Origin of the sequence: Massilia phyllosphaerae (genome assembly GCF_034659755.1) — a bacterium.
Classification (GTDB): domain Bacteria; phylum Pseudomonadota; class Gammaproteobacteria; order Burkholderiales; family Burkholderiaceae_D; genus Telluria; species Telluria phyllosphaerae.
This window is the reverse complement of the sequence record NZ_JAXSQX010000003.1, coordinates 57,672-115,342: the sequence shown is the minus strand read 5'-3', so window position 1 is coordinate 115,342 and position 57,671 is coordinate 57,672. Positions and strand designations below refer to the sequence as shown.

The window sequence follows — 57,671 nt, the reverse complement described above, 5'->3', positions numbered from 1 at the left end:
CGCCGCGCGCGTGGCGGGCCAGGCCGACGTGGCGCTGGTGTTCGCGACCCAGTGGGTCGGCGAAGCGCTGGATGCGACTTCGCTGGCGCTGCCGGACCGCCAGGATGACCTGATCGCGACCGTGGCCGGCGCCAATGCGCGCACCGTGGTCGTGCTCGAAAATGGCGGCCCGGTCACGATGCCGTGGCTGAACAAGGTGCCGGCCGTGCTGGAAACCTGGTATCCGGGCACCAGCGGCGGCGAAGCGATCGCCAACGTGCTGTTCGGCGCGGTGAATCCATCCGGCCACCTGCCGGCCACCTTCCCGGCATCCGAGCAGCAGTTGCCGCGTGCGACGGTGGACGGCGATCCGAAGCAGCCGGAGATGCAGTTCGCCGTGACTTACACGGAAGGCGCGGCGCTCGGCTACAAATGGTTCGACCTGAAGGGCCACAAGCCGCTGTTCCCGTTCGGGCACGGCCTGTCGTACACCACCTTCTCGTACTCCGGCCTGAGCAGCCAGGTAAAGAACGGTCGCCTGCACGTGCGTTTTAAAGTCACCAACACCGGCAGCGTCGCCGGCAAGGACGTGCCGCAGGTGTACGTGTCGCCAACCGCCGGCGCCAAGTGGGAGGCGCCGAAGCGCCTGGCCGGCTGGGACAAGGTGGCGCTGCAGCCGGGCGAATCGAAGGAAGTCGAAGTCGCGGTGGAGCCGCGTGTGCTCGGCACCTTCGACGAGACCTCGCGCACCTGGCGCATTGGCAAGGGCAAGTACAAGCTGATGCTGGCCCAGGACGCCGCCGGCACCGGCGCCAGCAGCGTGACCGTGGACCTGCCGGCCAGCACGCTGGACGTGCGCGGCCGCGCGCGCTGAGGGGAGCAGCATGCAAGCTCGACTCGGCAGGATCGTGTTCGCCACCCTTGCCGGGTTGGCGAGCATCGGAGGCGCCGCTGCGCAAGCGGCGCCGGGCGACGACGGCTTCGTCGCCGTCAAGGGCAGTCATTTCGTGCGCAAGGGCCAGCCCTACTACATCGCCGGCACCAACCTGTGGTACGGCGGCTACTTGGGAGCGCCCAGCGGCGTCGGCCAGCGCGCGCGCCTGGTCAAGGAACTCGACCAACTGAAAGCGCTCGGCATCAACAACGTGCGGGTGCTGGCGGTGTCCGAAAAGACGGCGATGAAGAGCGCCGTCAGCCCGGCCACCACCAATGCGCCCGGCCAGTACGATGAACAGTTGTTGCAGGGCCTGGATTTCCTGATGGCGGAACTGGGCAAGCGCGACATGACGGCGGTGCTCTACCTGAACAACTTCTGGCAGTGGTCGGGCGGCATGACCCAGTACCTGAACTGGTTCACGGGCAGCCCGGCGCACGATCCGAACGCGAGCAAGGATTACGAGCGCTTCATGGCCGAGAATGCGCGCTTCTACGGCAACGACAAGGCGCAGGCCGCATACCGGCAAGTCATCGCACGCATCGTCGGGCGCGTCAACACGGTGACCGGCAAGCCCTACCGCGACGACCCGGCCATCCTGTCGTGGCAGCTTGCCAACGAACCGCGGCCCGGCAACAGCAAGGCGACCAAATCGGAGAAAACGGTTTATATCAAATGGATCGCCGACACCGCCCGTTACATCCGTTCGCTCGATGCCAGGCACATGGTCAGTAGCGGCAGCGAAGGCCTGGCCGGCTCAAGCCAGGACGAGCAGCTCTACCTGGAGGCGCACCGCACGCCCGACATCGCCTACCTGACTTACCACCTGTGGCCGGCCAACTGGGGCTGGTTCGATCCGAAACGGGCGGACCAGACCTGGGCCGGCATGATGGACAAGAGCCTGCACTACCTGAACGTCCATATCGACGATGCGAAGCGGCTGGGCAAGCCGATCGTGCTGGAGGAGTTCGGCCTGAACCGCGATGGCGCGTCCTTCGCCATCGGGTCCGGCACCGCCGTGCGCGACCGCTTCTACGGCGAGGTGTTCGGACTGATCCAGCAACGCGCGGCAAAGGGCGAGCCGATCGCCGGCTGGAACTTCTGGGCCTGGGGCGGGGCAGGGCGCGCCGCCAACGCCGACTACTGGTGGAAGCCGGGGAACGATTTCGTCGGCGATCCGCCGCAGGAAGAGCAGGGCCTGTACTCGGTGTTCGACAGCGATGCCGCCACGCTGAAGGTGATCGGCGCTGCGGCGCAGCGCCTGCATGGCCTGGAAGGAGGGGAGCGATGAAGCGCGCCTTTGCCACTCTCCTGATGACAGCCGTGAGCGTGACACCGGCCTGGGCCCAGAAAGCCGATGGCCTGGCCATGACCCCGCAGATGGGCTGGAACAGCTGGAACAAATTCGCCTGCAACATCGACGAAAAGCTGATCCGCGAGACCGCCGACGCCATGGTGAAACTGGGCCTGAAGGATGCCGGCTACCAGTACGTCAACATCGACGATTGCTGGCACGGCGCGCGCGATGCAAACGGCGAGATGCATCCGGATCCGCAGCGCTTCCCTTCCGGGATCAAGGCGCTCGCGGATTACGTGCACGCGCGCGGCCTCAAGCTGGGCATCTATTCGGACGTCGGCAACACCACCTGCGGCGGGCGTCCGGGCAGCCGCGGCCACGAATACCAGGACGCGCGCACCTATGCGGCCTGGGGCGTCGACTACATCAAGTACGACTGGTGCGACAGCAAGGGCCTGAGTGCCCAGGGCGCCTATCAAACCATCAGCGATGCGATCCGGGCCAGCAAGCGCCCGATGTTGCTGAGCATGTGCGAGTGGGGCGAGAACAAGCCGTGGGAATGGGCGGCGCCCATCGGCCATTCCTGGCGCACCACCGGCGACATCTACCCGTGCTGGGATTGCGAGATGAGCCACGGCTCGTGGTCGGCGCTGGGCATCCTGCGCATCCTGGATAAACAGGCCGGCCTGCGCAAGTACGCGGGGCCGGGCCACTGGAACGACATGGACATGCTGGAAGTCGGCATGGGCATGACGGAAGACGAGGACCGTGCCCACTTCTCGATCTGGGCGATGATGAATTCGCCGCTCATCCTCGGCAACGATCTGCGCTCGATGCCGGCGTCGGTACGCAGCATCATCGGCCGGCGCGAAGTCATCGCCATCAACCAGGACCCGCTCGGCGTGCAGGCGCTGCGTTTCTACAACCAGGGCCAGGTCGAGCTATGGGCCAAGCCGATGGCGAACGACGAGTGGGCGTTCATGATCCTGAACCGCGGCGAGGCGCCGCTGGCCTACCGCTACGACTGGCAGCAGCACACGATCGGCGACGATCTGAGCAAGCGCGAAGCGGACTTCAGGAAAACGACCTACCGCTGGACGGATGCTTGGACCGGCAAGAGCGGCGATACCGGCAAGCGCCTGGAGGTGACGGTGCCGGCACATGGCGTGGTGCTGCTGCGCCTGAAGAAGTCGTAAAAAAGCCTGGATCAAATGAGTGCGGCTACGTGCTCATTTGATCGTTTTATTCACACCAGTGGCAGCGCCGTGGTCTCCTTGATCCGCTGCAGCGCAAAGCTCGACTTCACGTCGAGCACCGCCGGGTGCCGCAGCAGCGTGCCCATCATGAAGCGCGAAAAGTGCTCCATGTCTTCCACGTGCACGCGCAGCAGGAAATCCATTTCTCCCGTCATCGCATAGCAGGCGATCACTTCCGGCCAGGACGACACCGCCTGGGCGAACTCGAAGCGCGGCGAGGTGGCCGGCACCCGCGCATTCGGCGCGCCCTCGGCGTGCTTTTCGAGGCGCACGTTCACATAGGCCAGCAGGCCCAGGCCCAGCTTGTCGGGATCGAGCAGCGCCACGTACTGGCGGATCACGCCGGCCTCTTCCAGCCGCTTGATGCGGCGCAGGCACGGCGACGGCGACAGGCTGACGCGCTCCGCCACGTCCTGGTTGGACAGCCGGCCATCCGATTGCAGGATGGCCAGGATCTTGCGGTCGGTTTTATCCAGCTCGATTTTTGACATGAATCCCCCTCGTCGGTCAGGTGTACCGCAATTTTATTGCGCAAATCATCCGGCGGGGGGAATTGATTGAAATTTAATGCTTGCGATAGCGGCCTATACTGGCCGGAACAATGACGCGGATACCGCGCAAAACCGATGACAACGGAGACACAAGCATGAATGCACCCCTGGACCGCTCCCAGCTGGAACCGGCGCAGCCTCAGCAAGATATCACCCTCGACGACAAATGGACGCTCGAGCGCGGCCGCGCCTTCATGACCGGCACCCAGGCGCTGATCCGCCTGCCGATGCTGCAGCGCGAGCGCGACGTGCGGGCCGGGTTGAACACCGCCGGCTACATCACCGGCTACCGCGGGTCGCCGGTCACCCAGGTCGACCAGACCGCATGGAAGGCGAAAAAACACCTGGACGCCCACCACGTCCACTTCCACCCCGGCATGAACGAAGACCTGGCCGCGACCGCGGTCTGGGGCACCCAGCAAACCAACCTGTTCAAGGATGCCAAGTACGACGGCGTGTTCGCCATGTGGTACGGCAAGGGTCCGGGCGTGGACCGCTGCGGCGACGTTTTTAAACACGGCAACGCCGCCGGCAGCGCCGCCCACGGCGGCGTGATCGTGCTGGCCGGCGACGACCATGCCGCGAAATCCTCGTCGACCGCGCACCAGTCCGACCACATCCTGCACCACGTCGGCATGCCGGTGCTGTATCCGTCGTCGGTGCAGGAATACATCGACTACGGCCTGCATGCCTGGGCCATGAGCCGTTTCAGCGGTCTATGGGTGTCGATGAAATGCGTCACCGACATCATCGAATCCGGCGCCGTGGTCGACCTCGATCCGGACCGTGTACAGCCGGTCATCCCGCGAGAGTTCGAGATGCCACCGGGCGGCCTCAACATCCGCTGGCCGGATGCCGTGCTCGACCAGGAAGTGCGGATGAATAACTATAAATGGTACGCGGCCCTGGCCTATGCGCGTGCGAATAAACTGAACCAGCTGGTCTGGGACAGCCCGAACCCCAAGATCGGCATCATCACCGCCGGCAAATCCTATCTCGACACGCGCCAGGCGCTGGCCGACCTCGGCATCGACGAGCAGGCCGCGCGCGAGATCGGCTTGCGCGTGTACAAGGTCGGCATGACCTGGCCGCTGGATTCGATCGGCGTGCACGAATTCGCCCAGGGCCTGGATGAGATCCTGGTGGTCGAGGAAAAGCGCCAAGTGCTGGAATACGCACTGAAGGAAGAGCTGTACAACCTGCCCGACGGCCAGCGCCCGCGCGTGGTCGGCAAATTCGACGACAGCGGCGAATGGAGCGTCAAGACCCGCTCCGGCCAGGGCGACTGGCTGCTGCCCGGCACCTACGAACTGAACCCGGCCCAGATCGCCCGCGCGATCGCCTCGCGCATTTCGCACTACTGCGCCGGCCACCCGGTCGCCGAACGCGTGCGCGAGCGCATCGCCTTCCTCGAAGCCAAGGAGCTGGTGCTAAAGGCGATCCCGGTCAAGGCCAACCCGGACACCGACCGCATCCCCTACTTCTGCTCGGGCTGCCCGCACAACAGTTCGACCAAGGTGCCCGAAGGCTCGCGCGCCCTGGCCGGCATCGGCTGCCACTACATGGTGCTGTGGATGGACCGCGAAACCTCGACGTTTACGCACATGGGCGCCGAGGGCACGACCTGGATCGGCCAGGCGCCGTTCACCGACGAAAAACACGTGTTCGCCAACCTGGGCGACGGCACCTACTTCCACTCGGGTGTGCTGGCGATCCGCGCCTCGGTCGCCGCCAAGGTCAACATCACCTATAAAATCCTGTACAACGACGCGGTGGCGATGACCGGCGGCCAGACCCACGACGGTCCGCTCGACCCGGCCAAGATCAGCCGCCAGCTCGCCGCCGAAGGGGTGAAACCGATCATCGTCGTCACCGACGAACCGGAAAAATACCCGGCCGATTATCCGTGGGCGGAAGGCGTCACCGTGCGCCACCGCCTCGAGCTGATGGACGTGCAGAAGGAATTGCGCGAGATGCCGGGCGTGTCGGCCATGATCTATGACCAGACCTGCGCCTCCGAGAAGCGCCGCCGCCGCAAAAAAGGAGAGTACCCCGACCCGGCCAAGCGCGCCGTGATCAACGAAGCCGTGTGCGAAGGCTGCGGCGATTGCTCGAAGCAGTCGAACTGCCTGTCGGTCGAGCCGCTGGAGACGGAACTGGGCCGCAAGCGCCAGATCAACCAGTCGTCCTGCAACAAGGATTTTTCGTGCGTGACCGGGTTCTGCCCGAGTTTCGTCACCGTCGAAGGCGGCGGTTTGAAGAAGCCTAAAAAGACGACCACCACCGAAGCCAAGCCGGCGGTCTTGCCGGCGCCGCGCATCCCGTCGACCGAGACCCCGTTCGGCATCCTGGTCACCGGCATCGGCGGCACCGGCGTGGTCACCGTCGGCCAGATCCTGGCGATGGCGGCCCACGTCGAAAACAAGGGCGCGCTAGTGCTGGACATGAGCGGCCTGGCCCAGAAGGGCGGTCCGGTGATGTCGCACGTGCGCCTGGCCGACCGCCAGGCCGACCTGCACTCGACCCGTGTCGGCACCGGCAATGCGGACCTCGTCATCGGCTGCGACCAGATCGTCACCGCCAGCCGCGACGCGCTGTCGCGCATGGGAGAAGGGCGCACCTGGGCCGCGGTGAACGCCAGCGGCGCCACCACCGCCGCCTTCATCAAGAATCCGGACTGGCAATTCCCGGGCGAAGGTTCGCGCGGCGCCATCCTGCAGGCCTGCGGCGCGGACAACGTCGATTTCATCGATGCTGGCCAGATCGCCACCAGCCTGATGGGCGACGCCATCGCCACCAACATGTTCATGCTCGGCTACGCTTTCCAGAAGGGCCACGTGCCGCTGCAGGAAGCCTCGATCATCAAGGCGATCGAACTGAACGGCGTATCGGTCGGTTTCAATAAAGCCGCCTTCGAGTGGGGCCGCACTGCCGCGCACGACCTGGCCTCGGTCACGCGCATGACGACGCCCGCCAAGGTGATCGAATTCAAGCGCGCGCAAAGCCTGGACGACCTCGTCAACCGCCGCGTCGCGCTGCTCACCGCCTACCAGAACGCGGCCTATGCCCAGCAATACAAGGGCTTCGTCGACGGAGTGTGCGCGGCCGAGGCGAAGCTCGGCAAGGGCACGCGCCTGACCGAAGCGGTGGCACGCTACCTGCACAAACTGATGGCCTATAAGGACGAGTACGAAGTCGCGCGCCTGTACACCGACCCGGCCTTCATGGACAAGATCAACGGCATGTTCGAAGGCGACGTCACATTGAAATTCCACCTGGCGCCGCCGCTCATGGCGAAGAAGGACAAGCAGGGCCACCTGGTGAAGCAGGAATTCGGGCCGTGGATGATGAAGGCCTTCGGCGTGCTGGCCAAGCTGAAAGGTTTGCGCGGCACCGCGCTGGATCCGTTCGGCCGCACCGAGGAGCGCCGCATGGAGCGGGCACTCATCGGCGACTATCGCCGCACCGTGGAGGCGCTGCTGCCGAAGCTGACGGCCGACAACCTGGCGCAGGCGGTGGCGATTGCCAGCGTGCCGGAAGACATCCGCGGCTTCGGTCACGTCAAGGAGCGCCACCTGGCGGCGGCCAAGCGCAAGGAGGCCGAGCTGGTGGCGGCTTTCCATGCGCCTGGAGTAGCACCGCGCGCAGCCTGATCCCGCCTGCGCGGGCGTAACATGAAACGGCCATGTTCGCGCTGTCATCACAGTGCGAACATGGCCGTTGTATTTTTATCCCGCTGTTACTTTTGGTTGGATTCATGCAAGAGGGGCGCGACTATAATCAGATGCATGAATCCGCTCCTTCCTACCCGTAATGCATTGGCCGGTCATGCGACCGCGCTTCGTCTGGCCGCCTGCGCGCTCGCGGCCGCTTCCCTGCTCGGCGCCTGCGGCGGCGGTGGGGGAGGCGGAGGCAGCTCGGTGGCGCCGGGTACCACCGGCACCACGCCGGGGACCACCACGCCGGGCACTACCACGCCCGGCACGATCCGCACCCCGGACGTGATCCCGAACGATTACCAGGCCTACGCCAACCTGTGCGCCAAGCCGCGCAGCGGCGTCGATGCCATCACCGGCCAGACCTTCCAGGACCGCCAGGGCACGCTGCTGGATGAAATGAAATTCCTGCGCGGCTGGGCCGACCGCAATTATCTGTGGTTCAACGAAATCCCGACCAATTTCTACATGGCGGATTTCACCAACACGCTCGATTATTTCGACAAACTGAAGACCCCGGCCACCACCGCCTCGGGCAAGCCGAAGGACCGGTTCCACTTCACCTACACGACGGCGGAATGGAATGCGCTCAGTACGGCGAGCCAGGAAACCGGCTACGGCGTGACCTGGGCCGCGAATGCGTCGAAGGCGCCGCGCACCTGGATCGTGGCCGCGGTGGAACCGAACTCGCCCGCCGCAAGCGCCGGCCTGCAGCGTGGCGATACGCTGGCGACCGTGGATGGCGTCGATTTCGTCAACACCAACACCGAGGCCGGCATCGACATCATCAACGCTGGCCTGTATCCGACGCGCAGCGGCGAGACGCACCGCTTCGGCCTCAAGCGCGGCGGCGTCACCCTGGACGTCAGCTTGAGCGCGGCCGTGGTCACGTCGGCCTCGGTGCAGAATGCCAAGGTGATCGACACCCCGACCGGCAAGGTTGCCTACCTGACCTTCAACGATTTCAACGCGACCGCCGAAAAGCAGCTGATCGACGCCTTTACCCTGTTCCAGGGCCAGGGCGTGAACGACCTGGTGATCGACATGCGCTACAACGGCGGCGGCCTGCTCGGCATCGCCGCCGAGCTCGGCTACATGGTCGCCGGACCGGCTGCGGCCAACAAGACCTTCGAGCGCCTGATCTACAACAGCAAGACCGCGCCGGACGCACCCTTCACTTTCGCCACCAAGGCCTACGGCTTCAGCGCGCCGAACGCGGTCAGCAGCGGGCAGGCCCTGCCTTACCTCGGCCTGAAGCACGTGACCGTGCTGACCACGGGCGACACCTGCTCGGCCAGCGAATCGGTGATCAACGGCTTGCGCGGCATCGACGTGCAGGTCGACATCATCGGCGGCGCCACCTGCGGCAAGCCCTACGGCTTCACCCCGGTCGACAACTGTGGCACGACGTATTTCTCGATCGAGTTCCAAGGCGTGAACGCGAAGAACTTCGGCGACTACGCCGACGGCTTCGCGCCGACCTGCACCGTGGCCGACGACTTTGCACACGCCCCGGGCGATACGGCGGAAGGCCTGCTGGCGGCGGCGCTGGCTTACCGTACCGGCAAGGCTTGCCCGACCAGCCACGCGAGCGCGGTGCCGCTGAAGCTGGTGCGGCCGGCGGCGAAGGAGGTCAAGGTGTTACAGCGGCAGCATTGAATTATTGTTGGCCGCAAGACCGTCGCCCCCGCGAAGGCGGGGGTCCAAGTTCTGCATGCGCCGTCGAAACGCGTGCAACTTGGGCCCCCGCCTTCGCGGGGGCGACGATTTTAAGGTGAACGATGTTCTCGAACGTAGCGCTCCGCCACCGCCCACTATTGCCAGTCTATAATTTCCGGCTCATCCCCAACCCGCCGGAGTCCTCCCGATGTTGCGTTCCGCATTCCTGCTCGCCCTGCTTGCCGCCACCCCCGTACTGCACGCCGCTCCCGACCTCGTTACCGTCTCCGAACGCTCCGGCTTCACCGCCACCGGCCGTTACGACGAAGTGGTCAAGCTGTGCAGCGCCTTCCAGCAAGCCTATCCGAAGCAGGTCAAATGCTTCCAGTTCGGCACCACCCCGGAAGGCCGGCCGATGCTGGCGCTGGCGGTCAATGCCAACGGCGTGTTCACGCCCGAGGCCGCGCGCCGCCACAAGCTGCCGGTAACGCTGATCCAGGGCGGCATCCACGCCGGCGAGATCGACGGCAAGGACGCCGGCTTCCTGGCGCTGCGCGAAATGCTGGACAACAAGGTCGCTCCGCGTGTGCTCGACAAGCAGGTGCTGCTGTTCGTGCCGGTGTTTAACGTCGACGGCCACGAGCGCTTCGCCAAATGGAACCGCCCGAACCAGCGCGGCCCGGTCGAGATGGGCTGGCGCACCACCGCCCAGAATTTCAATCTGAACCGCGACTATGTCAAGGCCGACGCGCCCGAGATGCAAGCCATGCTGGCCATGGTCAATGCCTGGGATCCGCTGACCTATGTCGACCTGCACGTGACCGACGGCGCCATGTTCCAGCACGACGTCTCGATCCAGGTCGAGCCGGTGTATTCGGGCGACCCGGCCTTCCGCCAGGCCGGCCTGGCGCTGCGCGCCGGCGTGATCGAGGACATCAGCAAGCAGGGCTCGTCACCGCAGTCGTATTACATGTCGTTCAAGGAAACCGACGACCCGGCCTCGGGCTTCGTCGACAGCGTGTCCGACCCGCGCTTTTCGACCGGTTATTTCCAGCTGCGCAATCGGATGGCGATGCTGGTCGAGACCCACTCGTGGAAGGACTATCCGACCCGGGTGCGCATTACCCATAACGCCTTCGTGTCGGTGCTGCAGCAGGTGGCGCGCCATGGCCAGGCCTGGCAACAGGCCGCGCTCGATGCCGACGCGCGCGCGACCCGTATCGCCGGCCAGCCGGTGGCGCTGACATATAAAACCACCGACAAGACCACGATGGTCGACTTCCAGGGCTATGCCTATACGCGCACGATGTCCGACGTGTCCGGCATGCTGATGACCCGCTACGACGAAAGCAAGCCACAGGTCTGGCATGTGCCGCTGCGCGACGAGGTGGTCGAAGACCTGCAGGTGAAAGCGCCGGGTGCCGGCTACGTGGTGCCGGCGGCCTGGGCGCAGATCGTCGCCGCCAAGCTGGTCCAGCACGGCATCAGCTACCGCGCCCTGGACAAGGCGGTGGACGGCGCCGTCGTCGACACCTTCCGCGCCGACAAGGCCAGCTTTGCGCCGACCTCGTTCGAATCGCACCAGCGCCTGAAAGTCGAAGGCAGCTGGAAGCGCGAGCCGCGCACGCTGGCCAAGGGTGCGCTGTTCGTGCCGATCGCCCAGCCCAAGGCGCGCCTGGTGATGGCGCTGTTCGAGCCGCAGGGGCCGGATTCGCTGCTGGCCTGGGGCGAGTTCAACAACGCCTTCGAGCGCAAGGAATACATGGAAGAGTACGTGGCCGAAGACGTCGCGCGCGAGCAGATGGCAAAGGATCCGGCGCTGGCCGCAGAATTCCGCAAGAAGGTCGAGACCGACGCCGCGTTCGCCAAGAACCCGCACGCCCGCCTCGAATTCTTCGCGCGCCGCCACCCGTCCTGGGACGAGCGCCTGAACCTGTACCCGGTGATGCGCACCGACAGCGTGCTGTAATGCGCGTGCTGTAAAGCGCTCACCCCTGATGCATGTCCACGCGCGCACCTGAGGGTGCGCGCTAGACTGGGGCGATTGCCTTCATGGTCTGCGCCCATGCATCGCCTCCTTCATCGGTTTCATCGGCCTCATTGGCTTACTCATTGGCTCGTTCAGCGGCTCGATGTCCGCCAGGCCTGGGCGGCGCTCCTGGTGCTGACGTTTCCCTTGCTGAGCCTGGTCACCGGCTTCGGCATCGGCTTGGCCGGTTTCCTGTTCCTGTTCACCGCCTGCCTGTGGTGGCGCGGCTGCCTGGCGGCCCTGCGCGCGCACTGGCCGCAGACGCGCTGGGTGCTGCTGGCCTTCCTGCTGCACCTGGCATGTGTGCTATGGCTCGCGCTGGGACGCACGCACGGCGCCAACGCGGTCGACGGACCGCTGCGCATGTGCAGCGCCGGCGCCGCCATGCTGGTGGTGCAGGCCGGCCGGCCATCCTTGCGTGCGCTGTGGCTGGGCGTGGCCGGCGGGGCGCTGCTGGGTGCCGGTTTCGTCGGCTGGCAGCGCCTGGCGCTGGGCATGGAACGGCCGGGTGGTCTGCTCAATCCGATCACCTTCGGCGATCTCGCACTGTGTTTGTCCCTGCTGGCGTTGGTCGGCGCGGCTGCGGTCCGCCACGCTGTGCTGCGCGCGATCGCGGCGCTCGGCGTCGCATCGGGGCTGGCAGCCTCGCTGCTGACCGGCAGCCGCGGCGGCTGGCTGGCGCTGCCGGCCGCCTTCGTGCTGCTGGCGGCGGCCAGGCAGCAGGCATTGCTGCCGCGCCGCCTGGTACTCGGCGTGGCCGTGCTGGCCTGCGCGCTGGCGCTCGCTGCCTATGCCGTGCCGCAGACCCGGGTGCATGCGCGCGTCGCGGTCGGCGTCGAGGACGTCCAGCGCTACCTGGCCGGCAGCCCGGTCGCCACCTCGATCGGCGTGCGCCTCGATCTATGGAAGGCGGGGCTGCGCCTGGCCGCGGAACACCCGTGGCGCGGCCTCGACACGCCAGCCTATAAACGCCGCATGCGCGCATGGGTCGCGGCGGGCGAACTCAGCCCGGCCGTGTTCGCGCCGCCGGAACCGCCGCACATGCACAACGACGCCCTGCAGGCACTGGTCACGCGCGGCATTCCCGGCCTGTTGGCCTGGGCCGGCATCCTGCTGCTGCCTTTCCTGTTTTTCCGGGCCCAGCTGGCACGCGCGCCGGGAGCGGCACCGCGTGCGCAACCGACCCAGCGCCAGTCGGCCGCGCTGGCCGGCATGCTGGTGGTGCTGGCCTATGCCGCCTTCGGCCTGAGCGAAGTCATATTCTGGTCGATGAAGGGCAGCCTGTTCTATGCCTTGATGGTGTTCCTCCTGATGGGCTGGTGCCTGGTGGACGAGGAAGCCGGGGCCAGTGCAGACAGCAGGCTGACCGGCGGTGTAACCGACGCCGCCACCGACGCCGCAACTGCCGGCACGGCAGACAAGGCCGCGGCTGACACGGCTCCCGGCATGATGCAGGCCGGTCAAGCGCGGCCGGGACCGGCGTCGGCCGGACCCTGAGACGGACCGGCGATATCTTGCGCTGGACCGGTCACCGCGCTTGGCGGATCGGCTGCGCCCCGGTGTGGACCGACAGCGTGCGTTGGCAGCTGGGCCAGCGTTTCCGGAAACGGTCCCAGCCGCCCACGGAGGCCGTCGCCGATCGCGCGCAGCAGGATAGCGACCGCGCCGCGGCGCAGGCGGCCGCCGCTGGCGCCCCACAGCGCCAGCCCGAACAGCAGCGTGACCACGGTCGGCACCACGGGCAGCGTGGCATAGGCGCGCGCCACGGCGATGCGGTTGCGGATGGTGAAGTAATGCTTGGCGCCGAACGGCCCCGCGCGCAGGCGGGCGCGGCGTGCCCGCAAATGTTCGACCACGCTGGCGGGCACCAGCCATACAGAGCGTCCGGCGCGTCCCAGGCGCAGTGCATATTCGGTGTCGTCGTAGCCAAGAAAAAAGCCGCGCTCGGGCATGCCGACCTCGGCGATGGCACCCGCCGCGACCAGGAAGCCGACAAAGGACGCGGTATCGACGCGGCAGGGTGGGCCGTCATAGGCGGCACGCGGCAGCGGCAGTTCGATGGCGCTCGGCAGATGATAGCGGCGCCGGTGGCGCAGGGCGATGTCGCCGAATTCGCGCACCGTGCCGCACACGGCGCCGATGCGGGCATCGGTGCCGGCTACCGTGTCGAGCAATTGCGCCAGCGCGTCCGGGCGCGCCATCGCATCGTCGTCCAGCAGCCAGATCCAGTCGTGGCCGGCCGCAAAGGCGTGCGTCATGCCGAGCGCAAAGCCGCCAGCACCGCCGAGGTTGGTGTCGGAACGCAGCAGTGTCGCCTGATGCCGGCGCGCCGCTTCGGTTGCACTGCTTGCACCTGTTGTGCCGGTTGCGCCAGCGTTGGATGCACCATTGCCGGCTGCGCCATTACTTCCTGCGCCGTTACCGGCCGGGCCATCGCCGGCCGCGCCAATGCCGGCCGCGCCAATCGTGGCCGGCATGCAGGGCGGCTCACTGCCGTTGTCGACGACATAGATGGCATCCAGCGGCCGGGTCTGGGCACGCAGCGCGGCCAGCGCCTGCAGCAGCAGCTGCGGACGGTTGTGGGTGACGAGGACGGCGCGACGCGCATGCTGGGTCCGTTTCAATGGCGTTCAGCCGCGCGCCAGTTGCCGTACCATGCGGGCTGCCAGCCGGCGCACCGGGTGATGCGGCCGGTTCGGGTCGAACAGCAGCCCATGCAGCGGGCGGCTATGCGCGAAGGCGCGGCGCGCCAGCGCTTTCTGGCGCCGGCGCGCCGCGATCAGTGCATGCAGCGGGGCCGGATCGGCCACCCCGACCAGCGTCGGATTGGCCAGCGCCAGCCAGTCCAAGTGCATCAGGTTGTTGAGGCGCTGGAACGGCGAGTTGCCGACCCAGCCGTATTTGTCGAAGCGCAAGCCGATCTGCCATGGGTCGAGCAGCATCGCGTCCTGCGCCAGGAAGCGCCGGTAATCCACCAGCACGGTGTCGGACACGTCGTTCAGGAAACTTGGTACGGTATAGCCGCGTCCATGCGCAAAATGCAGGCACAGGTATTGTTCGACTGCAAAGCGCGCACGGAACTGGCGCTCGAACACGGTGGAGCCGGCGGCGTGGTCCTGGCTTTCATACAGGCGCGCATCCTTGGCCAACATCGGCGGTGCCGCCCAGTAGTCGCGCAGCAGCGGCGTCGGGCCGAACTGGAACCAGTCGCTCAGGTGGAAAGGCAGCCGCTCGAACATGCTCGGGTCGAGCGTGAAGAAGGACGAGGCCAGCAGGCGGTCGCGGCCACCGTCGAGCGCAAGCTGCTCGCGGTAGTAGTCGATGAAGCCGCCATGCTCGAGGCAGCAGTCGGTGCGCAGCTTGGCCGCATACGGGGTCTCCACCGCAGCCAGCCCGGCGCGCGTGCTCAGCAGCTGGCGGTTGATGTTGTTGGCCTTGTTGTCGCCGAGTTTCAATGGCGCCAGGCCGCCCGGGTCCGCACTCTCCACCACCGCATCCACCTGCAGCCCCGGCGGCAGTTCGGTGCCGGCCCAGGTGGACAGGACGATGCACGCCCCCGGCAGTACCTTGCGCGTGAGCCGAATATTGCGCGCAAAGTCCTCGTGCTCGCGCGTGACATAGGGTTTGACGGCGCCCTGGAACACCAGCGTGATATCAGTGGTCTTCATGGGCGCGCCTGTCCTGCGGTTGCGTGCTCGATCGATCCGGCCGGCTGCCCGGCTGAACGCCCAGCTGATCTATATAGCGGCGCAGCGGCGCATCGGGCCGCCGCGGCACGCGCTTGACGCCGTACAGCCCGTGGCGGTCGAACACGCGCCATTTGCCGTGGCCGTCGGACAGCCACTCGTAGGGCGCCAGCGCCTCGGCCCGGTCGTGGGCAATGCGCTCGACCCAGCCGCGGTCGATGCGGTGAAAGCCGGAACGGATCATCAGGAATTCCAGTGCGCGCCGCGGCAGCCAGCGCGCATCGCCGCAGCGGCCGATGAAGGGGTCGACCACGGCCAGCACGCGCCAGAACACGCGGTCGAAGCGGTGCACTTCCGAAAACACGTAGGGCGTACCGGCGACCGCCGCACCGCAGGCATGGGCGATCGTCGACAGCCAGACTTCCTCGCGCGGATACGGCACCGGCGCCGGCTGGCGCGCGGCGTGCTTGACGATGTCGGCGATCTCGTAGAGCAGGGCGGCGTCGTAGCTCGATCCTTCGACCTGGGATCCGAGCGCGGGCGCATCGCCGAGGCGCTTGCGCAGCGCCAGCAGCGGCTGGTCGCCCAGCGCCGCCCCCGCAAAACGCCAGCGGCTACCCGGCCGGATCGGGCGCCGGTGCAGGAAATTGCCGTCCCTGTCGAGATGGCTGCCCAGGCCGCGCCGCACCAGCATGTCGTTCGAGGAGTGCAGGCAGATGCGCGTACAGGCCGGCAGCTGGCGCCGGATCCAGGCGATGTTGGCCAGGTGCGCCAGCAGGATATTGCCCCAGCCGGTGGCCAGGCGCTGCGGATTGACGACGGCGTTGGCGCAGCCGCCGGCGGCCAGCGCGGCTTCCAGCTGGGCCGGCGTGAAGCGGGCGTCGGCGGAGACGTGCAGCACCACCTGCGCCGCCGGCAGGAAGGCGGCGAAGTTGGCCAGCTGCCCGGCGATCACGGCGGGACGCGTGTGCACGGGCAGCGAGACGCAGATCAAGGCAGGCTCCGGTGCGAGGCCACCAGTGCGCCGTATTCGGCCGGGGTGCCGGCGAAATGCACGCGGCTGGCCGGCGCTTCGTCGTACACGATGTGGCGCCCGGCTTCGATCAGCGTGTTGTACAGCGGCGCCACGTACAGTTCGCCCCAGCGTTCCAGGTAGGCAGCCGGGCTGTGCAGAGCCGCTTCGCAGGCGGCGGCAAAATCGGCGGCGCGCGCGAAATAATACAGGCCGGTACAGCACAGGCCCGAGATGCGGCTTTTTTCTGCGGTTTCGGCCACGCGCCGGGTGAACGAAGCGGCCGGGCGCACGAAGGACCAGTGCTCGCCGGGGGCATGCACGACGTCGAGATAGCCGTCGCTGTGCGCCGCCTCCGCGGGAAAGCGGTAGCCGGGGCGGATGGTGTCGATGTTGAAGATCAGGATCGCGTCGTTGGCGGGACATCCGGCTTCGCGCAGCCCGAGCAGTACGGTTTCGGCCTGGCCACGCGTGGGCGCGGCCAGCGTGACGACGCGGCGGTCGGCGATGCCCAGGCGTTCGCACTCGGCGCCGATGAACGCTTCGGCGCTGCAGCCGGCGCGCGCCACGAACAGGAAGGATTCGCTATCGAAATAACGTTCGAACGAGCGCATGCAGCAGGCGAACAGCGACTCGCCCTGCAACGGCAGTTCGTACTTGGGACGGTCGTAGCCGGCTTCACGGAAGCGCCGGCTCTGGCCCGCCATCGGGATGACGATCATCGGATTTCCATTCCAGGTAAAGCCTGATGCCGTTCGCCATCAGCGCCTGCTGGCGCCGCGGGTCGTCCGCATGCAGGGGAAGCATCGACAGGAACAGCAGCACCATCGCCGGATGGCACTGCCACTGCGCGGGCCGGCGCCCGGCAAAGGACGTTGCGGCGAACAGGCGCTGCACCGCCAGGCAGCGTTCGGACAGCACACGGAACTGCAGGGCCTGGCCCTCGGCCCGCAGCAGATAGAAGCCGGCGACGATGAAGTCGTACAGACCCAGCACCGAATGCGCCAGCTTGCCGAGGTCGTAGCGCAGGTCGCCGAAGCGGGCCGGACGGCCAAGGGCATCGGTGCCGCGCGGGTCGACCATCTTGACGCGGCCGGCGCGGAAGTCGAACAGAATATTGCTGAAGCAAAAGTCCCCATGCAGGAAGGCCGGCACTGGCGGCGTTGCCAGCAGAGCCGTGCCGGCATGCGCGGCGATCTCGTGCAGCGAAGGTGCCGGGCGTCCGTTGAGGGTCCAGGGCGCGTCCAGGTCGATGCCGGCCTGCCCGGCATAGGCCTGCAGGCGCTGTACGGTCTTGTCGACCCAGGTCTGGCGCAACATATCGTCATCCAGCCGGGCAGGATCGAGGCGGGCAGCGTCGAGCCTGGCGGTCGCCTCTGGCGGCGCGGCCGCCAGGCTGCCGGCCGTGCGCAGGTAGGCGTCGCAGGCGCGGAAGATGCGGTGCCAGACGCGCTCCGGCAGGCGGCCGAACACGTACAGCTCGTTCAGTGCGGCCAGGTGCAGGTATTCGAGCTGGTAGGCACAGACAGCAGGGCCACCGCGGCCATTGCCGTCGTCCGCCATGGTGCGGCAGATGTAGGGCGCCAGGTAGGGCTTGATTTGCGCCGGCGCCTGCTCGAACCAGCTCGCCTCGGCCATGATCTTGGCGCTGTCGCTGCCGGACTTGGTGACCACGCCGTCGGCCACCCGCAGCTGGTTGAAGTGGCGCTGGGTGGTGATGATGCGCTTGGAATCGAAATAGGTGTGCACGTGGCCGAAGTCGAGCCAGCGCGACACCGTCCAGTGCGCCAGGCCGCCGACGGCGCGGTCGTAGGCGCGCACGGCGGCGATGAAGTCGTCGGTCGCCTCGAGCTGGGTGCGCAGCAGGCCGGCGTCGGCAAACGAGAACAGTCCGGTCCAGGTGCCACCCGGCTGGCCGCTGGACGGCGCTTCCTGGTACCAGTCGTAGTATTCGTCGGTGTGGCCGACCGCCAGCCAGTCGCTCCCTTCGCGCAGCGGGTCGGTGATCAGGGTGTCGCCGTACAGGATGTCGAGCGGGCCGGCGGCGCCGGTCGGGGGGACGACCTCGAGGAATTCGCGCACGGCGGCCCCCAGCGCCGCGCCCGGCGTGGTGCGCAGCACGTCGACGCGGTGCTCGCGCAGCCACAGCGTATCGGCTTCGTCGAGGCGGAAGTCGTCCGGCACCGTCAGGCAGATGCGCTCGTGCAGGCGGCCGAACTGGCCGATCTGGTAGGTGTACAGGCGGCGGTTCCCGACCGGCAGGAAGGCAGGCGGGATGCGCCCGAACTCCGCCGCGAGTTCGCTTTCGACGTAGGCGCCCGAGGTGATGAGCAGCATTCAGGCACCGGCCTTTTCGGCGGCAAGCAGGGCGTGGATGGCCGGCAGCGAATAGCGCAGGAATTCCGATGGCCGGATCGACTTGTCGTCCACGTAGAAGCCTTCCAGGCCGCACCACGGTTTGCCGACGTAGATTTCGTCGAAGGGGACGTCGTGCCGGTCGAGCCAGTCGAGGATGGCCGGCAGCGTGTGCGCGTTGATCTTGCCGATGTTGCCGTCGAAGGTGCGCATGTTGCGGCTGGTGCTGATGACGATGTCGAAGCCGTTGGCGCGGTATTCGCGCAGGCGCGCGATCAGCGCCAGGTTGGGCAGGGCATGCGCATAGCGGGCCGGGGCCGGCTCGGGGGATGCCGTGCAGGGCGTCGCCGCACCGGGCGCCGCCACGTCAGCGGGCGCCGTCAGCGCGATGGTGTCGTCGAGGTCGATGATCAGTCGTTTCATGCGCCGAGCATAGCCTGCACAAACTGGTGCTTTGCTGATCCACATCTATCGTGCTCGATCAAAGTGCGGACGCATCGATTTCCGTGACCTGGCCATGTTCCAGGCGCAGGAAGCGGCTGCAGTAGCGTTTCAGGGCGGCGCTGTCGTGCGAGGCGAACACGAAGATGCTGACGGTGGAAATCAGGGATTCCATGCGCTGCGCCGCCTTTTCCTGGAATTCGGCGTCGCCGGCGCCGAAGACCTCGTCCACGAGCAGGATGTCGGGCCGGGTCGATGTCGCCACCGCGAACATCAGGCGCGTGGCCATGCCGGCCGAATAGGTGCGCACCGGCAGGCCGAGGAAGGGACCGAGCTGGGTGAAGGCCTCGATGTCATCCATGCGCGCGCGGATCTCGCTCTGGTCGATGCCCATCAGCAGGCCCATGCGCTGGATGTTTTCGTACCCGCTCAGTTCGCCGTCCATGCCGGCACCGAGTTCGAACACGGTGGCGATGCGGCCGCTGCGCCGTACGCTGCCCCAGGCCGGCTGGTAGACGCCGGCCATGGTACGCAGCAGGGTGCTCTTGCCGGCGCCGTTGTGGCCGACCAGGCCGACCGCGTCACCGTCGCGCAGCGTGAAGCTGACGTCGCGCAGCGCGGTGACGATCTGCACGCCCGACGATTCGCGCTCGATGCGCCCGCCGGTGGAAATGCTCACCAGGCGCGAGCGCAGCGACTTGGCGCGCACGTCGTAGACCGGGTATTGCACGGTCACATCGTGGAATTCGAGCAGGGCCATGGCGCGATCCGCTCACAGCCAGTAGGCGATGCGGTCGCGCTTGGCATTGAACAGCCACAGCGTGAACAGCCAGCCGGCCAGCGCCAGCAGGCAGGTGGTCAGCACCACGAAGCCGGGCGGCGCCGTGCCCAGCAGCGGATAGCGCACGACCTCGATCAGGTGGCTCAGCGGGTTGAACCAGACGAAGTGACCGTTGAAGGGCAGGTAGCTGGGCCGGTAGAACACGGGACTGAGGAACATCAGCAGCGGCATGGCCGCATTGACCACGTATTCGAGGTCGCGGAAGCGCGCCCCCAGCATCGACAGCAGCAGGCTGATCCAGAGCAGGTTGACCGCCACCAGCGCCAGGCAGGGCACGGCCAGCAGCGTGGCCCAGGTGAGCGGCAGCCGGAAGATCAGGAGCACGGCGACCAGCACCGGCAAGTTGTGAAGAAAATTGATCAGGTGCTTGAGCACCATCTGGATCGGCGGCATCGACAGCGGGACGCTGAGGTTGCGCAGGATCGCGCTCTGGCGCCAGTAGGTGGTGGTGGCTTCGCCGATGCAGCCGCTGAGCAGCTGCCACATGATCAGTCCGGCGGTGAGCGAGGGCACGAAGCTGGCGCGGTCGATGTGCAGCAGCTCGCTCCATACCAGCCCCAGGCCGAGGGTGCCGGCGGCGGTGCCGAGCGTCATCCAGAACGGGCCCAGCACGCTCCTGCGGTAGCGCGCGCGCAGGTCGCCGGCGGCCATGAAGGCGATCACGTGCAGCAGCCGGATGGCGCGGCCGAGGTCGCTCAATGCCGGGCTGCCGCTGCGCAGGCCGAGGTTGCGTTCAGTCAGGAACATGATATGCAGGCAGGGTGGCTGAAGCGCAGATTGTCCGGGAGCCTCGGCAGCGCCGACTGATCTTGCGCAATCCGGCTCGATTCCGCTGCAACCGTCCAGCAGCCGGACGCTCTGAACTCATGTACGCCCCGATGCTTGCGATGCTTGCGATGTTTGATGTGGAGGAAAGGCAATGAGCGATTACCTGAAACAGTATGCGAGCATGCAGAAACTGTTTTACGACGAACCCTCCCAGACGGTCGAGGACCTCGTCGGCAATTACGACTATCACGAGAATTTCCCGTACGAGACCCACCTGCTGCACCGCTACGGCGACATCCGCAAGCCGGTGCTGGCCGATCCGGCACGCGCGCGCGGCTTCGAGATCGGCTGCGGCGAAGGGCGCATGATCCGGCGCATGGCGCGCCTGCTGCGCCAGGTCGACGGCGCCGACATCTCCGAGAAAATGGTGCGCGCGGCGCGCTCGCGTACGCCCGGTTCGGAAATCTTCCTCAGTGGCGGCACCGATTGCGGCGGCGCGCCGTCCTCCAGCTACGACTTCGCCTACTGCGCGATCTCGTTGCAGCACATCTGCGTGCACGATACCCGCGCCGCCATCCTCGACGACGTCGTGCGCATCCTGCGTCCGGACGGCTGCGCCACGCTGCAGTTCTTCTTCTCCAGGTACTACCCGTACTGCCGCACCGCGGCGCCGCCGGCCAACGAATCCTTCCTGCTCGACGTGCACCACCTCGACCGCCTGCACGCGCGCTGGTTCGAGAACCGCTGGGATGCGGCCGGCACCAACAGCGTGTGCGACGTCGCCTTCGGCACCCAGGACATCCCCGAGGTGGTCGGCGATGTCGGACGCTGGTTCGGCGAGGTCGAACTGTGGTTCCACGACATCTCGATCGGCCGGCCCGATTCGCGCGGCAACGGCCGGCCGCGCATCCTGCCCGAAGTCCATCCGAACTGCCACGGCTGGGAAGATGCCTGGTTCACGCACATGGCGTTCTTCCACCTGCGAGAGCCGCGCAAATGAATACGGCGGCCGTGGAAGCCAGCTGCAGCATCGTCTGCTACCACAACCCACCCGACCAGGTGGAACGGCTGCTGGCCAGCGTCACCATGGCCAGGCCGGGCATGCTGGTGTACCTGATCGACAATTCGCGCACCGACGCGCTGCGTGCCCTGGCAGGGCGCGCCGGCGCGGTGTATCGCCACCAGCCGGACAACCCGGGCTATGCGCGCGCCCACAACTGGGCCCTGAACGCGGCCGCCGCGGCCGGCAGTCGCTATCACCTGGTGCTGAACCCCGACGTGCAGCTGCCGCTGGACGGCATCGGCAAGCTGCTCGCCTACATGGAAGCCCACCCCGACGTCGGCCTGGTGGCACCGCGCGTGCATTACCCGGACGGCCGCCTGCAGCCGCTCTGCAAACTGCTGCCGCATCCGCTGGAACTGGCGGTGCGCCGCTTCTTTCCGCAGCTGCACCGCTCGAGCGGACGGCTGGCGCGCTACGAACTGCACGGCAGCGGCTACAGCCAGGTGATGGACGTGCCGGCGCTGTCCGGCTGCTTCATGCTGATGCGGGTCGAGACCGTGCTGCATGTCGGCCTGTTCGACGAGCGCTTCTTCCTGTACTTCGAAGACGTCGACCTGTCGCGCCGGGTCGGCCGCGTGGCGCGCACGGTGTTCGTGCCGCACGTGGCCATCGTCCACGATTACGGGCGCGGCTCCTACCGCAACTGGCGGCTGCTCTGGCACCACATGGTGTCGGCGGTGCGCTATTTTAATAAGTGGGGATGGGTGCGCGATCCGGAGCGCGGCCGCATCAATGCACGGGCGCTCCGGGAAGCGGGACTGACGCGCAGCCGGCCTGCCGCGCCGGCGCCTGCCGAAAACGATCTGCGGCCATGAAGGCCGCAGTCGAGGACGGCCTTGAAGGCCGTAGTTGAAGACGGCCATGAAGGCCGTAGTTTAAGAAGGCCGCGAGGGCCGCGATCCGTCAGCAGCGCTGCAGCGGACGACGCGCGTACCAGCCGAACACCAGGATCAGCAGGTAGCACACGGCGGGCACGGCCAGCGCCATGCGCAGGCTCGACATGTCGGCCGCATACCCGGTCAGCAGCGGCACGATGGCGCCGCCGACGATGGCCATGCAGATCAGGCCCGAGCCTTCGGCCGCGCGTTCGCCCAGGCCTTCCGACGCCAGCGTGAAGATGGTCGGGAACATGATGGAATTGACCAGGCCGATGGCCAGCAGCGACCAGCCGGCCAGCGCGCCGGTATTGGTGGCGGACACCAGCAGCAGCAGGGCGGCGATGGCGCCGGCCGAGGCCAGCACCTTGCCCGGCGAGCAGATGCGCAAGACATAGGCGCCGAGGAAACGGCCGACCATGGCGCCGCCCCAGTACAGCGACACGTGCTTGCCGGCCGCTTCGTCGCCCAGGCCCAGCACGTCGGCCTGCATCAGGTAATTCACGATCAGCGAGCCGACCGCGACTTCCGCGCCCACGTACAGGAAGATGCACAGGGTACCGAAGGCGAAGCGCGGCTGCCTGAGCAGTCCGAAGGCCTTCAGGATGCTGCCTTCCGGGCTGGCGTGCTCGACCAGCTTGTTGCGGTTCATCCAGACCAGCGCCGCGACCACCGCCAGGGCGATGGCCAGCCCGAGGTAGGTGTGCACCACCACCTGGCTCTCGGCCGCGCGGTAGGCGGCCAGGGCGGCGCCGCTCAGCGTCGCCTGGTCGACCTTGGCCAGCGAACCCAGGATCAGCATCGCGCCGACGTAGGGAAACACCGTGGTGCCGAGCGAATTGAAGGCTTGCGCGAAGGTCAGGCGGCTGGATGCCGTATCGGATGCGCCCAGCATCGAGATCAGCGGGTTGGCCACCACCTGCACGATGGTGATGCCGGCCGCCAGCACGAACAGCGCCGCCAGGAAGGTGACGAACATGCCGGACGAGGCCGCCGGAATGAACAGCAGGCAGCCGGCGGTCATGGTCAGCAGGCCGACGACGGCGGTGCGCATGTAGCCGAAGCGGCGCACGATGGCGGCGGCCGGCAGGGAAACGACGAAATAGGCGGCGAAGAAGGCCGACTGCACCAGCATCGCCTGGGCATAGCTCAGGGTGAACAGGTCTTTCAGCTTGGGGATGATGACGTCGTTCAGGCTGGTGATGCCGCCGAAGATGAAGAACAGGGCGAATACGAAGACGCGCAGGCTGGCAACGTTGGCATTGGCATTGGCATTGGCGTTGACGGGGGCGGGCGCGGAGGTGCTGCGGGTTTGGGCAGCGCCGGCAGGGTGGCCGATTTGCATGGGGTTGGTCCGGTAGTGGTGCAATGGATCGCTCGGCCTGAGTTTATTGCCGAGCTAGTAGGAATATTACATCGATTGCACCAACTAGTGGCGTCTGCACAAAGCGGAACGCACCAAAAAATTTGCCGTAAACCCTGTTCATGTTTGCCAAACTACAGCTGGCAAGCAGTCGATATGGCGATTCCCGATGCGGGCGGCGCCACGCGCGCCTGCCGCTACCGCCTGCAGCGGCAGGCGCAGGGTCTCAGGAATCGATGCGCTGCAGCGAGATGGTCGAGCCCGAGGCCGCCGGCGTCGAGCACGGCTCCTCGTCGAAGGCGATGTCGCCGTCCGGATTGGCGACGCCATCGGTCTTCAGGTCGACGAAGCCGAAGGCGTCGCGGTCCATCAGGTGCGACGGCACCACGGTCGACAGGGACGAGAAGATGTTTTCCACGCGGCCCGGGTGTTTCTTTTCCCAGTCGCGCAGCATCGCCTTGATCTGCTTGCGCTGCAGGTTGTCCTGGGAGCCGCACAGATCGCACGGGATGATCGGGAAACCTTTCACTTCCGCATAGCGCTCGGTGTCGGCTTCCTTCACGTAGGCCAGTGGGCGGATCACCATGTGCTTGCCGTCGTCCGACACCAGCTTGGCCGGCATGCCCTTGATCTTCGCGCCGAAGAACATGTTCAGGAAGAAGGTTTCGAGGATGTCGTCGCGGTGGTGGCCGAGGGCGATCTTGTTGCAGCCGAGTTCGTCGGCGACGCGGTACAGGATGCCGCGGCGCAGGCGCGAGCACAGCGAGCAGGTGGTCTTACCTTCCGGGATCAGGCGCTTGACGATGCTGTAGGTGTCCTGGTTCTCGATGTGGTACGGAACGCCCAGCTTGTCCAGGTAGGCCGGCAGCACCTCGGCCGGGAAGTTCGGCTGTTTCTGGTCGAGGTTGACGGCGACCAGCTCGAACTTGATCGGCGCGCGCTCGCGCAGCGTCATCAGGATGTCGAGCAGGGCATAGCTGTCCTTGCCGCCGGACAGGCAGACCATGATCTTGTCGCCATCCTCGATCATGTTGAAATCGCCAATGGCCTGGCCGACCAGGCGGCACAGGCGCTTGTGCAGCTTGTTGTTTTCGTAAGCCTGCTTCTCAGCCTGCTTGTCCGCAGCCTGCGCGGCCTGCTGCTCAATCACTTCACTCATGCTCCATCCTTCATCTGGAATACTTCGACACCGACGCCTTCGCAATCGGGATACACGTCCGGCTTCATGGTCGACACCTGCACCGCACGCACGCGCGGATGGGCCAGCATCGCCTTGACCACGTCGTCGCACAGGGTTTCCTGCAGCTGCACGTGGCCTTGCGCCATGCGGCGGGCGATGGTCTCGCGCATGAAGTCGTAGTCGACCACTTCCTCGAGCTGGTCGTCCTTCGGGGTCGATTGAGCCAGTGGAATGTACAGGTCAACATTGATCAGGACGCGTTGCTCGCCCTTTTTCTCGAAGTCGTGCACCCCGATGTTGATCATGACTTCGTAATTGCGCAGGAACAGCCGGCGGCAATCGCGCAGCTGCGGGTGGGACAGGGCGGACAACATAGGACTTACCTTTATTTAGTTAAAAACATCACGTCGCGCTGCAGCGGCACCAGGTGCTGGCCGCCGTCGACCAGCAGGGTGGTGCCGGTCAGGGCCGTCGCTTTGGCTGCATAGCACACGGCGTCGACGATGTCTTGCGGCGTCGACGAGCGTCCCAGCGGCGTCACCGTATGGGCGCGCTCGAAACCGTCCTCGCTCTGGTCGCCGGACACCATGGTGATGCCGGGGGCGACGCCGACCACGCGCAGCTTCGGCGCCAGCGCCTGCGCCAGCAGCGTGGTGGCGGTGTGCAGCGCCGCCTTGGACAGCGTGTACGACAAAAAATCCGGGTTGAGATTGTACAGTTTCTGGTCCAGCAGGTTGACGACCACGGCCTGCTCGCCGTCGGCGACCTGCGCGTGCAGGGCCTGCGCCAGCAGCAGCGGCGCGGCCACGTTGCACTGCATGTGGGTCGCCAGCAGCGCCGGTGAAAAATCGTCGGGCTTGTCGTATTCGAACAACGAGGCATTGTTCACGATGCAATCCAGGCGGCCCAGCAGGTGGACCGCCTGGCCGGGCAGGGCGCGTACCGCGGCTTCATTGGCCAGGTCGGCATGCAGGGCGACGGCGCGACGGCCGAGGGCCTGGATCGCCGCCACCACCTCCTGCGCCTCGGCTTCCGACTGGCGGTAGTGGACCGCGACGTCCCAGCCGGCCTGCGCCATGCCGAGCGCGATCGCGCGTCCGATGCGGCGGCCGGCGCCGGTAACCAGCGCGACCGGCGCGTGTTCCTGTCCTTGCATACTCATCTTGTCGATGCGGCGCCGGGGGACGCCGCGTTGTTGATCCGTGGTGATGTTGGCTACAATGGCCGGATGTCCCTACCCGCACCGAATAGCGACGCGCTGGCCGCGTCCCAAGCCCTGCAGCAAGCCATCGCTGCCGAGATCGCCGAACAAGGCGGCGCCATTCCCTTTGCGCGCTTCATGGAGCTGGCGCTGTACGCGCCGCGGCTCGGCTATTACAGCGGCGGCGCGGCCAAGCTCGGCCAGGATGGCGATTTCACCACCGCCCCCGAGATCAGCCCGCTGTACGGCGCCACGCTGGCGCGCGCGGCCGCCGCTATTATGGCGCAAAGTGGGCCCAACATCATCGAATTCGGCGCCGGCACCGGCAAACTGGCGCGCGACGTGCTGAACGCGCTGGCAGCCATGGGCGTGCAGGTCGACAGCTATACGATCGTCGAGCTGTCCGGCGAACTGCAGGCGCGCCAGCAGGAAGCGCTCAAGGAGTTTCCGCAGGTGCGCTGGCTCAGCGGCTTTCCGGATGCCTTCCGCGGCGTGGTGCTGGGCAATGAAGTGCTGGATGCGATGCCGGTCGAGCTGGTGGTCAAGGAGGGCAGCGCATGGCGGCGCCAGATGGTCGGCATCCGCGAGGGTGCGTTCACGCTGCTGCCGGCCGAGGCCGACGCGGCGCTGCTGGAACAGATCGAACGCCAGATCCCGGACGCCGCCACGCTGCAGGACGGTTACCTGACCGAGGTCCACCCGGTCGCCTGCGGCTTCATGCGCTCGCTGGCCACCATGTTCGAAGGTGGCAAGGGCGCCGCGATCCTGGTCGACTACGGGTTCCCGGCCCACGAATATTATTTCGACGAGCGCAGCGGCGGCACGCTGATGTGTCATTACCGCCACCATGCGCATCCGGATCCCTTTTATCTGCCGGGCCTGCAGGACATCACCTCCCACGTCGATTTCACGGCGATGGCGCTGGCCGCCCAGGATGCCGGACTCGCGGTGCTGGGCTACATGAGCCAGGCCAGCTTCCTGCTGGCCGCCGGCATCGGCGAACTGCTGATGCGTACCGATCCCGAGGATGCGCTGCGCTACCTGCCGCAATCGAAGGCGGTGCAAAAGCTGGTGTCGCCGGCCGAGATGGGGGAATTGTTCAAGGTGCTGGTGGTCGGAAAGGATGTCGAACTCGATCCGGCGATCGTCCGCGCCGACCGTTCGCACCGCCTGTGATATCTTGCGTTTTGGACACAAACACGGCTATGCTGTACTGCGCGCCCCTGTGAAGTAACCACGACCTCGAGCCATGGCCAAGATCCATACCCATTATGACAACCTGAAGGTGTCGCGCCATGCACCGCAGGAAGTCATTCGCGCGGCCTACAAGGCGTTGAGCCAGAAATACCATCCCGACAAGAACCAGGGCGACGAGCGCGCCGCCCGCATCATGGCGATCGTGAATACCGCCTACAACATCCTGTCCGATCCCGTGCGCCGCAAGGAGCACGACGACTGGATCGCGGCGGAGGAGTGGGAAGTCGAGTGGCTGGAAAGCACCCACGGCGACGAGGGCCGCGACAAGCCGCGCGGCGACGCCCACTGGGAACCGCGCCAGGTCGAGGCGCCGGCACGCTGGCAGGTGCTGCGCGATCCGCGCTGGTGGGGCGCGATGCTGCTGTTCTTCGCCGGCGGCGCTGGCTTGACCTTCCTGCTGTCCGATCCGCCGCGCGCGCTGCCGGCGGCGCTGGCCTGGGCCGGCAAGCCGCCGGCCGCAGCGGCTGCATCGGCCTCGTCGGCCTCGTCGGCTGCCGCGGTGGCCGCCGTCGCCGCTTCGGGCGCAGTCCCGGCGCCGGCGGCCGACGCGCCCGCCGACTCCGGCAGCGACGGCTGGGCCCGGCCGGCCGGCCAGTCCGACGTCCCGGCCGACGTCAAGGCGCTCGCCGTGACCCAGCTGGTGGTGCCGGCGCGCGCCCCGGACTGCGACACCGACCTGCAAAGCCAGGTATCGCCGAACGGCGAGCCGTGGCCGTCCCAGTCCGGCTACATCGACGGCTACCCGCTCGGCAACCAGGGCGAGGAGATGCAGGTGCTGGTCGATAACAGCAACAATCCATCGCCGGTGCTGGTCAAGCTGTACGACCTCGACCGCCGCTCCAACGTGCGCCATGCCTACGTGCTGGGCCGTACCAAATTCCTGATCGACAAGCTGGCCGCCGGCAAGTACGAAGTGCGCTATCAAAACATCCTGGTCGGCGCAGCACGCGCCGAATGCACCGGTGTGCGCCGCCCGGCGCTGGCCTGAATCCCGCCCTTCATTTCATTTCCGCCGAAAAGTGTGGTTTTTCGAGGAATTTCCTCTCGTCAACCCCTTGCCGATTCAAGTAATTTGATTCCTGGACGTAATATACTGGTCTAGAAGCGGGCCCATGCAGCCCGCGAGGCCCGACGCAGGCAAATACGGAAACGACCGGAACCATGAATGAACTTGACGGCCTCAGCGCGCTGATCATCGAGCCGCATGCCGGAATGCGTGCGACCATCCACAACATGCTCACCCTGTGCGGCTTGAGCAAGGTCGACCACGTGGGCAGTTCCAACCAGGCGATCAAGCACCTCGGCAGCAAGCCCTACGACCTGATCCTGTGCGAATACGGGCTCGAGGGCGGCCAGGACGGCCAGCAGCTGCTGGAAGACATCCGCCACTACAAGCTGATGCCGCTGGCGACCATGTTCTTCATGGTCACGGCCGAGGGCGACTACGGCAAGGTCGTCAGCGCCGCCGAACTCGGTCCTACCGACTACATCCTGAAACCCTTCACCGCCGACCGCCTGCTGGAGCGCATCGCGCGCGCCCTCGACAAGCGCAACGTGTTCGTGCCGGTGTACCGCCTGATGGAGGCGGGCAACCAGCGCGAAGCGATCGACGCCTGCCAGGCCGGCGAAGCCCAGCACCCGCGCTACCTGGTCGACTTCATGCGCCTGCGCGCCGAGCTGCACATGTTCCTGGGCGAGCCGGAGCAGGCCGAACCGCTCTACCGCAAGCTGATCGAGACCAAGGCGATCGCCTGGGCGCGGCTGGGTCTGGCCAAGACCCTGTTCCTGCGCGAACGCTATGACGAAGCCCAGGACCTTCTGGAAAACCTGGTCGACAGCAACAAGAACTTCGTCGACGCCTACGACTGGCTGGCGCGCACCCATGAGGCGGTCGGCGCGCTCGACAAGGCCCAGGAAGTGCTCACCGACGCCGTGGGCGTGTCGCCGCATGCGGTGCGGCGCCTGCGCAAGCTGGGCGAAACCGCGCTCGAAGCCGGTGACAACGACACCGCCGAAAAGATCCTGAAGCAGGTTGTGAGCAAGGCCAAGTATTCCGAATTCCGCGATCCGCAAGATCACGTCCTGTTGGTGCAGACCCTGGTGCGCAAGGGCGATCCGGTGCAGGCCGCCGCGGTGATTCGCGACCTCGACAAGTCGATGGCCTTCCAGAAGCACACCACCGTCTGCAGCGCGATCGCTTCCAGCATGGTGCACGAGTACACAGGCAACGAAGCGCGCCTGAACGAAGCCCTAACCAGCGCCCTGGCCGGCAGCCGCGATGCGCCCGAGCTGCGTCCGGAACTCAAGCTCGAGCTGGCCCGGGTGGCGATCGAGAACCGGATGGAAGAGGGCGCCGCCGAGGTCGTGCGCGAAGTCATGCGCAACGCCCGCAACGGCGCCGGGGTCGCGCGGGCGATGGCCGTGTTCGAGCAGGCCGGCCAGGCCGAGCTGGCCCAGAAGCTGGCGCAGGAAAGCCGCCAGCAGGTGGTCGACCTGGTCGCCGGCGGTGCCGCGCGCGCGCGCGAAGGCGATTTCAAGGGCGCCGTGGTGCTGATGCAGGAAGCCGTGGGCAAGCTGCCCGACAATCCGCAAGTCGTGTTCAACGCCGCGCTGGCCGTTCTGAAATACCTGGACAACGGCGGCTGGGACGAGCGCCTCGGCCAGCAGGCGCTCGGCTACATCGCCGGCGTGCGCCGCCTCGATCCGGTCAACCCGAAGCTGCCGGCGCTGGCCGGGCTGCACCAGCAGATCCTCAAGAAGTACGGCAAGGGTCCGCAGGCCGCGCAACCGAAGAAAGCCGGGTAAGGTTTCATGGCCAATACTGCTACTCTCGACGATGCATCGGAACGGCGCCGGGTGCGCGCCGCGCTGCTGAACAAGGTCTGCGGCGACGAAGACATGTTCGCCCTCGGCAGTTCGGTCGCACGGGTGGTGCAGATGGCGTCCTCGGACGACCAGGGCACCCACGACCTCGCCTATTACGTACTGTCCGACGTCGCACTGACCCAGCGCATCCTGCGCCTGGCCAACACGGTGAAGTACCGTACCGCGTCCGGCACCTCGGTGACCACGATCTCGCGTGCGATTGCGCTGCTCGGTTTCGACAACGTCAAGACCACCGCGCTGGCGATGCTGCTGGTCGATGCGCTCGGCAGCAGCGAGCACGTGTACAGCGTGCGGGTCGAGCTGGAAGCCTCGCTGTGCGCCAGCCTGGTCGGGCGCGAAATGGCGCGCCACAGCTTTTACCAGGGCGCCGAGGAAGCGTCGATCGGCGCCCTGTTCAAGAACCTGGGACCGTTGCTGGTGGCCTCGCATGCGCACGAGCGCTATCGCGAGATCAACGCGCTGGGCGCCGGCGCCAGGCACACGCCGGCCCAGGCCGCGCAGATGATCCTCGGCTGCAGCTACGACGCGCTGTCCGAAGCCGTGCTGGCCGAGTGGCAGATCCCGGACGTGATCCTGCGCGCCCAGCGCGCGCTGCCGGAAGGCGTGCTGAAGACCGCGCTGAACCGCGGCGAATGGATGCGCCAGGTGGCCTCGTTCAGCCTCGACGTGGCGCGCCTGCTGGCCCACGGCGCCGACCCGGCCGGCAGCGCCCAGGCGCAGGCCCTGCTGGCGCGCTACGGCACTGCCCTCAACCTGGATGGGCGCCAGCTCGACGACTTGTTCGGCACGGTCGCGCGTGAAATGAGCGCGCTGCTGCAGAGCATGAACCTGGAGCCGCTGCCGCGGCCGCAGGAGGACAAGGAAGGCGAGCGCGGCGGCCTGCCCAACGTGCTGCTGCTGGCCACCCTCGGCAACGGCGAGGAAGAGCAGGGCAGCCACCCGAGCGGCAAGCCGAAGAATGCGCGCGAGCTGCTGCTGGCCGGCGTGCAGGACGTGACCCAGCTGCGCGCCTCGGGCCAGGGCAAGGTCAACGACGTGGTGCGCGCCGTGCTCGAGACCCTGTACACGGCGCTGGGCTTCCGCTTCGCCACCGTGGTGCTGCGCGACCCCAGGGCCGGCCAGTTCCGGGCGCGCGTCTCCTTCGGCGCGGCGCGGGCCGGGCAGCAGGCTGGCTTTGCCTTTTCCACCGTCTCCAGCCGCGACCTCTTCCACCTGGCGATGGAGAACGATGCCGACCTGATGATCGCGGACGCGGCCAGCCCCAAGATCCGCGACCTGCTGCCGGCCTGGCACAAGACCCTGCTGCCGGACGCGCGCAGCTTCATCGTGCTGCCGCTGGTACTCGGCAAGGCGCAGCTGGGACTGTTCTACGCGGACCGCGCGGTGCCGGCGCCGGAAGGCGTGCCGCCGGACGAGACCGCCCTGATCAAGGCGCTCAAGGGGCAGGTGCTGGCGGCGTTGTCCGGCGGCGCCTGAGATCCTGTCGTCGTCCCCGCGAAGGCGGGGGTGACGGGGTAGTTATTCAACTTTCTTGCAGTTCCTGAAAAAACACCCTTGCAGAACTGCAGTCGGGTCGCTACAATCACGCCCCGAAGCAACAGCAACTATGTGAGCTGAATCAGAAGAAGTAGATTTAGTTGACAATAGATTGTTCGTTCTTCATACTCTGCGGTTCTTCGCGGTGGGGTGGCCGAGTGGTTAAAGGCAGCAGACTGTAAATCTGCCCTCTCTGAGTACGCTGGTTCGAATCCAGCCCCCACCACCAAATTGAAGAAGTCGTGAAGTTGAATCGAATAGAAGTGAGTTGAAGAAGTACCTCGTGCGGGTGTAGCTCAATGGTAGAGCTGAAGCCTTCCAAGCTTATGACGAGGGTTCGATTCCCTTCACCCGCTCCAGTTTCAAATAAGCCCTTGTAGCTCAGTGGTAGAGCACTCCCTTGGTAAGGGAGAGGCCACGTGTTCAATCCACGTCAAGGGCACCAGAATTCAAAGCGGCAGTCGTAGTACTCGCCCGTCAGGCGTGCCTGGTAATTTCAAACATCGTTAGGAGTCAAGAAATGGCAAAAGGTAAATTCGAACGGACCAAGCCGCACGTCAACGTCGGCACCATCGGTCACGTTGACCACGGCAAAACCACCCTGACGGCTGCAATCGCAACCGTTCTGTCGAAGAAATTCGGCGGCGAAGCCAAGGCCTACGACCAGATCGACGCGGCTCCGGAAGAAAAAGCACGCGGCATCACCATCAACACCGCGCACGTCGAGTACGAAACCGCGAACCGTCACTACGCGCACGTCGACTGCCCAGGCCACGCCGACTACATCAAGAACATGATCACCGGTGCCGCCCAGATGGACGGCGCGATCCTGGTGTGCTCGGCCGCTGACGGCCCGATGCCGCAGACCCGCGAGCACATCCTGCTGGCGCGTCAGGTTGGCGTTCCGTACATCATCGTGTTCCTGAATAAGTGCGACCTGGTCGACGACGCAGAACTGCTGGAACTGGTCGAAATGGAAGTCCGCGAACTGCTGTCGAAGTACGAGTTCCCTGGCGACGACCTGCCGATCATCAAAGGTTCGGCACGTATGGCGCTGGAAGGCCAGCCGGGCGAAATGGGCGAAGCATGCATCGAGCGCCTGGCCGAAGCCCTGGACAGCTACATCCCGACCCCGGAACGTGCCGTTGACGGCGCCTTCCTGATGCCGGTGGAAGACGTGTTCTCGATCTCGGGCCGCGGTACCGTGGTGACCGGTCGTGTCGAGCGCGGCATCATCAAGGTCGGCGAGGAGATCGAAATCGTCGGTATCATCGACACCGTGAAGACCACCTGCACCGGCGTGGAAATGTTCCGCAAGCTGCTGGACCAGGGTCAAGCTGGCGACAACGTCGGCCTGCTGCTGCGCGGCACCAAGCGTGAAGACGTCCAGCGTGGCCAGGTTCTGGCCAAGCCGGGCTCGATCAAGCCGCACAACCACTTCACCGGCGAGATCTACGTTCTGTCGAAAGATGAAGGCGGCCGTCACACCCCGTTCTTCAACAACTACCGTCCGCAGTTCTACTTCCGTACGACTGACGTGACCGGTTCGATCGAACTGCCGGCAGACAAGGAAATGGTCATGCCAGGCGACAACGTGTCGATCACCGTCAAGCTGATCGCTCCGATCGCGATGGAAGAAGGTCTGCGCTTCGCAATCCGCGAAGGCGGCCGTACCGTCGGCGCCGGCGTGGTTGCCAAGATCCTGGCCTAATAAGCCAGCTGTAGTAGAGTAGTACTTCGGGAGGGGCATTCCTGCTCCTCCCAGCAACAGAACATTGCGCGGTGCCTACACATCGCGTATAATGTTCGATTCAACGAGCAGTTTATGTAGGGGAGTAGCTCAATTGGCAGAGCGTCGGTCTCCAAAACCGAAGGTCGCGGGTTCGATTCCCTCCTCCCCTGCCACCGAATTCGGTGCCAGGCACCCGAAAGTAAAATAAGTATGTCTAATCAATCCGTGCAAACCGTCAGCACCTCGAATGACAAGTTCAAGGTTGCGCTGGCAGTGGTTGCTACGATTGCAGGCGTGGTTGGCTTCTTCATCCTGAAAGGCCAGAACAAACCAGCTCTGATGTGCGCGGGCGCACTCGTAGCTGGTCTTGTCGTTGCCGTCCTGCTGTTGTGGACTTCCGCTACCGGTCGTGACTTCCTGGGCTTCGCCAAAGAGTCCGTACGCGAGACGAAGAAGGTTGTCTGGCCCACCCGCAAGGAAGCAACGCAGATCACCCTGGTGGTGTTCGGCTTCGTCCTCGTGATGGCGATTTTCCTGTGGGGCACGGATAAGATTCTCGAATTCCTGATGTACGACGTTGTTCTGGGGTGGAAACAATAATGAGCGAAAACGCTGATAACGTGCCGGGTGATGAGCCGGCGGCCGGCGTTCCGGCACAAGACGCTGGTGCACCCCTGAGTGTCCCGGTCAGCACCAAGCGCTGGTACGTCGTGCATGTCTATTCGGGCATGGAAAAGAGCGTGATGCGCGGCCTGACCGAGCGTATCGAGCGCGGCGGCATGCAGGAACAATTCGGCCGCATCCTGGTCCCGACCGAAGAAGTGGTCGAGGTCAAGAACGGCAGCAAGTCGGTCACCGAGCGCCGTTTCTTCCCGGGCTACGTGCTGGTCGAGATGGACATGACCGACGAGTCGTGGCACTTGGTCAAGAATACGCCGAAAGTCACCGGCTTCATTGGCGGCAAGAGCAACAAGCCGACTCCGATTCCAGCCCGCGAGATCGACAAGATCATGCAGCAGGTGCAGGAAGGCGTCGAAAAGCCCCGCCCGAAAGTGCTGTACGAAGTGGGCGAGCAGGTGCGTATCAAGGAAGGCCCGTTCACCGACTTCAACGGCAACGTCGAGGAAGTCAACTACGAAAAATCGAAGGTGCGTGTCACTGTCACCATCTTCGGCCGCGCAACTCCGGTGGAACTGGAGTTCGGGCAGGTAGAGAAAGTCTAAAACGCCCAATCGGAGCGTCGCAGCAGCAAGGCGGAATCCGATAAGAGGAGCTCCGCCAAACAGGTGCTTCGAGCAAGCGTAGCGAGCGGCGGCAGTTTCGACCGAGAAGCGCAGCTGTACAGATGTACAGCGAGCATCGCAGGTCGAAAATGCAACGCGTAGTAGCTTGGTCGGAGCGCCGGTATCGGCGGAGCGATACCACTCATAATCGACTAGGAGCCTATCATGGCAAAGAAAATCGTCGGTTTTATCAAGCTGCAAGTGGCAGCTGGTAAGGCAAACCCATCCCCTCCGATCGGCCCGGCACTCGGCCAGCGCGGTCTGAACATCATGGAATTCTGCAAGGCGTTCAACGCCCGTACCCAAGGCATGGAGCCAGGTATGCCGATTCCGGTGGTGATCACCGCCTTCGCGGACAAGTCCTTCACCTTCGAGATGAAGACCCCGCCGGCAACCTACCTGATCAAGAAGTACGCTGGCATCACCAAAGGTTCGGCCAAGCCGCACACCGACAAGGTCGGCACGCTGACCCGTGCCCAAGCGGAAGAAATCGCAAAAACCAAGCAGCCGGACCTGACCGCTGCCGACATGGATGCAGCAGTGCGCATCATCGCCGGCTCGGCACGTTCGATGGGCATCACGGTGGAGGGTATCTAAATGGCTAAGCTGTCCAAGCGCGCAAAAGAAATGAAAGCCAAAGTCGACCGTAACAAGGTCTACGCTTTCGACAACGCCGTTGCGATCATCAAAGAATTCGCTACCGCCAAGTTCAACGAGTCGATCGACGTCGCCGTGCAACTGGGCGTGGATCCGAAGAAGTCGGACCAGGTTGTCCGCGGTTCCGTGGTGCTGCCGGCTGGTACCGGCAAGACCGTCCGCGTCGCCGTGTTCGCACAGGGCGAAAAAGCCGAGCAGGCTAAAGCCGCCGGCGCCGACATCGTCGGTATGGAAGACCTGGCAGAACGCGTCAAGGCCGGCGACATGCCGTTCGACATCGTGATCGCTTCGCCGGACACCATGCGTATCGTCGGTACCCTGGGCCAGATCCTGGGCCCGCGCGGCCTGATGCCGAACCCGAAGGTCGGCACCGTGACCCCGGACGTGGCTGGCGCCGTCAAGAACGCCAAGGCCGGTCAGGTCCAGTACCGTACCGACAAGGCTGGTATCGTGCACGCCACCATCGGCCGCAAGTCCTTCTCGGACGAGCAACTGAAGACCAACCTGGTCGCGCTGATCGACGCCCTGAACAAAGCCAAGCCGGCTTCGTCGAAGGGTATCTACCTGCGCAAGGTTGCTCTGTCGTCGACCATGGGCGCTGGCGTCCGCGTCGACCACGGCACCCTGGCTGCTTAAGCGACGGTCGTATCGTCGTCCCTGCGAAGGCAGGGATCCAAGTTTTTAAGTTTTAGTCCCCGTAGAGCACCACGGGGCAGATCTTTGGGCTGGTGGCGCGAGCCACCAGGCAATCAAAGACCGTTGGGCCGAATGCAGAGGTTGGGCAGGAGGTTAATAGAATACCCAACGCAGATGGCGAACCCGAACAAGTTTTGTAGTCGATGCTGCGAAGTTTCATCCGTTAGTCTCGCTTCTTAACTTCGGACGCCGTGTTCGAACCGATGCAGGGAATTTTCCTTGCATCATTTAAGGAGATTGACCGTGGGTCTTAATCTGAATGACAAAAAGGTCGTCGTCGAAGAAGTTTCCGCAAAAGTAGCAACTGCGCAAACCATCGTCGTGGCCGAATACCGTGGCATCCAGGTTAGTGCTTTGACGAAACTCCGTGCAACCGCTCGTTCGCAGGGCGTCTACCTGCGTGTTCTGAAGAACACGCTGGCACGTCGCGCTGTCGAAGGCACCCAGTTCGCACCTCTGGCCGACACCATGGTTGGTCCGCTGATCTACTCGATCTCGGACGACGCCGTGGCAGCAGCCAAGGTGATCAGCGACTTCTCCAAGACCAACGACAAGCTCAAGGTCATGGGTGGTAATTACGCTGGCAAGAACCTGGATGTCGCTGGCGTCACCGCGCTGGCAAGCATCCCGAGCCGTGAAGTCCTCATCGCCCAGCTGCTGGGCGTCATGCAGGCTCCGGTTTCCGGCTTTGCACGTGTTCTGGCTGCAGTTGCAGCACAAAAAGGCGAAGGTTCGGCAGCTCCGGCTGAAGAAACCGCAGCAGCTGAATAAGCTGACGTCTTTTTTTTCGAGCATTAATCTACATATACAAATATCTGGAGTTTCAAATGGCAATTAGCAAAGAAGAGTTCCTGGACGCAGTTGGCGCAATGTCGGTCATGGAACTGAACGACCTGGTCAAGGCTTTCGAAGAGAAGTTCGGCGTGTCGGCAGCTGCAATGTCGGCACCGGCTGCTGGCGGCGGCGCTGCTGCTCCGGCTGCTGAAGAGCAGACCGAGTTCAACGTCGTGCTGACCGAAGTCGGCGCGAACAAGGTCGGCGTCATCAAGGCCGTCCGTGAAATCACCGGCCTGGGCCTGAAAGAAGCCAAGGACGTCGTTGACGGCGCACCGAAGACCGTCAAGGAAGCCCTGCCGAAAGCTGACGCTGAAGCCGCTAAGAAGAAGCTGGAAGAAGCTGGCGCCAAGGCCGAGCTCAAGTAATACATATGCAATGGGCACCGGACACGGTGCCCGGCGCCGGAGTCAAAGCTTGCAAATCCCTGCTGAAAAGTGGGGGATGCGGCTTTGGCTCTTTTGTCGTCCCTGCAGCACAATGCGCAGTACTCTGCCGTAACAGCAGTGGAAGCACAGCAGTATCGTAACACAGCAGTTCGAGTTGCCCTTTTCATCATGACAGGGGAGGGCGAGATTTGAGGCCTTGCATGTGGTGCGCCGTCGGGCTGGCCACTGGCAATCCCTGAATTCTCATCCTTTCTGTCACTCACGGAGTGTCCATGCACTACTCATTTACTGAGAAGAAACGCATTCGCAAATCGTTCGCGAAGCGCGCCAACGTTCACAACGTTCCCTATCTCCTGGCCACCCAGTTGGAGTCCTACGAGAACTTCCTGCAGGCGGACGCTGGTCCGACCGTCCGCAAGAACGAAGGCCTGCAGTCGGCGTTCTCCTCCATTTTCCCGATCGTGTCGCACAACGGCTTCGCGCGCCTGGAATTCCTCTCCTACGTGTTGGGTGACCCTGCCTTCGACGTCAAGGAATGCCAACAGCGCGGCCTGACCTTCGCGTCGCCGCTGCGCGCCAAGGTGCGTCTGGTGATCCTGGACAAGGAATCGCCGACCAAGCCGGTCGTGAAGGAAATGAAAGAGCAGGAAGTGTACATGGGCGAACTGCCGCTCATGACCGCCAACGGTTCGTTTGTCATCAACGGTACCGAGCGCGTGATCGTCTCCCAGCTGCACCGTTCGCCGGGCGTGTTCTTCGAGCACGACCGCGGCAAGACGCATTCGTCGGGCAAGCTGCTGTTCTCGGCACGTATCATTCCTTACCGCGGCTCGTGGCTGGACTTCGAGTTCGACCCGAAGGACATCCTGTTCTTCCGCGTCGACCGCCGCCGCAAGATGCCGGTGACGATCCTGCTGAAGGCCATTGGCATGACGCCGGAACAGATCCTGGCGAACTTCTTTGTCTTCGACAACTTCAACCTGCGCTCGGAAGGCGCGGAACTCGAATTCGTGGCCGAGCGCCTGCGAGGCGAGGTCGCGCGCTTCGACATCGTCGATCCGAAGTCGGGCAAGACCCTCGTCACCAAGGACAAGCGTATCAACGCGAAGAACGTCCGTGACGTCGAAAGCGCCGGCATCACCTACATCTCGGTACCGGAAGACTACCTGGTCGGCCGCGTGCTGGCCAAGAACGTGGTCGACACCGACACCGGCGAGATCATCGCCAACGCCAACGATGAGCTGACCGACGAACTGCTGGCCAAGCTGCGCGACGCCAACATCGAGGCGATCCAGACCCTGTACACCAACGACCTGGACCAGGGCGGCTACATCTCGCAGACCCTGCGCACCGACGACACCGCCGACCAGACCGCCGCGCGCGTGGCGATCTACCGCATGATGCGTCCTGGCGAACCGCCGACCGAAGAGTCGGTCGAAGCGCTGTTCAACGGCCTGTTCTACATGCCGGAACGCTATGACCTGTCGGCAGTCGGCCGCATGAAGTTCAACCGCCGTATCGGCCGTGACGAACTGGTCGGCGACATGACCCTGTCGAACGAAGACATCCTGGCCGTGATCAAGATCCTGGTCGAGCTGCGCAATGGCCGCGGCGAAGTCGACGACATCGACCACCTGGGTAACCGCCGCGTGCGTTGCGTGGGCGAACTGGCCGAAAACCAGTTCCGCGCCGGCCTCGTGCGTGTCGAGCGCGCTGTTAAAGAGCGCCTGGGCCAGGCCGAAGCCGACAACCTGATGCCGCATGACCTGATCAACAGCAAGCCGATCTCGGCCGCGATCCGCGAATTCTTCGGTTCGTCGCAGCTGTCGCAGTTCATGGACCAGACCAACCCGCTGTCGGAAATCACCCACAAGCGTCGTGTTTCCGCACTGGGCCCGGGCGGCCTGACCCGCGAACGCGCCGGCTTCGAGGTGCGCGACGTGCACCCGACCCACTACGGCCGCGTCTGCCCGATCGAAACGCCTGAAGGCCCGAACATCGGCCTGATCAACTCGCTGGCACTGTACGCCCGCCTGAACGAATACGGCTTCCTGGAAACCCCGTACCGCAAGGTCGACGATTCGAAAGTCACCGACAAGATCGAATACCTGTCGGCGATCGAAGAAGGCCGCTACATCATCGCCCAGGCGAACGCGACCATCAACGCCGAAGGCCAGCTGAGCGACGAACTGGTGTCGGCCCGTGAAGCCGGCGAAACCATCCTGGTCTCGCCGGAACGCATCCAGTACATGGACGTGGCCCCGGGCCAGGTCGTGTCGGTGGCAGCGTCGCTGATCCCGTTCCTCGAGCACGATGACGCGAACCGTGCACTGATGGGCGCCAACATGCAGCGCCAGGCCGTGCCTTGCCTGCGTCCGGAAAAAGCCTTCGTCGGCACCGGTATCGAGCGCACCGTGGCAGTCGACTCCGGCACCACCGTGCAGGCGACCCGTGGCGGTCTGGTGGACTACGTCGATGCGGGCCGTGTGGTGATCCGCGTCAACGACGACGAGGCGCAAGCCGGCGAAGTCGGTGTGGACATCTACAACCTGATCAAGTACACCCGTTCGAACCAGAACACCAACATCAACCAGCGTCCGATCGTGCAAGTGGGCGATCGCGTGGCACGCGGCGACGTCATCGCCGACGGCGCTTCGACCGACCTGGGCGAACTGGCACTGGGCCAGAACATGCTGGTGGCGTTCATGCCGTGGAACGGCTTGAACTTCGAGGACTCGATCCTCATCTCGGAGAATGTCGTCAAGGACGACCGCTACACCTCGATCCACATCGAGGAACTGTCGGTAGTTGCACGCGACACCAAGCTGGGACCGGAAGAGATCACCCGCGACATTTCGAACCTGGCCGAGAACCAACTGGCGCGCCTGGACGAATCGGGCATCGTCTACATCGGCGCCGAAGTGCAGGCCGGTGACGTGCTGGTCGGTAAGGTGACCCCGAAAGGCGAAACCCAGCTGACTCCGGAAGAAAAGCTGCTGCGCGCGATCTTCGGCGAAAAAGCATCGGACGTGAAAGACACCTCGCTGCGCGTGCCGTCGGGCATGGTCGGCACCGTGATCGACGTCCAAGTGTTCACCCGCGAAGGCATCGTCCGCGACAAGCGCGCCCAGCAGATCATCGACGACGAGCTGAAGCGCTTCCGCCTGGACCTGAACGACCAGCTGCGTATCGTCGAAGGCGATGCATTCCAGCGTCTGGAGCGCCTGCTGGTCGGCAAGACCGTGAACGGCGGTCCGAAGAAGCTGGCGAAAGGCGCCGTCATCGACGCCGCTTACCTGGCTGACCTGGACAAGTTCCACTGGTTCGACATCCGCCCGGCCGACGACGAGACCGCCAACGCGCTGGAAGCGATGAAGGAATCGATCAACGAGAAGCGCCACCAGTTCGACCTGGCCTTCGAAGAGAAGCGCAAGAAGCTGACGCAAGGCGACGAGCTGCAGCCTGGCGTGCAGAAGATGGTCAAGGTTTACCTGGCCGTCAAGCGCCGCCTGCAGTCGGGCGACAAGATGGCAGGCCGCCACGGTAACAAGGGTGTGGTCTCGCGTATCGTGCCGGTTGAAGACATGCCGTTCATGGCCGACGGTACCCCGGCCGACGTCGTGCTGAACCCGCTGGGCGTGCCGTCGCGTATGAACGTCGGTCAGATCCTGGAAACCCACCTGGGTTGGGCTGCTAAAGGTCTGGGCCTGCGTCTGGGCGAAATGATCAAGGCCAAGGCGGAAACCGAGCAACTGCGCGCGTTCCTGGGCAAGGTCTACAACGAGACCGGCAAGAAGGAAGACCTGGACAGCTTCAGCGACGAGGAAATCGTCTCGCTGGCGAACAACCTCAAGAACGGCGTGCCGTTCGCGACCCCGGTGTTCGACGGTGCGCACGAGGAAGAAATCCGCCGCATGCTGGACCTGGCCTTCCCCGACCCGATCGCGAAGCACCTGGGCATGACCCCGTCGAAGAACCAGGTCACGATGTTCGACGGCCGCACCGGCGAAGCATTTGAGCGCAAGGTCACCGTCGGCTTCATGCACATGCTGAAGCTGCACCACCTGGTCGACGACAAGATGCACGCGCGTTCGACCGGTCCGTACTCGCTGGTGACGCAGCAGCCGCTGGGCGGTAAAGCCCAGTTCGGTGGCCAGCGCTTCGGTGAGATGGAAGTGTGGGCACTGGAAGCCTACGGCGCGTCCTACGTGCTGCAGGAAATGCTGACCGTGAAGTCGGACGACGTGAATGGCCGTACCAAGGTGTACGAGAACCTGGTCAAGGGCGACCACGTGATCGATGCCGGTATGCCGGAATCGTTCAACGTGCTGGTCAAGGAAATCCGCTCGCTGGGTATCGATATCGATCTCGAGCGCAACTAAGCAGTCAGCATGGCCGCCAGCCTTCGGGCTGGCCCGTGACCTTCGATTCGTCGCCCCGGCGCAGGCTGGGGCGCAAGCCCGGTGGAAACGTCGGCAAACTTGGATCCCCGCCTGCGCGGGGATGACGTTTTTCAAGGGGTACAATACGGTTCAGCAAACACTGGCGAAAATCAGTGAGAAGCGGCGGTAGTAGTTAGTACAGAATTCAATCACCCGGAGTGATAAATGAAAGCACTGCTCGATCTATTCAAGCAAGTTCAGCAAAACGAGAGCTTCGACGCCATCAAGATTGGCCTGGCGTCGCCCGAGAAAATCCGTTCGTGGTCGTTCGGCGAAGTCAAGAAGCCGGAAACCATCAACTACCGTACGTTCAAGCCGGAACGCGACGGCCTGTTCTGCGCCAAGATCTTTGGTCCGATCAAGGACTACGAATGCCTGTGCGGCAAGTACAAGCGCCTGAAGCACCGCGGCGTCATCTGCGAGAAGTGCGGCGTCGAAGTCACGCTGGCAAAAGTCCGCCGTGAGCGCATGGGCCACATCGAGCTGGCCTCGCCGACCGCGCACATCTGGTTCCTGAAGTCGCTGCCGTCGCGTCTGGGCATGGTCCTGGACATGACCCTGCGCGATATCGAGCGCGTGCTGTACTTCGAAGCATACGTCGTGACCGATCCGGGCATGACCCCGCTGAAGAAGTCGCAGATCATGTCGGAAGACGACTACGCCGCCAAGTACGAAGAGTACGGCGACGACTTCACCGCATTCATGGGCGCCGAAGGCATCCGTGAACTGCTGCGCTCGATCGACATCGACCGCGAGGCCGAAGCCCTGCGCGTCGAGCTGAAAGAGTCGAAGTCCGAAGCCAAGATCAAGAAATACGCCAAGCGCCTGAAAGTGCTCGAGGCCTTCCAGCGTTCGGGCATCAAGCCTGACTGGATGATCATGGAAGTGCTCCCGGTTCTGCCGCCGGAGCTGCGTCCGCTCGTCCCGCTGGACGGCGGCCGTTTCGCGACCTCCGACCTGAACGACCTGTACCGCCGCGTCATCAACCGTAATAATCGCCTGAAGCGCCTGATGGAACTGCGCGCGCCGGAAATCATTACGCGTAACGAAAAGCGCATGCTGCAGGAAGCAGTCGATTCGCTGCTGGACAACGGCCGTCGCGGCAAGGCGATGACCGGCGCCAACAAGCGTCCGCTGAAGTCGCTGGCTGAAATGATCAAGGGTAAGGGCGGCCGTTTCCGTCAGAACCTGCTGGGCAAGCGCGTCGACTACTCGGGCCGTTCGGTCATCGTGGTGGGTCCGCAGCTGAAACTGCACCAGTGCGGCCTGCCGAAGCTGATGGCGCTGGAACTGTTCAAGCCGTTCATCTTCAACAAGCTGGAACTGATGGGTCTGGCCACGACCATCAAGGCAGCCAAGAAGCTGGTCGAGCAGCAGGAACCGGTGGTCTGGGACATCCTGGAAGAAGTCATCAAGGAACACCCGGTCATGCTGAACCGTGCGCCGACCCTGCACCGTCTGGGTATCCAGGCGTTCGAGCCGGTGCTGATCGAAGGCAAGGCAATCCAGCTGCACCCGCTGGTCTGCGCGGCGTTCAACGCCGACTTCGACGGTGACCAGATGGCAGTCCACGTCCCGCTGTCGATCGAAGCACAGATGGAAGCCCGCACCCTGATGCTGGCCTCGAACAACATCCTGTTCCCGTCGAACGGCGAGCCGTCGATCGTCCCGTCGCAGGATATCGTGCTGGGTCTGTACTACGCGACCCGCGAAGCGATCAACGCCAAGGGCGAGGGCATGCTGTTCCCGAACGTGTCGGAAGTCATCCGCGCGTACGACAACAAGGAAGTCGAACTGGCGACCCGCATCACCGTGCGTATCGTCGAGCATCCGAAGAACGAGCAAGGCGGCTTCGACCGCACCGTGACCCGCTACGAGACCACCGTCGGCCGCGCCATCCTGTCCGAGATCCTGCCGCATGGCCTGCCGTTCTCGGTGCTGAACCGCGCCCTGAAGAAAAAGGAAATCTCGAAGCTGATCAACACGTCGTTCCGCAAGTGCGGCCTGCGTGCGACCGTCGTGTTTGCCGACAAGCTGATGCAGTCGGGCTTCCGCCTGGCGACCCGCGCCGGTATCTCGATCGCCGTCGACGACATGCTGATCCCGGACGTCAAGAAGACCATGATCGCGACCGCCGAAGCGGAAGTGAAGCAGATCGAGCAGCAGTACGCCTCGGGTCTGGTCACCGCCGGCGAGCGTTACAACAAGGTCGTCGACATCTGGGGCAAGACCTCGGACGAAGTCGGCAAGGCGATGATGGACCAGCTGAAAGTGGAACCGGTCACCAAGCGTGACGGCACCGAAGGCACCCAGGAATCGTTCAACGCGATTTACATGATGGCCGACTCGGGCGCCCGTGGTTCGGCAGCCCAGATCCGCCAGCTGGCCGGTATGCGCGGCCTGATGGCGAAGCCGGACGGTTCGATTATCGAAACGCCGATTACCGCGAACTTCCGCGAAGGCCTGAACGTTCTGCAGTACTTCATCTCGACGCACGGCGCCCGTAAAGGTCTGGCCGACACCGCGCTGAAGACGGCAAACTCGGGTTACCTGACCCGCCGCCTGGTCGACGTGACCCAGGATCTGGTGGTGATCGAGGACGATTGCGGCACCAACAACGGCACGCACATGAAGGCGATGGTCGAAGGCGGTGAAGTCATCGAGCCGCTGCGCGACCGTATCCTCGGCCGCGTGACCGGCAACGACGTCGTCAATCCGGAAACGCAAGAGACCCTGTACGAAGCCGGCACGCTGCTGGACGAAGACATGGTCGAAGAAATCGAGCGCCTGGGCATCGACGAAGTCAAGGTCCGTACCCCGCTGAACTGCGACACGCGCTACGGCCTGTGCGCTATGTGCTACGGCCGTGACCTCGGCCGCGGCATGCTGGTGAACAGCGGCGAAGCCGTCGGCGTCGTGGCTGCACAGTCGATCGGTGAGCCGGGTACCCAGCTGACCATGCGTACCTTCCACATCGGTGGTGCGGCATCGCGTGCAGCAGTGGCATCGTCGGTCGAAGCCAAGTCGAACGGTACGGTCCGCTTTACCGCGACCATGCGTTACGTGACCAACGGCAAGGGCGCCCAGATCGTCATCTCGCGTTCGGGCGAAGTGCTGATCACCGACGACCACGGCCGTGAGCGCGAGCGTCACAAGGTGCCGTACGGTGCAACCCTGGCCGTGCATGACGGCATGGTCGTGAAAGCAGGCGTGCCGCTGGCAACCTGGGATCCGCTGACCCGTCCGATCATCACGGAATACGGCGGCACGATCAAGTTCGAAAACGTGGAAGAGGGCGTCACCGTCGCTCGCCAGGTGGACGAAGTGACCGGCCTGTCGACCCTGGTGGCAATCGATCCGAAGCGTCGTGGTTCGGGCAAGGCACTGCGTCCGCAGGTCAAGCTGCTGAACGAGCAAGGCCAGGAAGTCAAGATCGCCGGCACCGAGCACGCCGTGACGATCGGTTTCCAGGTTGGCGCACTGATCATGGTGAAGGATGGTCAGCAGGCGTCGGTGGGTGAAGTGCTTGCACGTATCCCGACCGAATCGCAGAAGACCCGTGACATTACCGGTGGTCTGCCGCGCGTTGCCGAGCTGTTCGAAGCCCGTTCGCCGAAAGATGCCGGCATGCTGGCGGAAGTCACCGGTACGGTCGCATTCGGTAAAGAGACCAAGGGCAAGCAGCGCCTGGAAATCACCGACATGGACGGCAACAAGCACGAGTTCCTGATCACCAAGGACAAGCAAGTGCTGGTGCACGACGGCCAGGTGGTGAACAAGGGCGAGATGATCGTGGACGGCCCGGCCGATCCGCAAGACATCCTGCGCCTGCTGGGTATCGAAGCGCTGGCCCGCTACATCGTCGACGAAGTCCAGGACGTGTACCGTCTGCAGGGCGTGAAGATCAACGACAAGCACATCGAGGTGATCGTTCGCCAGATGCTGCGTCGTGTCCAGATCGTCGACGCCGGCGACACCGACTACATCGTCGGCGAGCAGGTGGAGCGTTCGGAACTGCTGGAAGAAAACGACCGCATGAACGCTGTCGCGAAACTGCCGGCACAGTACGAAAACGTGCTGCTGGGTATTACCAAGGCATCGCTGTCGACCGACTCGTTCATCTCGGCCGCATCGTTCCAGGAAACCACCCGCGTGCTGACCGAAGCGGCGATCATGGGCAAGCGCGACGGTCTGCGCGGCCTGAAGGAAAACGTCATCGTCGGCCGCCTGATCCCGGGCGGTACCGGTCTGGCCTTCCACCGCGCTCGCAAGGAAAAAGAGCAGTGGGAAGCGGAAGAGCGCCAGGCACTGCTGCAGCAGGAAAAGGCCAACATGGCTGCCGAACTGCAGGCGATGGAAGATCAGCAGCAGGCTGCGGCGCATGCCGAGCAGCATCAGGGCGATGGCGAGTAATTTTCGCTGAAGCTTCTAGCTTAGATAGCTAACAAAAACGGCACCTCTTGGGGTGCCGTTTTTTTCGTCCGTCGTCAGCGTGCCGCGGCTTCTAGTGCGCCGATGTCGCCGCTGCGAATCAAGTTCAGATGGCGGCTGATCCATTCCACCGGCCGGTCCCACCACGCAATCGCCAGCAGGCGCCGTACGCTCTCCGCATCGAAGCGCTCGCGCAGCACCTGCGCCGGATTGCCGCCGACGATGGCGTAGGGCGGCACGTCGCTTGTCACCACCGATCGCGCCGCGATGATGGCGCCGTCGCCGATCGTCACCCCCGGCATGATCAGCGCGTCGTAGCCGATCCAGACATCGTTGCCGACCACGGTATCGCCCTTGTACGGCAACTCTCCCGGCTGCGGCGCCGCCGTTTCCCAGCCATTGCCGAAGATGAAGAACGGATAGGTGGAAATGCCGTTCATCTGGTGGTTGGCACCATTCATGATGAACTTCACGCCACGCGCGATCGCGCAGAATTTACCGATGCGCAGGCGGTCGCCGATGAAGTCGAAGTGGTACAGGACGTTGTTTTCGAAGTTGTGGGCGCCGTCCGGATCGTCGTAATAGGTGTACTCGCCGATCTCGATGTTCGGGCGGGTCACGACGTTTTTCAGGAAGCTGATTTGCGGGAAAGGCGTCGGGTAGGGCGTATCGGGGGTCGGGCCGTGCATGGATGTGTCCAGTATTCAAATCGGTACGGATGCTTATGACGCGCGATAGATGTCGGGCCGATAGACTTCCATGAAAGTCTCGGGTTTGCCCAGCGGCCTGAAACCGAATTTGTCGTACAGGCCGTGCGCATCGGTGGTGGCCAGCGTCAGGCGGCGCAGGCGTGGAATCAGCGGATGCGACATGACGAAGGTCATCAGCATTGTCGACAGGCCGCGGCCGCGCAGGCCCGGTTGCACGAACACGTCGATCAGGTTGCCGAAGGTAGCGCCGTCGGTGATGATGCGGCAAAAGGCCAGCAGGGCGCCGTTTTCGTACAGCCCGAAGCAGAGCGAGTTCCGGATGGCTTCCTCGACCGTGCTGCGCGGGATGCCGCGCGCCCAGCTGCTGGTCTCGGTCAGGAAGCGGTGCACCGTTTCGATGTCGATCAGCCCTTGGTTCGTGCTGAGGAAGTAGTTTCCATTCGTGGTTTCATAAAGCGGTTGCGGCATGTGTCCTCTTCAGGCAGGCTGATCGACCCCGGCGGGGATTCTCCACCATTATATTTACTTTAGTTCATGAACAAACGGCACCGCAAGGGTGCCGTTTGTCTGTCCGGAGGCGTCGGGCGATGACGCTCAGTGCTGATAGATATGGGTGTAATTCCCCGATCCGGTCTGGCTTACGTTGGCGACATAGTTCTGCCCGACCTGGCGCACGATCGCCGTGTTGCCGTTGCCGAGCTGGGCAACGATGGCGGAATTGCCGATGCCGAAGGTGACCGGGCCGGTACCGGTCTGGCTGACGACCGCCAGGTTGCCGACGCCGTTCTGGTCGATATCGGCAATATGCTCACGGGTACCGGTCTGGCTTGCTTCCGCCTGGTTATCGCTGCCGGTTTGCCGGATCCGGATGTCGGCGGCTTCGGTATCGGTCTGCAAGGTGCTGGCATAGTTGGCGATACCGGCCTGCTCGACCAGGGGACCGCCGAACACGTTGCCGTCGACGATCGCCGAGGCGACATTGCCGTCGCCTTCCTGTGTGATACGCGGGCTTGCGTAGCCGGTGCCGCGCTGGTTGATAATCGCGGTGTTGTCGTTGCCGTTTTGCGTGGTGCGCGCCGTACCCGGACTGGATTCCTGCTGCTCGACGGCGGAAATGTTGCCGTTACCGTTCTGGATGAGGACTGCGCTCAGATCCGAGGTCAGCGTTTGGCGCAGCGTGGCGGTGTTGTAGCTGCCGGTCTGCGTGATCTCGGCCGTTACCGGAAAGGTCGACGCGACGATGTCGATTTGCGTGATCCCCGCATTGTTGCCGTTGCCGGTCTGGCGGATCTGCGCCTCGAGGTTGCCGCCACCGTTCAGCTGCAGCAGGCCACTCGTGGTCGAGCCGGGACCGCCGACATGATTGTTGTTGCCGATCTGGGTGATCGTCGCCGTCACGTTATTGAAATCGTAGACGCCGGTGGTCTGCTCGGCATAGGAGGTATTGCCATTGCCCTGCTGCGTCACGGTGACGGTGGAACTCGTGTCCTGGGCCGAGGCAGCCTGGGAGGCCAGGGTGAGTGCCAGGCCGAGTGCGGCGGCGATGACCGATAACGAGAATCTGGACTGCATGATGAACTCCTCGAAGTGGTACGGCGTGGGGGAATCAATGCTGGTAGATGTTCGTGTAATTGCCCGAGCCGGTCTGGCTGAGGTTGGCGTTGTAGCCCGCCCCAACCTGGCGCACGATGGCCATGTTGCTGTTGCCGAGCTGGGCAATCACCGTAAAGTTCCCGAGCAGGCTCGCCGGCACCCCGGTCTGGGTGACGCTTGCTAGGTTGCCGTTGCCGGTCTGCGTGATGTCGGTGCGCTGCCCCTCGCCGGTCAGGTTGGTGTCGGCCTGGTTGGCCATGCCCTGCTGCCGGATCGCGGTGCCGGAATCGAAGCCGTTGATGTTCTGTACGACGGTTGCACTGTTCAGGCTGCCGGTTTGCACGATGGACGGTCCACCGCCGATCGCCCCCACCGTGACCACCGACGCGGTATTGCCATCGCCGTCCTGGATGACATTCGGACCGCCATAGGTGGCGCCGCTCTGGCTGATCGTGACCTGGTTGCCGGTACCGTTCTGGCGGGACCGCAGGCTGCTGTCGCCACTGTAGGTCTGCTCGATGCGGGCAATGTTGCCGTCGCCGCTCTGCGCGACGATGGCTTCGGCATACGAGGTGGTGAACTGCCTGAACGTGGCGTCGTTGCCGATGCCGGTCTGCGTGATGCGGGCAGACGCTGCAAGGGCGGCATTGCCGTTGTTATCCTGGATGAGGCCGGCGTTATTGCCCCGGCCGGTTTGCAGGACCTCGGCCAAGACCGGGCCTACCGGCGCGTTACTCTGGATGAGGCCGCTACTGGTGCCGCCCGGGCCGCCCACGTGGTTGTTGTCGCCGATCTGGGTGATCGTCGCTTGCACCCCGGTCGCCGTCGTGATGGCGTATTGTTCGGCGTACGCGGTATTGCCATTGCCCTGTTGCGTCACCGTCACGTTCGAGGTGTTGTCCTGGGCCGACGCGGCGTGGCACAGCAGGCCCATGCCGAGGGCGAGGACGATTGCCGAGAATCTGGATTTCATGAATGACTCCTCAAAAGCAAGGGCGTGACGAACATCCACCCAGCGCCCCTAGTGCTGGATGATGGTGGCGGTCTTGCCGTTGCCGTACTGGGTGATGCGCGCTGCGCCCTGCTGCCCGTATTGTTCGATGCGTCCGCTGTTCAGCACGCCATGCTGCTCGATGCCGGCGCGGTTGCCCTGGCCGGCCTGCACGATGGTCGCCTCGTTCTGCTGGCCCAGCTGCTGGACGAAGGCCTGGTTGTCCAGCCCGCCCTGCAGCAGGGTGGCGCTGTTGGCCAGGCCGTCCTGCGATACCGCTATCTGATTCTGCTGGCCGGCCAGTGCGGCGTAAGCGCGGACGGCGCCCGCGTCGCCGGCCGGCTTCGGCCGGGCAGGGCCGGCGAGTTCGGACGGGGCCAGGTCGCCCGCGCCGGCGCCGGCGGCCGCCAGCAGCGCGCACAGCGCCAGCAAGCCGCGGCGCGCCTTCATGGCCCGCTCCCGGTGCCAGTCGCCGCCACGCGGCCGTCCGCGCCGGCGTTCCGCGCTACCGTGGATGGACTGGCCGCTACGGCGCTGACCACACGGCCGGCCGGCGCCTGCTGCAAGTAGCGCCGCAGCACCGGATTGGCGTGGTCGGCGTCGTTCTGCAGCGTCCAGTTGCCGGCCTGGATGCCCTGCGCGACCAGGTGCGTCACCACCGCCTCGATCGCCTCGCTGACGCACAGCTGGGTCGGCTCGTTGCGCGTGGTGCCGGCCTCGAACTCGGCCAGGTCCTTGACGTTGACGAATTTGAAGACGCTCGGATGCAGCTCGTACGAATAGATGGTCTTGGTGGTCGACACGCTCTGCAGGATCTGGCCGCCGCGGATGTCGACCGTGCGCAAATTCACCGTCACCTGGTCGACCCGGTATTGCGTCGATAGCCCGATGCCGAGGAAGCGCGCGCCGACGCCGCCGGTGCGCACGTTGCTTTCGAACGCGACGATGCCGCCCTCGATCAGCACCGACGCTCCCAGCAGCGGCGGCACCTGCACCGGCGGCGTGCCGGCCGACTGCGGCATCTCGAGCGCGCGCACGATCTTGCGTTCGGTGAGCAGGTTCTGCAGGTTTTCGCGCTCGACCGGGATGAACCAGCCGGAATCCTGCAGCGCGCGGATCAGCATCGACGAGGCGCCTTGCGTCACCGCGGTCGAAAAGGAACTGTCCGGCGCCGGCTTGTACTGGCCGGTCTGGTCGCGGATGCCGTACACGGCCACGGCAATCTTGCCCTTCGGCGCAGGCAGGGCCAGCAGGTCGCGCGTGATGGCGGTATCGGGCGTCAGCTGGGCGTTGGCGCGCACGCTGGACGGTTGATGCGCGCAGCCTGCAGCCAGCAGCAGGGCGGCCAGGGGCACAAGCAGCTGGATTTTCATTGACCCACCTCGAATGACGTCACGACGCCGGTTGCTTTTTCGGTCGTGGTCACGCGCAGGATGCCGCCGCCGAGGTCGGTCACGGTGATCACGAAGTTTTCGGTGGAAAAGGTGCCGGGAATCAGCTTGCCATCCTGGCCCAGCAGCTTGGAGGTGGCCGAGGAGGCAAGCTGGCTCAGCACCATGCGCTCGAGCGTCTGGTTGAACTGCTGCAGCGGCGTCTGGTTCAGCGACGAGCCGCCCAGGCCGGATTGCAGGCCATGCTTGTTGGTGGCCGAGGCGGCCGCGAGCAGGCCGGGCGCATTGTTCGGCGCGCCGCCGAAGTTGGGGTTGACCGGCACGTAGACGAGATCGCTTGCGCCGGCGCCGCCGGTCCACAGGGCGAGCCCGCAGACGATGGCCGGGGTAATGCGCGGGGTGACTCGCGAAGTGATTCGATGCGACATGGCGGTCTCCTTGATGACAGGTCAGAATTCGTCGGGGGCGAGGTCGGCGTCGCTGACGAGGCGGCGCTGGCGTTCGATGTCGAGGATGGTTTGATAAGCGCTTTCGGCGGCGCTTTCCGCCAGCGTCTTCAGCCCGGCGCGCGCCGGCGGCAGCTGCAGCTGGAGTACGCGCTGCTGGCCGAACTCGACCCAGACCAGGCTGCCCCAGCGCGCCGATGGGCGTTCGCGCAGCGCCAGCGTGTAGCGTTCTGCGCCAGGTTTGTCGCGCCATTCGGCGATGAAGTGATTGGCGAATTCGTGGCCGGCCACGGTGACCGTCTGGCTGGTGACGATGCCCCAGGCTTCCGTCAGCGGTGCCTGGGCAGTGGCATCCGTGACCGCCGGTGCCGCTGCGGCGCAGGCCGGCCACGCGGCCAGCAGCGATGCGAAGAGCGGGACCAGGATGCTGCGGGCTGGATGAGGCATGGCGGCGCCTGTTGCATGTGAGTTATGAAAACTGCAATCCTTTATAGTTGAGTGTAGTGAGGAGGCGGGCTGTACAGTTGAGAAGGGTCAGGCTTGGTGGGCAGGCATGACAGTGGCCTAAGCAAGATCAAAATGCATGCATGAGGCGTACAGGCAATTTTGCAGTGGAAATCTATTACCTATTGCACAGCGTAAGATGAGGACTGCTCCCTTTTACATGTGCTCATGAATACTTTTTTGCGCGATGGTTTTGCCGTCATCCCCGATGTGCTGGACCAGGACGAATGCTTTACCCTCGATGGCGCCGTGTCGGCGCTCGGCACCGATTCGCCCGGCACGCGCAACCTGCTGACGCACGACTGGTGCCGCGCACTGGCTGCGCGCCTGCGCGCGCACCCTGATGTCGCGGCCGCGATCCCGGACGATTTCATTGCAGTCCAGTGCACCTATTTCGAGAAATCGCGCGACCAGAACTGGCTGGTGCCGGTCCACCAGGACCTGAGCATCCCAGTGCGCGAACGGGTCGCACACCCGGCGCTGCGCGGCTGGTCGGAGAAAGAAGGCGGCCTCTTCGTGCAGCCGCCGCTGGCGCTGCTCGAACAGCTGGTGGCGCTGCGGGTCCACCTCGATCCCTGCATGGAGCAGGATGGGCCGCTGCAGTTCGTTCCCGCGACGCATATGCTGGGAAAGATCGCGGCGGAGCGGGCGGCTGCGATCAAGCAGGCCGGTCCAGCCGTCACTTGCACGCTGGCGCCGGGTGGGGTACTGATGATGCGTCCACTTGCACTGCACGCGTCATCGAAAGCGATCGGGACGAGCCGGCGCCGGGTGCTGCATTTTGTGTTCGGGCCGCGCACGCTCCCCTACGGCTTGCGCTGGCCGCACGTCTGAAACGAGAAATGGCACCTCGAGGTGCCATCTCCAATCTCATCATTTCGCTGTGGTTTCCAGCCACGCAAAAATCGCCGGCCAGATCCGCGCATGCGCATTGCGCCCCACCAGCACGCCGACGTGCTGCAGGTTGACGCCGATGTCGCCCTCGTACTCCAGCACCAGCTTATGGGGGCTGGCAGCGGCCTGGTTGAACGGCACCACGGCCTGCAGCGGGATCACCTTGCTGCGCGGGTCGACCACGCTGGCCAGCGGCGCGCGCAGGTCCTGCGGGCCGATGCTGCGGCCGTTGATGACGAGCCGGCCCTGCATGAAGTCGTCGTTGCGGTACAGCGACTCGACGATGTCGGTGAACAGCCGGCCGGGCATCGGGAACTCGTCGTGGGTCCAGCGCTCGACGCGCATGTGGGTCGACAGCGCCACCGGATCGAACATCGACAGCGTGCGGTCCATGATGCGCTCCCACTGGAAAGCATGGGGTTCGGCGATGGCGCTCATCATGTTGAGGAAGGCGCCCGGCACGTGGTTGAAGCTGTCGGCGATGTCGCGAGCGTGCGGGGTGGCTTGCACCAGGCGGTTGAAGCAGCAGGTGGCGGGTTCGAAATGCAGCGGCGATTCCAGCAGGATGGTGGCGGCTACCCGCTCCGGGTGCATGCAGCTGTAGATCGCGGCCAGCACGCCGCCGAGCGAATGGCCGGCGATGACCAGGCGCGATTCGCCGCTGTCGGCCTCGATCGCCTTCTGGCAGGCGGACAGGAGGCGGTCGCCGTAGTCGGCCAGGCCGAACTCGGCACGCTGAGCGGCACCCTCAGCAGCAACCTGTGCAGCACCCTCGTCGGCGCCGTCGCCGGTGTCGTGCACCGGCACCCATTCGGCCTGGTAGACCCGGTAGCCGCGCTCGAGCCAGCGCCGGACCACGCTCACCTCGGGCGTCAGGTCCCAGATGTAGGCGCGCTTGATGGGGGCCGGGACCAGCAGCACGGCCGGGCCGTCGCTGGCGTCGGGGCCGAAGCGGCGCAGCCTGAGTCCGGGTTCGGTGTGGAGGACAGTGGACGGGGTCTGCTGCGGACCATAGCCGGCGCGGTCCAGCATCTTGCCGCGCTCGAGGCGGCTGCGGTCCATATCCTTGAGTGCCTGCACCCCGAGCGTGCCCAGGGTGTTCGAGTTCATCGACGTCGTTGTGGTAGTCATGTTGTGTCTCCTTCAGGACCACGGCACTGTACGCCAACTTGCGGGCGATTCCAACGGCGTTCCAATCGAATTTGCGAAGCGTTAAATGGAAACGGTTCGATATTTCTAGCAGTCTATAAATAGCCTCCGCGCTGGCGTCCGCCACCCATCCATTGCGTGATTTACACTATCCCGGCTCGATCATCCCAACCTGAAAGGACACACCATGAACATTCGATCGGTCAGCATCTTGCTGGCATCTGCACTCGTCGCGGCCGCCTCCGGCGCCAACGCCCAGTCCACCGACAAGCTGCAAGCGCCGATGAGCCTAGCAACGCCCAGCGGTCCCGGCAAGATGATCGGCACGGTGACGGTCACGGAATCGAAGGATGGCCTGGTCTTCACGCCGGCGCTGACCGATCTGCCGGCCGGACCGCACGGCTTCCACGTGCACGAGACCGGCAGCTGCGACGCCAACCAGAAGGATGGCAAGCCGGTGCCGGCCGGCGCGGCAGGCGGCCACTACGATCCGACGACCAGCAAGCACCACGCCGGACCCACCGGCGACGGCCACATGGGCGACCTGCCGCCGCTGGTGGTAGGTGGCAACGGCGGTGCCAGCGTCGCGGTGACAGCGCCGCGCCTGACCAAGCTGGCCGACGTCAAGGGCAAGGCGCTCATGATCCACGCCGGCGGCGACAACTACGCCGACAAGCCGGCGCCGCTGGGCGGCGGGGGCGCGCGCATCGCCTGCGGCGTGATCCAGTAAGCCGGTCGAACACCGGGCCGGGCAGGGGACTGTGGCCAAATTTGCCACAGTCTTACTTGCCATTTAACATATGCATGTTTTCTATTGATGATGCCTGATATCATTAATAGTTGAGCCTCAAGCCCGCTCAAACCCTGAATGGAACGACATGCCCTGGCCCTTTGATCCCGCTGCGCCCGCGCCCGCCTTGGCGCGGTCGGTGAGCCACATGGAACTGCAGATGCGGTCCCATCCGTGGGAGTCGACCGGGGCCGGATCCGTGGCGCAGTGGCCGCTCGCCCTGAAACTGGCGGTGCGCGCGCTGCTCGATTCTCCGCTGCCGATGGCGCTGGCCTGGGGCGCCGGCTGCACCCAATTCTTCAACGACGCCTGCCTGCCGCTGATGGCGGACCGCCATCCGCGTCCGCTCGGCAGCGACGCGCGCGACAGCTGGCGCGCGCTGGTGCCCGACATCGACCGGATCGTGGCGTGCGTAACGCGCGGCGCGCCGGCCGAAGGCGACGGCCTGGTGCTCGACATCGACCGCGCCGGCTACATCGAAACCTGCCGCTTCGACGACATCTACAGCCCGGTCTACAACGACGCCGGCGTGCCGCAGGGCGTGTTGGTGACCTTCGTCGATACCGCCCAGGAGCGCGAACGCATCCTGAGCAGCGAGCGCGCCGCCCGCGCCGAGGCCGAGCGCCACAACAAGATGAAGGACGAGTTCCTGGCGATGCTGGCGCACGAGCTGCGCAATCCGCTGGCGCCGATCACCAGCGCGGCCCAGCTGCTGCGCCTGCCGGAAGTCAGCGAAGGCCTGCGCCTGAAGGCCAGCAACATCATCTCGCGCCAGGTGCGCCACATGACGGAACTGGTGGACGACCTGCTCGACGTCTCGCGCGTCACGCGCGGGCTGGTCAAATTGGAAAACGAGGTGCTCGACCTGAACAAGGTCGCGATTGCCGCGGTGGAGCAGGCGCGGCCCCACATCGAGGAGCGCGGCCACACCCTGAGCGTGGACCTGCCGCCGCAGGCGGTGCCGGTCGAGGGCGACCGCACGCGCCTGATCCAGGTGCTGGTCAACCTGCTCAACAATTCGGCCAAGTACACGCCGCCGGGCGGCCGCATCGGGCTGACGGTGAGCGTGGCGGCCGATGCCACGGGCGGGGCGGCCACGGCGGCGGTGCGCGACAACGGCAGCGGTATCGACGCCGGCCTGCTGCCGCACGTGTTCGACCTGTTCACCCAGGCCGACCGCACGCCGGACCGCTCGCAGGGCGGCCTCGGGATCGGGCTGGCGCTGGTGAAAAGCATCGTGCGCATGCACAACGGCCAGGTCGCGGCCTACAGCGACGGCCCGCAGCGGGGCACCACCATGACGGTGACGCTGCCGCTGGCGGACGCCGAAGTCGGCCAGGTGATCCGCTCGGGCGAGGGCAGCAGCGAGACGCGCCCGCTGAACGTCACCATCGTCGACGACAACCTGGATGCCGGCCAGTCGCTCGCCGTGCTGCTGCGCGCCCATGGGCACGTGGTGCAGGTGCACGAGGATGCCGGGTCGACGCTGGACGGGGCCGACGCCGCCACCCAGGTCTTCATCCTCGACATCGGCCTGCCCGACATGACCGGCTACGAACTGGCGCGCCGCTTGCGCCGCAAGCCTGCGCACGAAAAGGCGGTGTTCGTGGCGCTGACCGGCTACGGCCAGCAGCGCGACCGCGAGCTGTCGCAGCAGGCGGGTTTTGATTACCACCTGGTGAAGCCGGTGGAGATCGGGAAGTTGACGCAGATACTGGCCAGCGTCGCCTGATCCGTCGCCCCTGCGGAAGCAGGGGCCCAAGCTTTACGCGTATCGTCGATGCTGGCAAATTGGGCCCCTGCCTTCGCAGGGGCGACGTGAAAAGGTAGCGGGCTGGTGTTACGGTTTGTGGTTTACCGCTTCACCTTCCCAAACTGATCCCCAGCCTTCCACCCTGGCATCTTGGGCGCATCCGCGATCATCCGCCCCAGGTTCAGCGTGAACTGCGCCTGCTGCACCATCCCCAACAAATCCCAGTGCGGATCGTATTCGTCGCCGACCTGGTGGTAGCGCGGGCCGTAGGCCTTGCGCTTGGCATCGTTCGCTTCCTTGTCCTTGACCCAGGTGTGGCCGCCCTCGATCGAGAACGCCGGCACGCCGGCCTTGGCGAAGCTGAAGTGGTCGCTGCGGAAGTAGCCGCCGCCGAGGTCAGGGCGCGCCGGCGCCACGCTCAGGCGCATCGCCTTGGCGGTGGTGGCGGCCATCGCGCCCAGGTCGCTGCGTTCGCTGCCCTGCACGCCGATGTCGGTGGCGGCGGCGACGAAGTTCAGGCTGTCCAGGTTGAGCGCGGCCGCCGTCTTGTTGAGGGGCCACAGCGGGCGCGCGGCGTAGGCGGCGCTGCCGAGCAGGCCTTGCTCTTCGGCCGCGACCCACAGGAACATCTGGCTGCGCCTGGCCGGATGCAGCACCGCCTGCTGGGCCATCGCCAGCAGGCCGGCGCTGCCCGAGGCGTTGTCGACCGCGCCGTTGAAGATGTTGTCGTTGCCATCCGTGCCGCTGTCGCCTTGCTTGCCCAGGTGGTCCCAATGCGCGCTGTAGATGACGACTTCGTCCTTCAGCTTCGGGTCGGTACCGGGCACGATGCCGGCCACGTTGAATTGTTCGAGCGTGCGCACGGCCGCTTTGGTTTCGCCCTGTACGCGCGCGTTCAGCACCACCGGCTTGAACGACTTGTCTTCGGCCGCGGTGCGCAGCTTGTCGAGGTCCTGGCCGGCGGCGGCGAACAGGCTGCGCGCGGCCGCTTCGGTCATCCAGCCCTGCATGCCGGTGCCGAGGTCGGCGTCGGCCAGCTGGAAGCGCTCGGCGGTCCAGCTGTTCTGCACCACGCTCCAGCCATAGGAGGCCGAGGCATCG

48 protein-coding genes and 4 tRNA genes (2 of these 52 cut by a window edge) are annotated in these 57,671 nt (G+C 65.1%); 29 read left to right on the top strand and 23 right to left on the bottom strand.

The window, feature by feature from the left end:
• The 3 genes in view from U1H99_RS13090 to U1H99_RS13080 are tightly spaced (at most 10 nt apart) and all read left to right on the top strand, a layout consistent with a single transcriptional unit that may run on beyond the window.
• Positions 1-853, top strand: partial view of a glycoside hydrolase family 3 C-terminal domain-containing protein gene (locus U1H99_RS13090; RefSeq protein WP_323142184.1) — the final stretch only. The gene continues 1,394 nt to the left of window position 1, outside the view; the window shows 853 of its 2,247 coding nt (coding positions 1,395-2,247); its start codon lies beyond the left edge, outside the window; the stop codon is at positions 851-853.
• 10 nt (positions 854-863) lie between these two features.
• Positions 864-2,204: a glycoside hydrolase 5 family protein gene (locus U1H99_RS13085; protein WP_323142183.1), complete on the top strand. Its 1,341-nt coding sequence runs from the start codon at positions 864-866 to the stop codon at positions 2,202-2,204.
• Positions 2,201-3,406 (top strand): glycoside hydrolase family 27 protein, encoded by a 1,206-nt coding sequence (locus tag U1H99_RS13080; RefSeq protein ID WP_323142182.1) that lies wholly within the window; start codon positions 2,201-2,203, stop codon positions 3,404-3,406. The genes U1H99_RS13085 and U1H99_RS13080 overlap by 4 nt, the downstream gene beginning before the upstream one ends.
• A gap of 50 nt (positions 3,407-3,456) precedes the next feature.
• Here the strand turns inward: U1H99_RS13080 and U1H99_RS13075 are convergent, their stop codons facing one another.
• Positions 3,457-3,957 carry an Lrp/AsnC family transcriptional regulator gene (locus tag U1H99_RS13075; RefSeq protein ID WP_141835931.1) on the bottom strand — a complete coding sequence of 167 codons (501 nt, stop codon included), beginning with the start codon at positions 3,955-3,957 and terminating at the stop codon, positions 3,457-3,459.
• Positions 3,958-4,112: 155 nt separating this feature from the next.
• On the opposite strand from U1H99_RS13075, the gene U1H99_RS13070 reads away from it, so the two are divergent.
• The 4 genes from U1H99_RS13070 (at position 4,113) to U1H99_RS13055 (ending at position 12,918) form a co-directional block, all read left to right on the top strand.
• A complete protein-coding gene (locus U1H99_RS13070) occupies positions 4,113-7,670 on the top strand; it encodes an indolepyruvate ferredoxin oxidoreductase family protein (RefSeq protein ID WP_323142181.1) in 3,558 nt (1,185 codons plus the stop codon).
• Positions 7,671-7,805: 135 nt separating this feature from the next.
• Positions 7,806-9,392 (top strand): S41 family peptidase, encoded by a 1,587-nt coding sequence (locus tag U1H99_RS13065; RefSeq protein ID WP_323142180.1) that lies wholly within the window; start codon positions 7,806-7,808, stop codon positions 9,390-9,392.
• A 208-nt stretch (positions 9,393-9,600) separates the two neighbouring features.
• Positions 9,601-11,361, top strand: coding sequence for a M14 family metallopeptidase (locus U1H99_RS13060; RefSeq protein ID WP_323142179.1), 1,761 nt, complete (start codon positions 9,601-9,603; stop codon positions 11,359-11,361).
• A 192-nt stretch (positions 11,362-11,553) separates the two neighbouring features.
• On the top strand, positions 11,554-12,918 hold the full coding sequence (locus tag U1H99_RS13055; RefSeq protein WP_323142178.1) for an O-antigen ligase family protein: 1,365 nt from the start codon (positions 11,554-11,556) through the stop codon (positions 12,916-12,918).
• Here the strand turns inward: U1H99_RS13055 and U1H99_RS13050 are convergent.
• Genes U1H99_RS13050 through U1H99_RS13015 form a run of 8 tightly spaced genes read right to left on the bottom strand, consistent with a single transcriptional unit; the run spans position 12,882 to position 20,503 of the window.
• Complete coding sequence (locus U1H99_RS13050; protein ID WP_323142177.1) at positions 12,882-14,045, bottom strand: glycosyltransferase; 1,164 nt, start codon at positions 14,043-14,045, stop codon at positions 12,882-12,884. The genes U1H99_RS13055 and U1H99_RS13050 overlap by 37 nt on opposite strands.
• Positions 14,046-14,051: 6 nt before the next feature.
• Positions 14,052-15,089 (bottom strand): WavE lipopolysaccharide synthesis family protein, encoded by a 1,038-nt coding sequence (locus U1H99_RS13045; RefSeq protein ID WP_323142176.1) that lies wholly within the window; start codon positions 15,087-15,089, stop codon positions 14,052-14,054.
• A complete protein-coding gene (locus U1H99_RS13040) occupies positions 15,076-16,101 on the bottom strand; it encodes a hypothetical protein (RefSeq protein ID WP_323142175.1) in 1,026 nt (341 codons plus the stop codon). Before U1H99_RS13040 ends, U1H99_RS13045 begins: the two co-directional genes overlap by 14 nt.
• A complete protein-coding gene (locus U1H99_RS13035; RefSeq protein ID WP_323142174.1) occupies positions 16,098-16,841 on the bottom strand; it encodes a glycosyltransferase family protein in 744 nt (247 codons plus the stop codon). The genes U1H99_RS13040 and U1H99_RS13035 overlap by 4 nt, the downstream gene beginning before the upstream one ends.
• The gene (locus U1H99_RS13030; protein WP_323142173.1) at positions 16,798-18,456 is read right to left on the bottom strand and encodes a hypothetical protein; all 1,659 of its coding nucleotides are present in this window, start codon (positions 18,454-18,456) and stop codon (positions 16,798-16,800) included. The genes U1H99_RS13035 and U1H99_RS13030 overlap by 44 nt, the downstream gene beginning before the upstream one ends.
• The gene (locus tag U1H99_RS13025; protein WP_323142172.1) at positions 18,457-18,897 is read right to left on the bottom strand and encodes an HAD family hydrolase; all 441 of its coding nucleotides are present in this window, start codon (positions 18,895-18,897) and stop codon (positions 18,457-18,459) included.
• Positions 18,898-18,955: 58 nt separating this feature from the next.
• Entirely contained in the window at positions 18,956-19,675 is a 720-nt protein-coding gene (locus tag U1H99_RS13020) for an ABC transporter ATP-binding protein (protein WP_141835898.1), read from the bottom strand.
• Positions 19,676-19,687: 12 nt separating this feature from the next.
• Positions 19,688-20,503: an ABC transporter permease gene (locus U1H99_RS13015; protein WP_323142171.1), complete on the bottom strand. Its 816-nt coding sequence runs from the start codon at positions 20,501-20,503 to the stop codon at positions 19,688-19,690.
• Between the two features lie 172 nt (positions 20,504-20,675).
• On the opposite strand from U1H99_RS13015, the gene U1H99_RS13010 reads away from it, so the two are divergent.
• Complete coding sequence (locus U1H99_RS13010; RefSeq protein ID WP_323142170.1) at positions 20,676-21,524, top strand: class I SAM-dependent methyltransferase; 849 nt, start codon at positions 20,676-20,678, stop codon at positions 21,522-21,524.
• On the top strand, positions 21,521-22,402 hold the full coding sequence (locus U1H99_RS13005) for a glycosyltransferase (RefSeq protein WP_323142169.1): 882 nt from the start codon (positions 21,521-21,523) through the stop codon (positions 22,400-22,402). The genes U1H99_RS13010 and U1H99_RS13005 overlap by 4 nt, the downstream gene beginning before the upstream one ends.
• A gap of 88 nt (positions 22,403-22,490) precedes the next feature.
• Here the strand turns inward: U1H99_RS13005 and U1H99_RS13000 are convergent, their stop codons facing one another.
• From U1H99_RS13000 to U1H99_RS12985, 4 genes are all read right to left on the bottom strand, one after another.
• Positions 22,491-23,807 (bottom strand): sugar MFS transporter, encoded by a 1,317-nt coding sequence (locus tag U1H99_RS13000; RefSeq protein ID WP_323142168.1) that lies wholly within the window; start codon positions 23,805-23,807, stop codon positions 22,491-22,493.
• A 244-nt stretch (positions 23,808-24,051) separates the two neighbouring features.
• Positions 24,052-24,984, bottom strand: a complete 933-nt coding sequence (gene ttcA / locus U1H99_RS12995) for a tRNA 2-thiocytidine(32) synthetase TtcA (protein WP_323142167.1) — start codon at positions 24,982-24,984, stop codon at positions 24,052-24,054.
• Positions 24,981-25,379, bottom strand: coding sequence for a dihydroneopterin aldolase (locus U1H99_RS12990; protein WP_323142166.1), 399 nt, complete (start codon positions 25,377-25,379; stop codon positions 24,981-24,983). Before U1H99_RS12990 ends, ttcA begins: the two co-directional genes overlap by 4 nt.
• 11 nt (positions 25,380-25,390) lie before the next feature.
• Positions 25,391-26,161 (bottom strand): SDR family oxidoreductase, encoded by a 771-nt coding sequence (locus tag U1H99_RS12985; protein ID WP_375341617.1) that lies wholly within the window; start codon positions 26,159-26,161, stop codon positions 25,391-25,393.
• A gap of 72 nt (positions 26,162-26,233) precedes the next feature.
• On the opposite strand from U1H99_RS12985, the gene U1H99_RS12980 reads away from it, so the two are divergent.
• From U1H99_RS12980 to rpoC, 17 genes are all read left to right on the top strand, one after another.
• Positions 26,234-27,382 (top strand): class I SAM-dependent methyltransferase, encoded by a 1,149-nt coding sequence (locus tag U1H99_RS12980; RefSeq protein ID WP_323142164.1) that lies wholly within the window; start codon positions 26,234-26,236, stop codon positions 27,380-27,382.
• A gap of 73 nt (positions 27,383-27,455) precedes the next feature.
• The gene (locus U1H99_RS12975) at positions 27,456-28,451 is read left to right on the top strand and encodes a J domain-containing protein (RefSeq protein WP_323142163.1); all 996 of its coding nucleotides are present in this window, start codon (positions 27,456-27,458) and stop codon (positions 28,449-28,451) included.
• Between the two features lie 173 nt (positions 28,452-28,624).
• Positions 28,625-30,268: a response regulator gene (locus U1H99_RS12970; RefSeq protein ID WP_323142162.1), complete on the top strand. Its 1,644-nt coding sequence runs from the start codon at positions 28,625-28,627 to the stop codon at positions 30,266-30,268.
• Positions 30,269-30,274: 6 nt separating this feature from the next.
• A complete protein-coding gene (locus U1H99_RS12965) occupies positions 30,275-31,825 on the top strand; it encodes an HDOD domain-containing protein (RefSeq protein WP_323142161.1) in 1,551 nt (516 codons plus the stop codon).
• A 204-nt stretch (positions 31,826-32,029) separates the two neighbouring features.
• Positions 32,030-32,114 (top strand) — tRNA-Tyr (locus tag U1H99_RS12960).
• Positions 32,115-32,170: 56 nt separating this feature from the next.
• A tRNA-Gly gene (locus U1H99_RS12955) sits at positions 32,171-32,244 on the top strand.
• 11 nt (positions 32,245-32,255) lie between these two features.
• Positions 32,256-32,330: transfer RNA gene (locus U1H99_RS12950), tRNA-Thr, on the top strand.
• A 75-nt stretch (positions 32,331-32,405) separates the two neighbouring features.
• A complete protein-coding gene (gene tuf, locus U1H99_RS12945; RefSeq protein WP_141835865.1) occupies positions 32,406-33,596 on the top strand; it encodes an elongation factor Tu in 1,191 nt (396 codons plus the stop codon).
• Positions 33,597-33,714: 118 nt separating this feature from the next.
• Positions 33,715-33,790: transfer RNA gene (locus U1H99_RS12940), tRNA-Trp, on the top strand.
• 37 nt (positions 33,791-33,827) lie between these two features.
• Positions 33,828-34,217: a preprotein translocase subunit SecE gene (gene secE, locus U1H99_RS12935; protein ID WP_141835864.1), complete on the top strand. Its 390-nt coding sequence runs from the start codon at positions 33,828-33,830 to the stop codon at positions 34,215-34,217.
• Complete coding sequence (gene nusG, locus U1H99_RS12930; RefSeq protein ID WP_323142160.1) at positions 34,217-34,840, top strand: transcription termination/antitermination protein NusG; 624 nt, start codon at positions 34,217-34,219, stop codon at positions 34,838-34,840. The genes secE and nusG overlap by 1 nt, the downstream gene beginning before the upstream one ends.
• Before the next feature lie 225 nt (positions 34,841-35,065).
• Positions 35,066-35,497 carry a 50S ribosomal protein L11 gene (rplK, locus tag U1H99_RS12925; protein ID WP_141835861.1) on the top strand — a complete coding sequence of 144 codons (432 nt, stop codon included), beginning with the start codon at positions 35,066-35,068 and terminating at the stop codon, positions 35,495-35,497.
• Positions 35,498-36,193 (top strand): 50S ribosomal protein L1, encoded by a 696-nt coding sequence (gene rplA, locus U1H99_RS12920; RefSeq protein WP_323142159.1) that lies wholly within the window; start codon positions 35,498-35,500, stop codon positions 36,191-36,193.
• 303 nt (positions 36,194-36,496) lie between these two features.
• Entirely contained in the window at positions 36,497-37,024 is a 528-nt protein-coding gene (gene rplJ, locus U1H99_RS12915) for a 50S ribosomal protein L10 (protein WP_323142158.1), read from the top strand.
• A 56-nt stretch (positions 37,025-37,080) separates the two neighbouring features.
• Positions 37,081-37,455 carry a 50S ribosomal protein L7/L12 gene (gene rplL, locus U1H99_RS12910; protein ID WP_141835858.1) on the top strand — a complete coding sequence of 125 codons (375 nt, stop codon included), beginning with the start codon at positions 37,081-37,083 and terminating at the stop codon, positions 37,453-37,455.
• A 293-nt stretch (positions 37,456-37,748) separates the two neighbouring features.
• A complete protein-coding gene (gene rpoB / locus U1H99_RS12905; RefSeq protein WP_323142157.1) occupies positions 37,749-41,858 on the top strand; it encodes a DNA-directed RNA polymerase subunit beta in 4,110 nt (1,369 codons plus the stop codon).
• Between the two features lie 225 nt (positions 41,859-42,083).
• A complete protein-coding gene (rpoC, locus tag U1H99_RS12900) occupies positions 42,084-46,331 on the top strand; it encodes a DNA-directed RNA polymerase subunit beta' (RefSeq protein WP_323142156.1) in 4,248 nt (1,415 codons plus the stop codon).
• A gap of 74 nt (positions 46,332-46,405) precedes the next feature.
• Here the strand turns inward: rpoC and U1H99_RS12895 are convergent, their stop codons facing one another.
• From U1H99_RS12895 to U1H99_RS12860, 8 genes are all read right to left on the bottom strand, one after another.
• The gene (locus U1H99_RS12895) at positions 46,406-47,038 is read right to left on the bottom strand and encodes a Vat family streptogramin A O-acetyltransferase (protein ID WP_323142155.1); all 633 of its coding nucleotides are present in this window, start codon (positions 47,036-47,038) and stop codon (positions 46,406-46,408) included.
• A 33-nt stretch (positions 47,039-47,071) separates the two neighbouring features.
• Positions 47,072-47,527, bottom strand: coding sequence for a GNAT family N-acetyltransferase (locus tag U1H99_RS12890; protein WP_323142154.1), 456 nt, complete (start codon positions 47,525-47,527; stop codon positions 47,072-47,074).
• A 126-nt stretch (positions 47,528-47,653) separates the two neighbouring features.
• Positions 47,654-48,631: a hypothetical protein gene (locus tag U1H99_RS12885; protein ID WP_323142153.1), complete on the bottom strand. Its 978-nt coding sequence runs from the start codon at positions 48,629-48,631 to the stop codon at positions 47,654-47,656.
• 34 nt (positions 48,632-48,665) lie between these two features.
• Positions 48,666-49,625, bottom strand: a complete 960-nt coding sequence (locus U1H99_RS12880) for a hypothetical protein (protein ID WP_323142152.1) — start codon at positions 49,623-49,625, stop codon at positions 48,666-48,668.
• Positions 49,626-49,673: 48 nt separating this feature from the next.
• Positions 49,674-50,093 carry a hypothetical protein gene (locus U1H99_RS12875; RefSeq protein ID WP_323142151.1) on the bottom strand — a complete coding sequence of 140 codons (420 nt, stop codon included), beginning with the start codon at positions 50,091-50,093 and terminating at the stop codon, positions 49,674-49,676.
• The gene (locus U1H99_RS12870; protein WP_323142150.1) at positions 50,090-51,016 is read right to left on the bottom strand and encodes a CsgG/HfaB family protein; all 927 of its coding nucleotides are present in this window, start codon (positions 51,014-51,016) and stop codon (positions 50,090-50,092) included. Before U1H99_RS12870 ends, U1H99_RS12875 begins: the two co-directional genes overlap by 4 nt.
• Positions 51,013-51,462, bottom strand: coding sequence for a curli assembly protein CsgF (locus U1H99_RS12865; protein WP_323142149.1), 450 nt, complete (start codon positions 51,460-51,462; stop codon positions 51,013-51,015). Before U1H99_RS12865 ends, U1H99_RS12870 begins: the two co-directional genes overlap by 4 nt.
• Positions 51,463-51,483: 21 nt before the next feature.
• Positions 51,484-51,927, bottom strand: coding sequence for a CsgE family curli-type amyloid fiber assembly protein (locus U1H99_RS12860; protein ID WP_323142148.1), 444 nt, complete (start codon positions 51,925-51,927; stop codon positions 51,484-51,486).
• A 225-nt stretch (positions 51,928-52,152) separates the two neighbouring features.
• Here U1H99_RS12860 and U1H99_RS12855 point away from each other — a divergent pair, with 225 nt between their 5' ends.
• Positions 52,153-52,818 carry a phytanoyl-CoA dioxygenase family protein gene (locus tag U1H99_RS12855; protein WP_323142147.1) on the top strand — a complete coding sequence of 222 codons (666 nt, stop codon included), beginning with the start codon at positions 52,153-52,155 and terminating at the stop codon, positions 52,816-52,818.
• 39 nt (positions 52,819-52,857) lie between these two features.
• On the opposite strand, the gene U1H99_RS12850 is transcribed toward U1H99_RS12855, so the two are convergent.
• Positions 52,858-54,009: an alpha/beta fold hydrolase gene (locus U1H99_RS12850; RefSeq protein WP_323142146.1), complete on the bottom strand. Its 1,152-nt coding sequence runs from the start codon at positions 54,007-54,009 to the stop codon at positions 52,858-52,860.
• Between the two features lie 205 nt (positions 54,010-54,214).
• Here U1H99_RS12850 and sodC point away from each other — a divergent pair, with 205 nt between their 5' ends.
• Both sodC and U1H99_RS12840 read left to right on the top strand, forming a co-directional pair.
• Entirely contained in the window at positions 54,215-54,757 is a 543-nt protein-coding gene (gene sodC, locus U1H99_RS12845; RefSeq protein ID WP_323142145.1) for a superoxide dismutase [Cu-Zn] SodC, read from the top strand.
• 208 nt (positions 54,758-54,965) lie between these two features.
• Complete coding sequence (locus U1H99_RS12840) at positions 54,966-56,549, top strand: hybrid sensor histidine kinase/response regulator (protein ID WP_323142144.1); 1,584 nt, start codon at positions 54,966-54,968, stop codon at positions 56,547-56,549.
• Between the two features lie 122 nt (positions 56,550-56,671).
• Here the strand turns inward: U1H99_RS12840 and U1H99_RS12835 are convergent, their stop codons facing one another.
• Positions 56,672-57,671 carry the 3' portion of a M28 family peptidase gene (locus U1H99_RS12835; RefSeq protein WP_323142143.1) on the bottom strand. Its footprint extends 632 nt past the window's final position, so only the last 1,000 of its 1,632 coding nucleotides appear in the window; the start codon falls outside the window, past its right edge; it ends in the stop codon at positions 56,672-56,674.

Coding starts and splice junctions, on each gene's coding strand:
- U1H99_RS13085 (WP_323142183.1), top strand. CDS start 864: ATGCAAGCTCGACTCGGCAGGATCGTGTTCGCCACCCTTGCCGGGTTG.
- U1H99_RS13080 (WP_323142182.1), top strand. CDS start 2,201: ATGAAGCGCGCCTTTGCCACTCTCCTGATGACAGCCGTGAGCGTGACA.
- U1H99_RS13075 (WP_141835931.1), bottom strand. CDS start 3,957: ATGTCAAAAATCGAGCTGGATAAAACCGACCGCAAGATCCTGGCCATC.
- U1H99_RS13070 (WP_323142181.1), top strand. CDS start 4,113: ATGAATGCACCCCTGGACCGCTCCCAGCTGGAACCGGCGCAGCCTCAG.
- U1H99_RS13065 (WP_323142180.1), top strand. CDS start 7,806: ATGAATCCGCTCCTTCCTACCCGTAATGCATTGGCCGGTCATGCGACC.
- U1H99_RS13060 (WP_323142179.1), top strand. CDS start 9,601: ATGTTGCGTTCCGCATTCCTGCTCGCCCTGCTTGCCGCCACCCCCGTA.
- U1H99_RS13045 (WP_323142176.1), bottom strand. CDS start 15,089: ATGAAGACCACTGATATCACGCTGGTGTTCCAGGGCGCCGTCAAACCC.
- U1H99_RS13035 (WP_323142174.1), bottom strand. CDS start 16,841: ATGATCGTCATCCCGATGGCGGGCCAGAGCCGGCGCTTCCGTGAAGCC.
- U1H99_RS13030 (WP_323142173.1), bottom strand. CDS start 18,456: ATGCTGCTCATCACCTCGGGCGCCTACGTCGAAAGCGAACTCGCGGCG.
- U1H99_RS13025 (WP_323142172.1), bottom strand. CDS start 18,897: ATGAAACGACTGATCATCGACCTCGACGACACCATCGCGCTGACGGCG.
- U1H99_RS13020 (WP_141835898.1), bottom strand. CDS start 19,675: ATGGCCCTGCTCGAATTCCACGATGTGACCGTGCAATACCCGGTCTAC.
- U1H99_RS13015 (WP_323142171.1), bottom strand. CDS start 20,503: ATGTTCCTGACTGAACGCAACCTCGGCCTGCGCAGCGGCAGCCCGGCA.
- U1H99_RS13010 (WP_323142170.1), top strand. CDS start 20,676: ATGAGCGATTACCTGAAACAGTATGCGAGCATGCAGAAACTGTTTTAC.
- U1H99_RS13005 (WP_323142169.1), top strand. CDS start 21,521: ATGAATACGGCGGCCGTGGAAGCCAGCTGCAGCATCGTCTGCTACCAC.
- U1H99_RS13000 (WP_323142168.1), bottom strand. CDS start 23,807: ATGCAAATCGGCCACCCTGCCGGCGCTGCCCAAACCCGCAGCACCTCC.
- ttcA (WP_323142167.1), bottom strand. CDS start 24,984: ATGAGTGAAGTGATTGAGCAGCAGGCCGCGCAGGCTGCGGACAAGCAG.
- U1H99_RS12990 (WP_323142166.1), bottom strand. CDS start 25,379: ATGTTGTCCGCCCTGTCCCACCCGCAGCTGCGCGATTGCCGCCGGCTG.
- U1H99_RS12985 (WP_375341617.1), bottom strand. CDS start 26,161: ATGCAAGGACAGGAACACGCGCCGGTCGCGCTGGTTACCGGCGCCGGC.
- U1H99_RS12980 (WP_323142164.1), top strand. CDS start 26,234: ATGTCCCTACCCGCACCGAATAGCGACGCGCTGGCCGCGTCCCAAGCC.
- U1H99_RS12975 (WP_323142163.1), top strand. CDS start 27,456: ATGGCCAAGATCCATACCCATTATGACAACCTGAAGGTGTCGCGCCAT.
- U1H99_RS12970 (WP_323142162.1), top strand. CDS start 28,625: ATGAATGAACTTGACGGCCTCAGCGCGCTGATCATCGAGCCGCATGCC.
- U1H99_RS12965 (WP_323142161.1), top strand. CDS start 30,275: ATGGCCAATACTGCTACTCTCGACGATGCATCGGAACGGCGCCGGGTG.
- tuf (WP_141835865.1), top strand. CDS start 32,406: ATGGCAAAAGGTAAATTCGAACGGACCAAGCCGCACGTCAACGTCGGC.
- secE (WP_141835864.1), top strand. CDS start 33,828: ATGTCTAATCAATCCGTGCAAACCGTCAGCACCTCGAATGACAAGTTC.
- nusG (WP_323142160.1), top strand. CDS start 34,217: ATGAGCGAAAACGCTGATAACGTGCCGGGTGATGAGCCGGCGGCCGGC.
- rplK (WP_141835861.1), top strand. CDS start 35,066: ATGGCAAAGAAAATCGTCGGTTTTATCAAGCTGCAAGTGGCAGCTGGT.
- rplA (WP_323142159.1), top strand. CDS start 35,498: ATGGCTAAGCTGTCCAAGCGCGCAAAAGAAATGAAAGCCAAAGTCGAC.
- rplL (WP_141835858.1), top strand. CDS start 37,081: ATGGCAATTAGCAAAGAAGAGTTCCTGGACGCAGTTGGCGCAATGTCG.
- rpoB (WP_323142157.1), top strand. CDS start 37,749: ATGCACTACTCATTTACTGAGAAGAAACGCATTCGCAAATCGTTCGCG.
- rpoC (WP_323142156.1), top strand. CDS start 42,084: ATGAAAGCACTGCTCGATCTATTCAAGCAAGTTCAGCAAAACGAGAGC.
- U1H99_RS12895 (WP_323142155.1), bottom strand. CDS start 47,038: ATGCACGGCCCGACCCCCGATACGCCCTACCCGACGCCTTTCCCGCAA.
- U1H99_RS12890 (WP_323142154.1), bottom strand. CDS start 47,527: ATGCCGCAACCGCTTTATGAAACCACGAATGGAAACTACTTCCTCAGC.
- U1H99_RS12885 (WP_323142153.1), bottom strand. CDS start 48,631: ATGCAGTCCAGATTCTCGTTATCGGTCATCGCCGCCGCACTCGGCCTG.
- U1H99_RS12880 (WP_323142152.1), bottom strand. CDS start 49,625: ATGAAATCCAGATTCTCGGCAATCGTCCTCGCCCTCGGCATGGGCCTG.
- U1H99_RS12875 (WP_323142151.1), bottom strand. CDS start 50,093: ATGAAGGCGCGCCGCGGCTTGCTGGCGCTGTGCGCGCTGCTGGCGGCC.
- U1H99_RS12870 (WP_323142150.1), bottom strand. CDS start 51,016: ATGAAAATCCAGCTGCTTGTGCCCCTGGCCGCCCTGCTGCTGGCTGCA.
- U1H99_RS12865 (WP_323142149.1), bottom strand. CDS start 51,462: ATGTCGCATCGAATCACTTCGCGAGTCACCCCGCGCATTACCCCGGCC.
- U1H99_RS12860 (WP_323142148.1), bottom strand. CDS start 51,927: ATGCCTCATCCAGCCCGCAGCATCCTGGTCCCGCTCTTCGCATCGCTG.
- U1H99_RS12855 (WP_323142147.1), top strand. CDS start 52,153: ATGAATACTTTTTTGCGCGATGGTTTTGCCGTCATCCCCGATGTGCTG.
- U1H99_RS12850 (WP_323142146.1), bottom strand. CDS start 54,009: ATGACTACCACAACGACGTCGATGAACTCGAACACCCTGGGCACGCTC.
- sodC (WP_323142145.1), top strand. CDS start 54,215: ATGAACATTCGATCGGTCAGCATCTTGCTGGCATCTGCACTCGTCGCG.
- U1H99_RS12840 (WP_323142144.1), top strand. CDS start 54,966: ATGGAACTGCAGATGCGGTCCCATCCGTGGGAGTCGACCGGGGCCGGA.